Source organism: Methylobacterium radiodurans (assembly GCF_003173735.1).
GTDB lineage: Bacteria > Pseudomonadota > Alphaproteobacteria > Rhizobiales > Beijerinckiaceae > Methylobacterium > Methylobacterium radiodurans.
This window is the reverse complement of the sequence record NZ_CP029551.1, coordinates 4,045,001-4,098,747: the sequence shown is the minus strand read 5'-3', so window position 1 is coordinate 4,098,747 and position 53,747 is coordinate 4,045,001. Positions and strand designations below refer to the sequence as shown.

The following is a 53,747-nucleotide window of genomic DNA, read 5'->3' as shown; positions in this document are numbered from 1 at the left end:
CTGGGACTGGATCGTGCTGATCGCGTCCAGCTGCCTGCTCCTCGGGATCAACGCCTGGCACATCTCCGCCGTCATGGCCTGGGCCGCCCGTCAATCCTGACGATCGGGCGGTTCGGGGCCCGCGCAGCCTTCTGGAACCGTTAAAGATTTCAGCGCATGGCAGCCATGTAACCGCCGGATTGTCTTGCAGCCACGCCTGATGTAGCGCGGCGATCGCGAGAAGAATTCTTTAGATCCGGCGCAAAAAAATTATGAATACTGACGATAAAGTGCAGGCCCGCCACCAGACCGCGCAGCATAATGCGCTTCCGCTGAGCCGTCGGCAGCTCGTCGGCGGTGCGCTGGCAGGGCTCGCGGTCTCGGCCGTGCCCGGATCGGTGCTGGGCCAGGCCCCGGCCCGCAAGGTCGACGTCCTGCTGATCGGCGGCGGCATCATGAGCGCCACGCTCGGCGTCTGGCTGCGCGAGCTGGAGCCCGGCTGGTCGATCGAGATGGTCGAGCGGCTCGACGGCGTGGCGCTGGAGAGCTCGAACGGCTGGAACAATGCCGGCACCGGCCACTCGGCGCTGGCCGAGCTGAACTACACGCCGGAGGATTCCAAGGGCACCGTCCGGATCGACCAGGCGGTCAAGATCAACGAGGCCTTCCAGATCACCCGCCAGTTCCTGGCCTGGCAGGTCCGGCAGGGCGTGCTGAAGGATCCGCGCACGTTCATCAATTCCACGCCCCACATGAGCTTCGTCTGGGGCGAGGACAACATCCGCTTCCTCAAGAAGCGCCACGAGGCGCTGAAGGCGAGCCCGCTCTTTGCCGGCATGGACTACTCGGAGGATCCCGAGCGGCTGAAGCAGTGGGTCCCCCTGATGATGGAGGGGCGTGACCCGAAGCAGCGGGTCGCCGCCACCTGGTCGCCGGTCGGCACGGATTGCGAGTGGGGCGAGGTCACCCGCCAGTACATCGCCTCGCTCCAGGCCCGGCCGAACTTCGCGTTGCGCCTCTCCACCGAGGTCGAGGGCATCGCCCGCACCAAGGACGGCGGCTGGCAGGTCACCGCCAAGAACCTGAAGGACGGCACCCGGCAGACGGTCGAGGCCAAGTTCGTGTTCATCGGCGCGGGCGGCGGCGCGCTGCACCTGCTGCAGGCGTCCGGCATCCCGGAGGGCGACGACTACGCGGGCTTCCCCGTGGGCGGCTCGTTCCTCGTCAACGAGAACCCGGACGTGGCGATCCGCCACCTCGCCAAGGCCTACGGCAAGGCCTCGGTCGGCGCGCCGCCGATGTCGGTGCCGCACCTCGACACGCGGGTGCTCGGCGGCAAGCGGGTGATCCTGTTCGGGCCCTTCGCGACCTTCTCGACCAAGTTCCTGAAGGAGGGCTCGTATTTCGATCTGCTGACCTCGACCACGACCAGCAACGTCTGGCCGATGGTGAAGGTCGGCGTCGAGCAGTACCCGCTGATCGAGTACCTGGCCGGCCAGGTGATGCTCTCCGACGAGGACCGCTACCAGGCCCTGCGCGAGTACTTCCCCAACGCCAAGAAGAGCGAGTGGCGGCTGATTCAGGCCGGGCAGCGCGTGCAGATCATCAAGCGCGACCCGGAGAAGGGCGGCGTGCTGAAGCTCGGCACGGAGATCGTCAGCGCGAAGGACGGCACCATCGCGGCGCTGCTCGGCGCCTCGCCGGGCGCCTCGACGGCGGCGCCGATCATGCTGAACGTGCTGGAGAAGGTCTTCGCCCAGAAGGTGGCCAGCCCCGAGTGGCAGGCCAAGATCCGCCAGATCGTGCCGAGCTACGGCACGAAGCTGAACGACGACCCGCGACGCGCCTACGAGGCGCTGGCCTACACGAGCGAGACGCTGCAGCTCACGCCCCCGCCGCAGGCGGTCGCCGCTCCCGTGCAGCCGGCGGCCCCCGCCGAGACGGGCACCGTCAAGGCGGTGCCAGACATGGCGCCCTGAGGTCCGAAGCGCCCTCCCGCCCGCGGCGGGAGGGGTTCGCCGGACGGCGCCGACCGGCCGTGGGGCCGGCCTTCGATGGATCGGGACAAGGGGCGGCTCCGCAGGGGGCCGCCCCTTCTCTCATGGTGCTTTCTCGTGACAGCCGGCTGTCCGGGCGGCTCGGCGAAGCGAGGCGCGGTTCGCGCCCGACGCGAAGCCGGCCGACGTCGGAGGAACCGCGGGCGGCGTCTTGACCTTCCCATCATGGGAAGGCCCACATGCTCCGGCATGGAGACAGAGCCTCGTTCCACCATGTCCGCCACCATGTCCGCACAGAGTGCCGCACCCGTCAGCTTCCCGGTCGAGGGAATGAGCTGCGCCGCCTGTGTCGGCCGCGTGGAGCGGGCGCTCGGCCGCTTGCCGGGCGCGAGCGCCGTCAGCGTCAATCTCGCGACCGGCCGGGCGAGCCTGCGGCTCGAACCCGGCACCACCCCTGCGGAGGCCGCCGCGGCCGTGGAGGCAGCGGGCTACGCCGTGCCCGAGACCGAGACGGCGCTCGCCGTCTCCGGCCTCTCCTGCGCGTCCTGCGTCGGCCGCGTCGAGCGGGCGCTGGCGGCCGTGCCCGGCGTGCTCGGCGCCGCGGTCAACCTCGCGACGGGCCGGGCCGTCGTGCGCCACCGCGCCGGGGTCGTCGCCCCCGCCGACCTCGCCGCCGCGGTCGAGGCCGCGGGCTACGCGGCCAAGCCCCTGGACGCCGAGGCCCCGCCCGCGCCGGACGCGGCCCGGGCCCGGGAGGCGCGGGCGTTGCGCCGCGATGCCCTGATCGCCGCGCTCCTCGCCCTGCCGGTGGTGGTGCTCGACATGGGCGGACACGTCGTCCCGGGCTTCCACCACGCGGTGGCGGGCATCCTCGGGGCCGACGGTGCCGCTTGGCTCCAGGCCGGGCTCGCGACGCTGGTGCTCGCCGGCCCCGGCCGGCGCTTCTTCGCCCAAGGGGTGCCCGGCCTGCTGCGCGGCCACCCGGATATGAACGCCCTCGTGGCGCTCGGCTCCGGCGCCGCCTACCTCTACTCCCTGGTCGCGACCGTCGCGCCGGACCTGCTGCCCGCGGGAAGCCGGCATCTCTACTTCGAGGCGAGCGTCCTCATCGTCACCCTGATCCTGCTCGGGCGCACCCTGGAGGCGCGGGCGCGCGGGCGCACCGGCGAGGCCATCGCCCAGTTGCTCGACCTCGCCCCGCGGACTGCCCGGGTGGTGCGGGACGGGACCGAGGCCGAGGTGCCGCTCGCCGCGCTGAAGGTCGGCGACGTGGTGCGAGTCCGCCCCGGCGAGCGGGTCGCGGCGGACGGCGTCGTGGTCGCGGGCGAGAGCTTCGTCGACGAGAGCATGGTGACGGGTGAGCCGGCGCCGGTGCGCAAGGCACCCGGCGCGGCGACCGTCGGCGGCACGGTCAACCGGGGCGGCAGCCTCGACCTGCGGGTCGGCTCGGTCGGGGCCGACACGGTGCTCGCCCAGATCGCCCGCATGGTCGAGCGGGCGCAAGGGGCCAAGCTGCCGATCCAGGCCCTGGTCGACCGGGTGACCGGGCGCTTCGTGCCGGCCGTGATCGCGGCGGCGCTCGCGACGTTCGCGGCCTGGCTGGCGCTGGCGCCCGCACCCGCGCTCGGCCCAGCCCTCGTCCACGCCATCGCGGTGCTGATCATCGCCTGCCCCTGCGCCATGGGGCTCGCCACCCCGACCTCGATCATGGTCGGCACCGGCCGGGCGGCGCGACGCGGCATCCTGTTCCGCGACGGAACGGCGCTGCAGCGCCTGCAGAGCGTGCGCGCCGTCGCCCTCGACAAGACCGGGACGCTCACCGAGGGCCGCCCGCGTCTCACCGCCCTCGACGCCCCCGGGCATGACGCCGCCGAGATCCTGGGGCTGGCCGCCGGGCTGGAGAGCCGTTCCGAGCACCCGGTCGCCGCCGCGATTGTGGCGGGGGCGCGCGCCCGCAGCCTCGCGGTGCCGGAGCCCGAAAGCTTCGAGGCGGAGGCCGGGCACGGCGTGCGCGGCCGCGTGGGAGGCCGCGCGGTCGCGATCGGCGCCCGGCGCTGGCTCGACCGGCTCGGCATCGCGGCGGATCCGAACCTGGCGGCGCGGGCCGAGGCGCTGGCGGCGGCGGGATCGAGCCCGCTGCACCTCGCCCTCGACGGACGCCACGCCGCGGTGCTCGCCGTCGCCGACCCGATCAAGGCGGGCGCCCGCGAGGCGGTGGCGGCGCTCCGGGCCCGCGGCCTCGCGGTAGCGATGCTCACGGGCGACGAGCGGCGCGCGGCCGAGGGCATCGCGAAAAACCTCGGCATCGAGGCGGTCTCGGCCGAGATGCTGCCCGCCGGCAAGGTCGAGGCCCTTCGCGCCCTGCGGGCGGCCCACGGGCCCGTCGCCTTCGTGGGCGACGGCATCAACGACGCCCCCGCGCTCGCTGAGGCCGATGTCGGGCTCGCCATCGGCACCGGCACCGACATCGCGGTCGAGAGCGCCGACGTGGTGCTGATGGCGGCCGATCCCGGCGCGCTGGTGGAGGCGCTCGACCTGTCGCGCGCGGTGATGCGCAACATCCGCCAGAACCTGTTCTGGGCCTTCGCCTACAACGTCGCGCTGATCCCGGTCGCGGCCGGGGCGCTCGCGGTCGTGGGCGGTCCCAGCCTCTCGCCGGTGCTCGCGGCCAGCGCGATGGCGCTCTCCAGCACCTTCGTCCTCGGCAACGCGCTGCGCCTGCGCCGGGCGGGCGGGCGCGCCGTCCCCGCCGGGAGCCCCGCATGAGCGAGGCGCGCGTCACCATCGGCGAGGCGGCCCGGCTCACCGGCGTCTCGGCCAAGATGATCCGCTGGTACGAGGAGACCGGCCTGCTGGCGCCCGCAGCCCGGCTGGAATCCGGCTACCGCACCTACGGCGAGGCCGACATCCACACCCTGCGCTTCGTGCGCCGGGCCCGCGACCTCGGCTTCAGCGTCGAGGCCATCGCGGACCTGCTCGCCCTCTGGCGCGACCGCGGCCGCCCGAGCGCGGGCGTGAAGGTGATCGCCCTGGAGCAGATCGCCCTCCTGCGGCGGCGGATCGCCGAGCTGGAGGGCATGGCCCGCAGCCTGGAGCGGCTGGCCGAGACCTGCTGCGGCGACGACCGGCCCGACTGCCCGATTCTCGACGACCTCGCCGCCGACGAGCCCCCGCCGGCCGCCCCACGGCGTCAGCGGGGGCTGGGCGTGAAGCGCGCCTGAGGACCCTATATCCGCGCGTGCCGTGGCCGGGGATCAGCGAGAGCGGACGATGGCGCAGGACCGGCAGGACGCACCCCTCGTCCGGTGCATCGTCGCGGTGAGCCGCACGGTGGCGGATCTCGACCGGACGGAGACCTTCTATCGCGACGCGCTCGGCTTCGCGGCGGTCGCGCCGCCCGAGCCGGTGCCGGAGCCAATCCTGGCGGCGCTGGGGCTTGCAGGCACCGACGCCCGTCGGCTGCGGATGCGACTCGGCGGCCAGATGCTCGCCTTCCTGGCCTTCGACCCGCCCGGCACGCCCTATCCACTGGCGGCGCGCGCGAACGACCCGGTCTTCCAGCACGTCGCGATCCCGGTGCGTGCCATGGAGCCGGCCGCCGCGCGCCTCGTCGCCCACCACCCGGCCGCGATCAGCACGCACGGTCCGCAGGCGCTGCCCCCGGCCTCCGGCGGCGTCACCGCCTTCAAATTCCGCGATCCCGACGGCCACCCGGTCGAGCTGATCCACTTCCCCGGCGGCGCGCCGGCCGCGCGCTGGCAGGACGCGCCGGGCCTGTTCCTCGGCATCGACCACTCCGCGCTCGCCGTGACCGACCTCGAACGGGCGCTCGCGGTCTTCCGCGACGCCCTCGGCTTCCGCGTCGTCCAGCGCGGCCTCAACCGCGGCGAGGCGCAGGCCCGGCTCGACGGCCTCCCCGACCCGGAGGTCGACGTGCTCGCCCTGGAGCCGGCGGCCTCCAGAACGCTCCACCTCGAACTGCTGCACTACCGCCGCCCGGCCGCCCCGCCCAGCCCGCCGCCCTACGGCCCCCGCGACCGCGCCACGAGCCGCCTCGTCCTCGCGGTCCGCGATCTCGACGCGGCGGCGGACGCGCTCGACGGAGCGGGCTGCCCGGTGCGCCGGACAGGGGGCGTCGCCTACGCGGAGGGGCCGGACTGCCACGGGCTGCTGTTGGTGCCGGCGGCGTAGGTGGGTTGTTCGAGCGGCACGGAATCCCTCGCCTCGTGCGCCTACCGTATTCACACATCTCGTCGGATGGACCGCGCGCGCTCCCTCCCCCCTCTGCGGGGGAGGGTGGCGCCCGAAGGGCGACGGGAGAGGGGGGCGACGCTGCAGGATGTGGCTCAGCCCTGCATGAAGGCCGCACCTCCTCTGTTCGCTGGGGTCCCCTCTCCCGACCCGGCCTCACGGCCGGCCCACCCTCCCCCGCAGAGGGGGGAGGGAGCGCGCGGTGGGTATCTGCACCCGTTGTGTGAATCCGGTAGCCCGCACGCGGGGGGAGGGCCTCCGCCGGTATCAGAACTGACCAACCGGAGATCGGGCTCACACCGGCAGGACGTTCGTGTATTTCACCTGCCCCAGCGCGAAGCTCGACTCGATCGAGCCGACACCGTCGAGGCGGGTGAGCTTGTCCTTCAGGAAGCGCTCGTAGGCGGCCAGATCCGGCACCACCACGCGCACGAGGTAGTCGTGCCGCCCGGTCATCAGGTAGCACTCGACCACCTCCGGCCAGCGCGCCACCGCCTCGGCGAAGCGGTCGAGTTCCTCCTCGCGCTGGCGCTCCAGCTTCACCGAGGCGAACACGCTGATCGGCAGCCCGACCTTGGCCTGATCGACCAGGGCCACGTAGCCCCGGAGGATGCCGGCCTCCTCAAGCATCCGGATCCGCCGCAGGGCCGGGGAGGGCGAGAGGCCGACACGTCCGGCGAGGTCCTGGATCGTGATTCGGCCGTCGCGCTGCAGCTCGGCCAGGATCTTCCGGTCGATCGCGTCGATCCGCCGTTCCGGCATGAATGCGCCTCGTCCCCGTCACCGATTGGCAGATCCTGCCAATGATCTTCCCGATGCCAGCGTATTTGGCAACTCCTGCCGCGAGGCCGGTGCCAGATTGATCGGGCATCCGACGAGGCCAGAGCCCGATGACCGATCCGCGCCAAGCAGACCCGCGCACCGCAGACCCGCGCCTGCCCTACCTCGCCGAGCTGGAGCGCAAGGCGCTGTGGCTCTCGACCTGGATGATCCACAACGCCAACCACGTGCGGCCGAACCACGACGGCATGAAGGTCGGCGGCCACCAAGCCTCCTCGGCCTCGCTCGCCACGATCATGACGGCGCTCTATTTCGGCGTGCTCCGCCCCGAGGACCGGGTCGCGGTGAAGCCTCATGCGGGCCCGGTCTTCCACGCGCTCCAGTACCTCGCCGGCCGCCAGACCCGTGAGAAGCTGGAGAATTTTCGCGGGTTCGGCGGCGTTCAATCGTATCCCTCGCGGACCAAGGACACCGACGACGTCGACTTCTCGACCGGCTCGGTCGGCCTCGGCGTCGCCCAGACGCTGTTCGGCTCGCTCGTGCGCGACTACGTCCGCGCCCACGGCTGGGGCCTCGACCGCCCCGAGGGCCGCATGGTGGCGCTCTTGGGCGACGCCGAGATGGACGAGGGCAACATCTTCGAGGCCCTGATGGAGGGCTGGAAGCACGGTCTGCGCAAGACCTGGTGGATCATCGACTACAACCGCCAGAGCCTCGACGCCGTGATCCGCGAGGGCCTCTACAGCCGCTTCGAGGAGATCTTCCGCTCGTTCGGCTGGGACGTCGTCGTGCTCAAATACGGCTCGCTGATGGATGCGGCCTTCGCGGAAGCGGGCGGCGCGCGCCTGCGCGCCTGGATCGACACCGCCCCGAACCAGCTCTACGCGGCCCTGACCTTCCAGGGCGGGGCGGCCTGGCGGCGGCGCCTGACCCAGGACCTCGCCGACGACGCCGACGCCCTCGCGCTCATCGACCGTCGCACGGACGACCAGCTCGCCGAACTCATGGGCAATCTCGGCGGGCACGACCTCGTCAACCTGCTCAAGGCCTTCGAGGGCGCCGACAACGACCGTCCGACCGTGTTCATCGCCTACACGGTGAAGGGCTACGGCCTGCCGCTCGCCGGCCACAAGGACAACCATTCGGGGCTCCTCACCCCCGCCCAGACGGAGCTGTTCCGCGAGAGCCGGGGCGTGCCCGTCGGCCAGGAATGGGAGCCCTTCGCGGGCGCCCGGCTGCCGGAGGCCGAGCTGCGCCGCTTCATCGACCGGGCGCCCTTCTTCCGCGAGGGCCCGCGCCTGCGCGACGCCGCGCGGCTGCCCGTGCCCCAGGACTTTCCCTGCCCGCGCCAGCCGACGCTCTCGACGCAGGCGGGTTTCGGCATGATCCTGAACGATCTCGCCCGCTCGGACGCGCCGATCACCGAGCGCATCGTCACCACCTCGCCGGACGTCACAGTCTCGACCAATCTCGGCGGCTGGGTGAACCGGCGCGGCCTGTTCGCCCGCGAGGAATTGCGCGACCTGTTCCGGGCCGAGCGCATTCCCTCGACCTTCACCTGGGATTTTTCCGCCCAGGGCCAGCACATCGAGCTCGGCATCGCCGAGATGAACCTGTTCCTGCTCCTCTCCGGGCTCGGGCTCTCGCATCGCCTCTTCGGCGAGCGGCTGATCCCGATCGGCACGCTCTACGACCCCTTCATCGCCCGGGGCTTGGACGCCCTGAACTACGCCTGCTACCAGGATGCCCGCTTCATCATCGCGGCCACACCCTCCGGCGTGACCCTGGCGCCCGAGGGCGGCGCCCACCAGTCGATCGGCACGCCGCTGATCGGCCTGTCGCAGCCGGGCCTCGCCAGCTACGAGCCGGCCTTCGTCGACGAGCTGTCGGCGATCATGGCCCACGCCCTCGACTACGTGCAGCGCGACGGCGAGGCCGGCGGCTCGGTCTACCTGCGCCTCTCGACCCGCGGCCTGGAGCAGCCGCGCCGCACCCTCTCGACGGAGCTGACGGACGCGATCGTGGCCGGCGCCTACTGGCTGCGCGAGCCGGGGCCGAACTGCGAGGTGGTGGTGGCCTATACGGGCGCGGTCGCCGCCGAGGCGATCGAGGCGGTCGGCCGCATGGCGGAGGACCGGCGCGATGTGGGGCTGCTGGCCGTCACCTCGGCAGACCGGCTGCACGCCGGCTGGAGCGCCGCGCAAGGAGCGCGGGAGCGCTGGCAGCGGGGGGCCGAGAGCCACGTCGAGGCCCTGCTCGGGCGCCTGCCGCGCCATTGCGGCCTCGTCACGGTGATCGACGGGCACCCGGCGACGCTCGGCTGGCTCGGCGCCGTGCACGGCCACCGCACCCGGGCGCTCGGCGTCGATCGCTTCGGCCAGACCGGCACCGTGGCGGATCTCTACCGCCATTTCGGCATCGACGCCCGCGGCATCGTCGCGGCGGCGCAGGGCTTGAGCCCCGAGCGGCCGATCCGGCAGCTCAGCCTGGTGGCGGGCTGAGCGCGATTTTCCCTTCCCCTCTGCGGGGGAGGGCGGCTGCTGCGTCAGCAGGGGCCGGTCGGGACGTAGTCCCGCAGAGAGGGGGCGACGCTTCAGGACGAGGCGCGGCCTTCATGCAGGGCACAGCCCAACCCTGCACCGTGGTTCCCCTCTCCCGTCGCCCTTCGGGCGCCACCCTCCCCCGCGGAGGGGGGAGGGCGGCGGCGCGGTCAGCGCTCTCCCGCCCCACGGCCGCGCTTGCCCGTTGACGCCCCGGTTGGCCCCCTGTTTGCTGGTCGGGACCCGCCCGCAGCGCAAGCGGCCCCGAGCGCACCATGCCCGCCATCGACCGGATCCAGGCCTTCTCCGACGCCATCACCGCGTGGCGGCACGACCTGCACGCGCATCCCGAACTGCTCTACGACGTGGAGCGCACGGCCGGCTTCGTGGCCGACAAGCTGACCGCCTTCGGCTGCGACGAGGTCGTCACCGGCATCGGCCGCACCGGCGTGGTCGGGGTGATCCGGGGCCGGGGCGGGCGCTCGAACCGGGCGATCGGCCTGCGCGCCGACATGGACGCGCTGCCGATCCAGGAGGTGCGCGACTTAGCGTACCGCTCGACCGTGCCGGGCAAGATGCACGCCTGCGGGCATGACGGGCACACCGCGATGCTGCTCGGCGCCGCCCGATACCTCGCCGAGACCCGCGATTTCGACGGGCGGGCGGTTCTGATCTTCCAGCCCGCCGAGGAGGGCGGGGGCGGGGGCGAGGCGATGGTCGAGGACGGGCTGATGGAGCGCTTCGGCATCGAGGCGGTCTACGGCATGCACAACATCCCGGGTCTGCCGCTCGGCCAGTTCGCGATCCGCCCCGGGCCGATCATGGCCTCGACCGACCGCTTCACCATCACGATCGAGGGAAGGGGCGGCCACGCCGCGCTCCCGCACGCGGCGGTCGACAGCGTGGTGGTGGCGAGCCACGTGGTGCTCGCTCTGCAATCGATCGTCTCGCGCAACGTCGACCCGCTGCAATCGGCCGTGGTCTCGGTCTGCGCGCTGGAGGCCGGCGAGGCCTTCAACGTCCTGCCGCAGCGCGTGACGCTGCGGGGCACGATGCGTGCGCTCTCGGCGGAGGTGCGGGCGCTGATCAAGGCCCAGATCGTCGCCCTGACCGAGGGCGTCGCCAGCGCGTTCGGGGCCGCGGGCAGCGTCGATTTCGGCGCGAGCTATCCCGTCACCGAGAACGACCCGGCGGAAGCCGCCTTCGTGGCCGACGTCGCCGCGGGGCTCGTCGGCGAGGAACGGGTCGAGCGCAACGTCGCCCCGATGATGGCGGCGGAGGATTTCTCCTACATGCTGGAGCGGCGGCCCGGCGCCTACCTGTTCCTCGGCAACGGCGACAGCGCCCCGCTCCACCACCCGCACTACGATTTCAACGACGCGGCCGCCCCGCTCGGCGCCTCGCTCTGGGCCCGGCTGGTGGAGACGGGCCTGCCGCTGGGGCGGTGACCTACGCCGCCGCGTAGCGCGCCTTCAGCAGGGCGTAGACCAGCCGCGCGGTCTGCACCTCGCCGCCCTCCGGCCGGCCGGGCTTGGTCGAGGGGTTCCAGCCGTAGAGGTCGAAATGCGCGTGCGCCCGCGTCCGCGGGGCGAAGCGGCGCAGGAAGAGCGCCGCGGTGATCGCCCCCGCGAAGGGTCCACCCGAGACGTTGTTGAGGTCGGCCACCTTCGAGTCGAGCAAGCTGGCGTAGGGCGCGTGCAGGGGCAGACGCCAGACCGGGTCGATCGCCGCGCGCCCCGCCGCCGCGATCGCCTCGGCCAGCGCGTCGTCCTCGGTGAAGAGGGCCGGCAGGTCGGGGCCGAGCGCCACCCGGGCGGCGCCCGTCAGCGTCGCGAAGTTGATGAGGAGATCGGGCTCCTCCGCGTCGGCGAGCGCCAGCGCGTCGGCGAGGATCAGGCGCCCCTCGGCGTCGGTGTTGCCGATCTCGACGGTCAGCCCCGCGCGGCTGCGCAGCACGTCGCCCGGCCGGAAGGCCTCGCCCGAGACCGCGTTCTCGACCGCCGGAACGATGAGGCGCAGCCGCACGGAGAGGCCAGCACCCATCACCATGTCGGCGGCGGCGATGGCCGCTGCCGCGCCTCCCATGTCCTTCTTCATCAGCAGCATCGCGGCCGAGGGCTTGATGTCGAGCCCGCCGGTGTCGAAGGCCACGCCCTTGCCGACGAGCGTCACGCGCGGCGCCGTCTCCGCCCCCCAGGTCAGGTCGATCAGCCGGGGCGCGCGCGGCGAGCCGGCCCCGACCGCGTGGACCAGCGGGAAATCGCGGGCGAGATCCTCGCCCTCCGTGACGCCGACCCGCGCCCCGTGCCGCTCGGCCAGAGCGCGCACGGCGGCCTCGATCTCGGCGGGCCCCAGATCGTTGGCCGGCGTGTTGACGAGATCGCGCCCGCGCGCGACCGCCGCGGCGACGCGGTCGATCTCGTCGGCATCCACGTCCTCGGGCGCCACGAGGCGCGGCGTCTCGGTCCCACCCGAACGGTAGCGGCGGAAGCCGTAGGAGCCCATCAGCCAGGCGAGCGCCGCCGCGTGCGGATCGGGTGCGCCCTCCATCCGGTAGGTGCCGACCGGCAGGAGGCCCGGCAGCTTGCCGGCGATCAGCCGGTCGTGGGCCGGTGCCTCCGGGTCACCGAGGCCGAACAGGACGCGGCCGAGCCCGCCCTCCGCGTCCGGCAACAGGGCGAGGCGTCCCGCCTTCGGGGCGAAGCCCGTGGCCGTCGCGAAGGCCCGCTGCGCCGGTTCCAAACCGGCCTCGACCGCCGCCCAGTCCGCGGCGGGGACCAGGGTCACCGGAACGCCCGGGGTGCCGGCCGGCAGGAGGCCGGGCGTGGTGTCGTGCGTGTGGTCCTGCGTCCCGCCCATGGGCCCCGTCATCTCCTCAACCTGCGCAGGTCATGCGGTTTAACCGCCGGTTAGGGTTAACGCTCTACCCCGGGCCGACGGGGCCGTGAAGTTCGTGCGGTCCCTCTGCGTTTCCGGAGCGGACCATGAACACGGCCCTGCGCCTCTTGGCAGCTGCGCTCGTCGCGCTCGCGCTCGGCGCCTGCCAGACCCGCTCGCCCGAGACCACCGGCTCCATCGGCCCGTCCGCCGCGCGCGCGCCCCTCGGCCGCGCCGAGGTCGAGGGGCTGGGCGTCCGCTACCGCGAGAACCCGAACGATCTCGGCAGCGCGATGCGCTACGCGCAGGCCCTGCGCGCCACGGACCAGCGGACGCAGGCCGCCGCGGTGCTGCAGCAGGCGGCCCTGCGCAACCCGCGCGACCAGGCGGTGCTCGGCGCCTACGGCAAGGTGCTGGTCGAGGTCGGGCGCTTCCAGGAGGCGCAGGAGGTCCTGCAGAACGCCCACACGCCCTCCCAGCCGGACTGGCGCATCCTGTCGGCACAGGGGACCGCCGCCGACCAGCTCGGCGACCACGCCCGCGCCCAGGGCTTCTACGAGGCGGCGCTGAAGATCCGGCCGGAGGAGCCCGCGATCCTGTCCAATCTCGGGCTGTCCTACGCGCTGGCCCGCCGGCTCGACCAAGCCGAGACGGTGCTGCGCCGCGCCGTCCAGAACCCGGCGGCGGATGCCCGCGTGCGGGCGAACCTCGCCATGGTGCTCGGCCTCAAGGGCCGGTTCGCCGAGGCCGACACGCTGTTGCGGCAGGACTTGCCCCCCGCCGAGGCCGAGGCCAGCCTCGCCTCCCTGCGGGGGCTGGTGTCCCAGCCGAACCGCTGGAAGGCGATCGAGGCCGCCGACCGCGCGGCTGCCAAGCCCGCCGCGAAACCCGCCGCCGCGCTCGGGGCCGGGACCATGGCCGACCCGAGGGGGTAGCTCCCGGCCGCGCCCACCCGTGGTAGGAAGCGCCATGCGCGCCGCCCTCCCGCTCCTCCTCTGCCTCACCGGAACCGTCTTCGGATCCGCGCGCGCCGAGCCGCCCGCCGCGAAGAAATCCCCACCGGTGATCGGCTGCGCCTCGCTGGCGAATTACCGCCTGCTGATGCGCCAGGTCGGCGACGCGGCCGGCGCCGCCGCGCTCGTCGCCGACCCGAAGGCGGACCATCTCGGCTGCGGCGCGATCAACCCCGAGACCGTGACCGGCATCGGCGACCACGTCGCCCTCGACGGTCAGGCCTACGATTGCCTCGGGCTGCGCAGCACGGGCGTCTGCCAGTGGGTGGCGGCCGGCGCGCTCGGGCCGGCCGCGCCGCGCAAGGCCGAGCCCGCGAAGGCGTCGAAGGAGAAGGGGCGGCCCTGAGCCCGGATCCGCCTCAGGCCGAGGCCAGCGGCTTCGAGACGTCCTCCAGCGAGCGTCCCTCGGCCGCCGTGCCCCAGACCCCGCCGACGACCGAGGCCACCAGCATCAGCGCGGCGCCGAGCAGGTAGCCGCCGAAGACCGCGTCGCGCGAGCCGGTCTCGACCAGCGTCCCGAACAGGAGCGGCCCCGAGACGCCGCCGATGCCCGTGCCCAGCGCGTAGAAGGCCGCGATGGCGAGCGCGCGGATCTCCAGCGGGAAGGTCTCGGCCACCGTCAGGTAGGCCGAGCTCGCCGCCGCGGAGGCGAAGAAGAACACCACCATCCAGGCCGCGGTCTGGCCGACGGGCCCCAGCAGCTCGATCTTGAACAGGTAGCCGGCGATCGCCAGCAGCACGGCAGAGATGCCGTACGTGAAGGCGATCATCGGGCGCCGCCCGATCGTGTCGAAGAGGCGCCCGAGCAGGACCGGCCCCAGGAAGGAGCCCAGCGCGAAGGGCAGCAGGTACCAGCCGACATGGCCGCCCGGCACCCCGTAGAAGCGCTCCAGCACCAGGGCGTAGGTGAAGAACAGGGCGTTGTAGAAGAAGGCCTGCCCGATCATCAGGCAGAGGCCGACCAGCGTCTGCTTGCGGCTCGTCACGAACATGGCGTGCGCCACCTCGGAGAGCGGGGTGTGGTGGCGGGTGCGCAGCCGCGTATGCTTCTTCGGATCCGGGGGCGGCAGGGTGATGCCCGCATCGGTGAAGCGCTTCTCGATGCCGGCCACCACCCGGTCGGCCTCCGCCGCGTAGCCGTGGGTGACCAGCCAGCGCGGGCTCTCGGGGATCCAGCGGCGCAGGAACAGGATCACGAGGCCGATGGCCCCGCCCGTGAAGAAGGCGACGCGCCAGCCCCAGGCCGGGTCGATCACCTCGGGCCTGAGCAGCACGATCGACATGAAGGAGCCGAGCGCCGCCCCGATCCAGAACGAGCCGTTGATGACGAGGTTGGTCCAGCCCCGGGCCTTGGCCGGCACGAGTTCCTGGATGGTCGAGTTGATCGCCGTGTACTCGCCGCCGATGCCGGCCCCCGTGAGGAAGCGGAAGACGCAGAAGCTGTAGACGTCCCAGGACAGGCCGGTCGCCGCGGTGGCGACGAGGTAGAGGGCCAGCGTGATGAAGAACAGCTTCTTGCGCCCGATCCGGTCGGTGAGCCAGCCGAAGCCGACGGCCCCCGTCACCGCGCCGACGAGGTAGGAGCTCGCCGCCAGCCCCACGTCGAACTCCGAGAAGGACATCGGAGGGTTGCGCAGGGCGCCGACGAGGGCGCCGGCCAGCGTCACCTCCAGCCCGTCCAGCACCCAGGTGATGCCGAGCGCCACGATGACGAGGATGTGGAAGCGGCCCCAGGGCAGCCGGTCGAGCCGGCCCGAGATGTCGGTGTCGACGACCTCGCCCATCGGCACCCGCTCCGGCGTGGCGCCAGAACCCTCGACCTTGCCCTCGACCTTGCTCGCCATGCGCGTGTTTACCCTGACTCGCGGGAGATGTTGGGAAGTCTGTGCAGTGTCCGTCCGTTCAGACGGACCTTCACCGGCGTCGGGCTCAAGTAGGGCGCTCACGCGGATGCGTACCGATGAAATCCCGATTTTTGAGAGAGCTTGCCCGTCTGGTCCTCCTGGCCGCGCTCGCGGCCGGACCGACGACCTTTCCGACCCACGCCGCCGACGGCACGCTCGGGCAGACGCGGCCGCGGGTGGAGATCGGCGCCGAGATCTGGCGCCTGCGCCCGTCCCAGACGAGCGCGGCGCTCCCGGCCGGGGCGGCGCGGAAGGGGGCCGCGACCGAGATCCCGGAGGCGCGGCGCAACGTCCGGATGGTCTACCCGGCCCTGGTAGAGGCGCGCTGAGGCCGCCGCGAACCGGGACGCGCGTGCCCCGTCAGGCCTCTGGCTCCAGCCCGAGCCCGCCGAAGACGAGTTGCACGATCGTCGTCTTGGCGGCATCGTAATCCGCCGCCTCCAGGCGCTCCTTCCGCTTCATCAGCGCCATCTGGTCCGAGAAATCGGCATAGGCCTGGGTCATCGCCCAGATGCAGAAGAACAGGTCCGCCGGGCTGATCGGCCGGACCTTGCCGGCGGCGGCCCATTCCTCGACCATCGCCACCTTCGCGAGCAGCTGCGGCGTGGAGACCCGCTCGATGAAGCTGCCGATATGCGGGGCACCGCTGATGATTTCGGTGGCATAGATCTTCGACAGGGAAGGGTGGTCCCGCGAGAAGTCGATCTTGCGGTGGATATAGTCCTTCAGCACCGTGCGCAGGTCGCCCGAGGCGTCGAGCGCGTCGATGTCGGCCGCCCACCGGTTCATCGCCCGCTCCAGGAGGGCGCGGTAGAGGTCCTCCTTGTTGTCGAAGTAGTAGTACAGGTGCGGCTTGGACACGCCCGCTCCCTCGGCGATCAGCGCCGTGGTCGCGCCGCGCAGGCCGTAATTGCCGAAGACCTGCTCGGCCGCGTCCAGGATCTTGTCCTCGACGTTCGGTCCCGGCGGCGGACGCCGCCCGCCGCGCGACGTGCCGCGGATCCGCACCTGCTTGTCCCTCACCGACATCGAACGCACTGGACGCTCCGCCGCTTCGCGATTTTCGGGCCGCCCGCACCGGCCCGCCTCCATCCGCATCCTCGCACGACCCGCTCCGGAAAACCCGGCCGGAGGATCTTGCGCAGACCGATCGTTTAAGGGATCTTACCGATCGTTAAAAACCGGCACAACGATTGCGATGCCGCCCGGGCGGCCAGCGAACGGACGAGGCCGGACCACTCGGGAGGTGGCAGATGTCGATTCACGCAAACGAACTCGCGCCCCCCGGCGCGGCGGTACCGGACGTGCCGGGCGGCACGCATGCCGCGGTCATCATCAAGCCGAGCTACGACCCGAACCTCGTCAACGAGGATCTGGCGCCGCTGCGGAAGCAGACCTGGGGCACCTACAACATCTTCGCCTTCTGGATGTCGGACGTGCACAGCGTCGGCGGCTACGTCACCGCCGGAAGCCTGTTCTCGCTCGGCCTCGTGAGCTGGCAGGTGCTGATCGCGCTCCTCGTCGGCATCGTGATCGTGCAGGTCTTCTGCAACCTCGTGGCCAAGCCCAGCCAGATGTCGGGCACGCCCTACCCGGTGATCTGCCGCGCCTCCTTCGGGGTGAAGGGCGCCAACATCCCGGCGATCATCCGCGGCCTGATTGCGGTGGCGTGGTACGGCATCCAGACCTACCTGGCATCCGCCGCCTTCATGGTGGTGGCGCTCCGCTTCTATCCCGAGCTCGCTCCCTACGCCGATCTCAAGCAGTACGGCTTCGCCGGCCTCTCGGCGCTCGGCTGGACCTCGTTCATGTTCCTCTGGGTCGTGCAGGCGCTGGTGTTCTGGCGCGGCATGGAGGCGATCCGCGTGTTCATCGACTGGGCGGGTCCCGCGGTCTACGTCGTGATGATCGCGCTCGCCGGCTATCTCGTCTGGCGGGCCGGGCTCGGCAATGTCGGCCTCACCCTCGGCGAGGTGAAGTACACCGGCTGGGCGGCGCTGCCGGTGATGCTCAACGCAATCGCGCTGGTGGTCTCCTACTTCTCCGGCCCGATGCTGAACTTCGGCGACTTCTCGCGCTACGGCTCGAGCTTCGCGGCGGTGAAGCGGGGCAATTTCTGGGGCCTGCCGGTCAACTTCCTGGGCTTCTCGCTGCTGACCGTCATCACGGCGTCCGCCACCGTGCCGGTCTTCGGCCACCTGATCACCGATCCGGTCGAGACGGTGAGCCGCATCGACAGCACCTTCGCGGTGGTGCTCGGCGCCTTCACCTTCATGGTGGCGACGATCGGTATCAATATCGTGGCGAATTTCGTCTCGCCGGCCTTCGACTTCTCGAACGTCGCGCCGAAGCGGATCTCGTGGCGGATGGGCGGGATGATCGCGGCGGTGGGCTCGATCTTCATCACCCCGTGGAACCTCTACAACAACCCAGCGGTGATCCACTACACGCTCGATATCCTGGGCGCCTTCATCGGGCCGCTGTTCGGCATCCTGATCGCCGACTTCTACCTCGTGAAGAAGGAGCGGATCGTTCTGGACGACCTCTACACGATGAGCCCGACGGGCACCTACTGGTACGAGAACGGCTACAACCGGGCCGCGGTGACGGCGCTGATCCCCTCCGCGCTGGTGCCGGCGCTCTGCGTGCTGATCCCCGGCCTCGGGGCCGTGGCGAACTTCACGTGGTTCATCGGCTGCGCGCTCGGCTTCGTGATCTACACCGCCCTGATGCGCCGCCAGCCGGCGCTGACGGCCCAGCCGGCGGAGTAGGCGAGGGAGCTTCCCGCCTCCGCAGGGGGCGGGAGTGCTCAGGGCCCATCGCTTCGAAAGCCCAGGCCTGAACCGCGCCAGCCCCCTCTCTCCTCTGCGGAAGAGGGGGGAGGGCGAACGCGGGGACCGCAGCCCCTGGTACGGTCGAAGCGCGGTGAACCCTACCCGCCGAGGATCGTGCCCAAGCTCAACCCGCCCTCGCGGGCGAACTCCCCGGCCGAGACCTTCCGGCCGCCCTCCGGCTTCACCCGGAACACCTCGATCTGTCCGCCCTGCGCGGCGACGCGGAACGAGTCCTCGCCGACCGCCACCACCTCGCCGAGCTTGCCCCGCACGTCGCCGAAGCGGCGGATCGGGTGGAGCTTGGCGTCGAAGATCTGCAGAGTCTTGCCGCCGAGCGTCGTCCAGGCGCCGGGCGCCGGGTTCGAGGCGCGGATGATGGCGTAGACGTGCTCCGCGTGGCTCGCCCAGTTGATCGCGGATTCGCGGGTGCGGAACCAGCCCTCGTAGCTCGCCGCGTCCTCGTCCTGCGCGATCTCGACATGCTCGCCCGCCACCACGAGGTCGGCGGCCTCCAGCATCGCGGCGACGCCCTGCGGGAAGAGCTGCTTGAAGTAGACGTCGCCCAGCGTGTCGTCGGGCCCGATCGCGCAGGTCTTCTGCAGGATCACCGGCCCCTCGTCGAGGCCGTCGGTCGGGCGGAAGATCGTGAGCCCGGTCTCGGTGTCGCCGCGGGCGATCGGCCAGTTGATCGAGGAGGGCCCGCGATAGCGCGGCAGGAGGGAGGGGTGGTACTGGATGGTGCCGTGCCGCGGGATGTTGACGAAGTCCTGCGGCGCGAATTGCAGCACGTAGGCCATGATGCCGATATCGGCGTCGAGCCCGCGCATCGCCTCTTCCGCCTCCGCGCTCTTCAGGCTTGGGAACTGGAAGACGGGCAGGCCGCGCTCCTCTGCAGCGGTCCGCAGCACGTCGGGCTTGGCGCCCGGCTTCTCGGGGGCGCAGAACACACCCGCCACCGTGTCGCCGCGGTCGAGGAAGGCCTCGAGCACCGCCTTGCCGAAATCCTGCTGACCGATGAAGGCGACGCGCATGAATGATCCTCTCGGCAATCCCTGAGGCCGGACGGCAGCGCGGGCGCGGGGAGGACCGCGCCCGCGTTCAGGGACGAAAACGTCGTCGGGCCGCGGCCTCCGGCGGGAGGCCGCGACGGCAGGCCGTTACTCGGCGGCGATCTTCTGCACCGCGCCGACGGCGCCCGAATGCTCGATCTCGGCGATCTCGGCATCCGAGTAGCCGAGCACGTCGCGCAGGATCTCGTCGGTGTGCTCGCCCAGCAGCGGCGAGCGCGTCACCTCGGCGGGGCTCGCCGAGAGCTTGATCGGGTTTCCGACGGTCAGGTACTTGCCGCGGGTCGGGTGGTCGACCTCCACGATGGTGCCGGTCCGGTGCAGGGCCTCGTCCTCGGCGATCTCCTTCATCGACAGGATCGGCCCGCAGGGGATGTCGAACTTGTTGAGGATGTCCATCGCCTCGAACTTGTCGTGCTTCATCGTCCAGGCTTCGATGCGCGTGAAGATCTCGTTGAGATGCGGCAGGCGCGCCTTGGGCGTGGCGTAGTTCGGGTCGGTCTTCCAGCCGGGCTCGCCGATGATGTCGCAGATCGGGTCCCACACCGCGGCCTGGGTGATGAAGTAGATGTAGGCGTTGGGATCGTGCTCCCAGCCCTTGCACTTGAGGATGCGGCCGGGCTGGCCGCCGCCGGAATCGTTGCCCGCGCGCGGCGTCGCGTCGCCGAAGGGAATGCCCTCGCCGAACTGGCTGTACTCGCGGAGGGGGCCGTGCGTGAGGCGCTGCTGGTCGCGCAGCTTCACCCGGCAGAGGTTCAGCACGCTGTCCTGCATGGCGCAATCGACCCGCTGGCCGAGGCCGCTGTGGGTGCGGTGGAACAGCGCCGTGACGATGCCGAGCGCGAGGTGCAGGCCGGTGCCGGAATCGCCGATCTGGGCGCCGGTCACCATCGGGATGCCGTCGCGGAAACCCGTGGTCGAGGCGGAGCCGCCCGCGCACTGGGCGACGTTCTCGTAGACCTTGCAATCCTCGTAGCGGCCGGGACCGAAGCCCTTCACGGAGGCCAGGATCATGCGCGGGTTGGCCTCGTGGATCTTCTCCCAGGTCAGGCCCATGCGGGCCAGCGCGCCGGGGGCGAAGTTCTCGACGAGGACGTCGCACTCCTTGATCAGGCGCCAGAGCACCTCCTTGCCCTTCGGGTTCTTGGAGTCGAGCGTGATCGAGCGCTTGTTGTGGTTCAGCATCGTGAAATAGAGGCTGTCCACGTCCGGGATGTCCTGGAGCTGGCCGCGGGTGGCGTCGCCGACGCCCGGACGCTCGACCTTGATCACGTCGGCGCCGAACCACGCCAGGAGCTGCGTACAGGTGGGACCGGACTGGACGTGCGTGAAGTCCAGGATCTTGATGCCGTCCAGAGCCTTGCTCATCGTCTCTTCCCTGTGCGCGGCGCCGTTGACCGATATCGCCGCCCGAAGCCGGACCCGGTTGCGAGGGAATCGGCAGGCGACAGGCGCTCGATTTTGTCAGCCTAAGTTGGAATACCAGATTCCAGATGTCAAACCGTCAGCCCACCGCGGCGGTGGATGGACCAGCCTACATATTATGGCACAGGGTATGCCAACCTGGCCGCCATCTCAAGCGGCCGATACACCGGCGGCCGACCAGCGACGGATATTGCTGCATCTGCGAAAAGGCGCCCGCGCCGCAAGATTTCGCATCGCAAAACAAGTTGTTGATCCAGAACAAGCCCGCAGCACGACTTGGCAAGCGGCGGGGCTTAGCTCATCCTCGCGGGCAGGACAGCCGCGCCCGTGCGGCCGAGAACAGGAGCCAAGTTCATGCTTGCCAGCAGCCGCCTGATCAAAGCTTCGTGGATCGCGGTCGAGGTCACCCGCGAGCGGGCCGAGCGGGTGCTCGTGGTCGAGACCTACATCGCGGTGAGCCCGCTGGAGCGGAACTACGATGCCGGCCAGTACGAGAAGGTGGTCGGCTGCGTGCGCCAGGTCCTGGAGACGCATCCGGAGATCGACCGCGCCTCGATCCTGAGCATGCACCGGGACGCGGGCTGCACCGCCCTGTTCCGGGAGACCTCCGCGGCGGCCTGATCGTGAGCGCGGCGGCCGGACACGGCGCGGGACACGACCCGGAACAGGGTGCGGAACGCGGCCCCTGGAACCCGGGCATCGAGTCGACCCTGCCGCGGGCCTTCCTGCCGCTCGCCACGGTGTTCCGGCCCGAGAACGTGGCGACGCCGCTCGCCGAGGCGCAGGAGGTCGCGGCCTTCTCCGGCCTCGCGGCGACCGAGGTGGTCGAATTCCGGCCCGAGCGGCTCGTGGTGCACGAGCTGCTGATCCGGGTGATGGCCGATCTCTCGGTGCCGATGGGCGAGACCTACGGGGATCTCGGCGTCAATTTCCGTGCGATCGTCGCGGCGATCCACGCGGACGTGGCGGCACCCCGGATGGCGGAGATCCGCGCCTGCCACGCGGCGGCGCGGGAGGAGCTTTCCGCCCGCATCGCGACGGAACTGGACGCGATGCTCGCCCCGCCCGCGCCCGCCGAGTCCGCTGCGGCGCCGTCGCGCGGCTGGCGGGCGCTCCTCGGTCTCGGGCCGAGACCCGCCCCCGCGCCGGCTCGCCCGGCCCCGGCGCCGCCGGAGGTGCGGGCCGAGGCGCATCTCGCCGAGTGGGAGCGGCGCGCCGGCGAGGACCCTGCCGAGGGCGCCGCGCAGGCGGGTCTCGCCCGCGTGGTGCGCAGCCTGATCCGCCATCGCGGCGGGCTCGTCGGCGACCGCCCCCTGATCGTGCGGCTCGCCTCCACGCTCGCCCTGAACCGGGAGGGCAGCCGCCGGATCGGCCGGCTGATCGAGCCCTGGTTCGCCGAATCCGTCGCCCGGGCAGGCCACACGGTGGTGCGGGCGCAGGCGCAGCCGATCGTGATGAACGTGAAGGGCGCGTCGGCGTCGGGCAAGAGCACGATGCGCCCGTTCCAGCGGGCGCTCGCCGCCCGCCTCGACATCCCCTGGTCCGATTTCGCGGTGATCACGCCGGACATCTGGCGCAAGTTCCTGCTCGATTACGACAGCATCGGCCCGGCCCACGGCTATGCCGGCACGCTCACGGGCCACGAGGTCGAGATCGTGGACGCCAAGCTCGACCGCTACATGGCCCGCAAGGCCCGAGAGGGGCGGATGTCCCACCTCCTGATCGACCGCTTCCGCTTCGACAGCTTCAACGCCGTCTCGGGCACGCAGGACGGCAGCCAGCTGCTCACCCGCTTCGGCCACCGGGTCTTCATGCTGTTCATGATCACGCCCCCCGAGGCGACGGTGGAGCGTGCGTGGCTCCGGGGGCTGCAGTTCGGCCGGTTCAAGGCGGTGGACGACCTCCTGGCCCACAACATCGAGGCCTTCTCCGGGATGCCGGAGCTGTTCTTCACCTGGGCGCTGAGCGCCGACAAGGAGGTCCACTACGAGTTCCTCGACAACAGCGTGCGGCTGGGCGAGCGCCCGCGCACCATCGCCTTCGGCACGAACGGGGCGATGACCGTGCTCGACCTCTCGGGCATGCTGGCGGTCGAGCGCTACCGCCGGATCGACGTCGAGGCGCGCGCGCCCGACTCCGTCTATCCCGACGCTGATATGCTCGCCCCGGTGCACAATACCGGCTTTCTGCGCGCCTGCGCCCGGCGGATGGGGACGATCCGCTTCGCCGAGCGGTCGAGCGGGCGGGTCTACTCGGTCCACCGGGCCGGGCGCCTCACCTGCCTGGACCGTGCCGCCCTCGACCGGGCGCTGGCCGACCCTGACAGCCGCGCCGCCTTGGCGGCGATCGGGGGCGGTCAGCCCGAGCGGATCCAGGACGGGGCGGCGGCGGAGACGCTCGACCGCGCGCGGACCCTCACGCTCGGGGCTTGGGCGGAAGAGGCCCGGGAGGAGGTTCCGGAGGCGGCGGAGGCCTGAGCGCGCCGCGTCCTCCCGCCCGTCAGCGCCGCCGCACCCGCACGGGCCGCGGTTGCAGGCGGAGGGCGGCTGCGCGGCACGCCGCGTGCAGGGCGAGGCAGGCCAGCGCCGCGGCGGCCGCAGCGAGGCTCGACGTCAAGGGCATCGTCGCGGAGATCGTCGTCAGGGGGATCGTCACGGTGAGCATGGAACCGTCCTCCGCCGATGGCCGATATCTGCGAGGCTCGTCCCCGCACGGTTAACGGATCGTGAAGGACCCGGCCGCAATCGTTAGGCCGCAATTAACCGCGATGCTCGATCCCGGGCCGAACCCGCCCCGCAGCCGCCCCGAGGAGGACCGTCGAGGGATGAGACCCCATCCGCGCCGCGCCACGCTCGCCGGGGTGTTTGTCGGCCTTGCCGCAGCCCCCCTGGCGGCCGCACCCGCTGCGGCGCAGGAGGCCGCGCCGCTCTACCTGCGCATCCGTCCGCCGGAGGCCCGCGCGCCGGAGGCGGGCACGGGCGGGTCCGGCCGCCAGGGGGCCTACGACGAGGCGGCCCCGGCCGGCGCGCTTGCCGGCACCCTTGCCGACGCGGAGGCGATCCGCCGGGCCCGGGCGGCCCGCGAGGCGGTCTGGGAGCGCAGCAACGCGCGCGCCCGCGTGCTGATCGCCTCGGTCTGCACGGGCTGCATGAAGCCGATGCCGCCCGCCCCGGTCTCCGCGGATCCAGAAACCGCTACCGCACCGCGACCCGCGGAGCCGGCCCCCGCCGGGACGCTCGCCGCCCTGACGCCGGACCCCGCGCCTCAACATCCCCGAACCCAGGAGGAGAGCCCGTGACGCAATCCCATCCGACCAGCGCCGCCGAGCCCGACGTCGCCTGCCCGGTCCCTATGGAGACGCTCGGCGCGATCTACCGGGCGGACGAGTACGACCTGCCGGAACTCCTCGACGCGATCCAGCCGCTGAAGCGCGCGCAGCTCGCCGCCTACCTGTACGGCAAGAGCCACATGCACCAGCTCGGCCTGAAGGTCGCCCGCGCCTGCACCCGCGAGGACCTGGTCCGCGTCGCGGGCGAGATCGGCTCGGTGATCCACGGCCAGGCGCACCTGCCGCCGCCGAAGCCCGCCGCCGTGCCGGTTCCCGGCAACAAGCCGGGCCAGAAGAAGATCAGCCTCGGCGGGCAGAAGAAGGAAACCCCGAAGATCAGCCTCGGCGGCTCGGCCGCGAAGGGCCGCAGCTTCGACTGGTGACCCGATCCCCGCGGGAACCGCCCGGTTCCCGCGCGCTTGAGAACGACGCCGCGCGGGGCGACGCCGCGCGAGGACGCGCGCACGGAGACAGGTATGTTCGCTCCCTGGTGGAAGCTCGGCATGGATGCCACGATGCTGGCCTTCGAGTCGCAGCAGGTCATCGGCATGCGCCTCGCCATGCTGTCGCTCGGCGGATCGGCGGCGCAGGTCGAGGCCCAGCGCATGGTCACCGAGAAGATGGTCGCGGCGGGCGAGGCGGCCCTGCTGATGGCCTCCGGCGGCACCGCCGCGGGCGTGGTGGCGGGCTACCGCCGCAAGGTCCGGGCGAACGCGCGCCGCCTGTCGAAGCGGCGCTGAGCGCAAACCCGGCGCACTGCTGCGGCGCACAAGCCGTTAAGACTCGCTTAACCCTGCCCTCCCATCGTCCCCCGCGGGGAGAGCCAGGAGAGCACCGCATGGAGATGATCACCGAGCAGCAGGTGCGCGAGCGCGCCTACTACATCTGGGAGGGCGAGGGCCGGATCCACGGCCGCGCCGACGCCCACTGGCTGCGCGCGGAGACCGAGCTGCGCGCGCCCGTCGCGGCCGCCAAGACCGCCCGGAAGAGCCGCGCCAAGGCCGTGGAGGCCGTCGAGGCCGTCGCGCCGGCCACTAAGCCCGCCGCCCGCAAGACCGCTGCGCGCAAGGCGGAGGCGGTGACCGCCGAGGTCGCCGCCAAGCCCGCCGCCAAGCCCGCGGTCAAGGCTGCCAAGCCCTCGGCGAAGACTGCTGCCAAGCCCCCGGCGAAGACTGCTGCGAAGAATCCGGCCGTGCCCGCGGGCCTCGCCACCAAGGCCAAGGCCGCCCGGCCCGCCGCGATCGCCCTGCACTGAGTCGAGGCCGCGGCGCGTCCGCGTCCCGGACCATCCGGAGCCCGCCCCGCGAGGGGCGGGCTCCTGCCGTTTCGAGGCACACATCCGAAGGAACGCGTCCGAACCTGGGCCGTTGACCCGATATCCCCGAGAAGGAGCGTTCCGTGAAGATCCGTCCGGCCCTCGGCCTCGCGCTCGCGCTTCTGCCGCTCCCCGCGGTCGCAGGCCCGCTCCTGGGCGCGCCCGTGCCGGTGACGCCCGGCGGCCGGGCACCCTGGAACCCGCCCTGGGCCTACGATTCGGGAAGCGACAACGACCGCCGGCCGGAGCTGCCCTACTACCAGCAGGGCCGCGGCCAGCAGACGGGCGGCCCCGCCCGCAACCTGCTGCCGGACGACGGCCTGCACCTGTTCCCGCGCTGAGGCCCCGGGGCGGCCATGGCGCGCGCGGTCATCTTCGACATCGACGGGACGCTGCTCGACAGCGTCGACCTGCATGCGGAGGCCTGGGTCGCGGCCTTCGCCCGGTTCGGCATCGCGACCGACTTCGCCACCGTGCGCGGCCAGATCGGCAAGGGCGGGGACGAACTGATGCCGGTCTTCGTGCCCGAGGAGCGCCTCGCGCGCGAGGGGGAGGCGATTGAGGCCTACCGCTCCGACCTGTTCAAGCGGGATTACCTGCCGCGCGTGAAGCCCTTCCCGGGCGTGCGCGCCCTGTTCGAGCGCGTGCGCGCCGAGGGCCTGACGATCGCGCTCGGCTCCTCGGGCAAGCGCGCGGAGGTCGAGCACTACCAGGAGATCCTCGGGATCACCGACCTCGTGGACGTCGCCACGAGTTCCGACGATGCCGACCGCTCGAAGCCGCATCCCGACATCTTCCAGGCGGCGTTGGAACGGCTCGGCGGCATGCCGAAGGATCGCGTGCTGGCAGTGGGTGACACACCCTACGATGCCGAGGCCGCGGGAAAGGCCGGGATCGGCGCGATCGGCGTGCTCTGCGGAGGCTTCCCGGAGGCGGACCTGTCGGCGGCCGGCTGCCGCGCCATCTACCGCGACCCGCAGGATATCCTCGACGGCTTCGACGCCTCGCCGCTCGCCCGGAGACACGGACACACGACCTGAACCACTGCCCGACCGCGCACGTTCATCCCAGCTCATACGTGCGATGGCGCACATGCGGTGCGGGCTTATGCACCGCCGCGTTGGCGTGCCGGCTACCGAATTTTGCCCATAGGGCTGGTCACGGCGGCTCGAAAGGCGTATCGCGCCGCCCGCGGTTCAGAATCATTCGAGACGAGCGCGTATCATGCCTCAATCGGTCGTCGGCCTGCAGGCCCGGTCCGTGTCCGAGAAGTCCCTCGCCCAGCTCGTGAGCGAGGCGGTCCAGAGCCACGCCACGCCGATCAGCCAGTTGCTGCGGCTGATGTGGCGGGTCGATGCCGAGCCCGGCGCCAACGAGAACCTGCGCGCGCAGCTGCGCGCCCGCATCGGGGCGCCCCTCGCGTCCTGATCCACGCTCGCGCATGCCTCGACCGGCCGGCTCCGCTCCGCGGGGCCGGCCGCGCGCGTTTCAGGGGGAGGGCTCAGCCCCGCCCGGCCTCGGTATCCGCGCGGGCGAGTTCCCGCCACGCGAGCACCAGACGCTCGACCGCCGCGAGATCCTCCGCGCCGAGCCGCCCGAGGGTGCGGCCCACATAGGCCTCCTGCGCGGCGATGCCCCGCGCCGCGAGGTCGCCCCCGGCCGGGGTGAGGTGCAGCGCGTGCGAGCGCCGGTCGCCGGGGATCGGCCGCCGCTCGACCAGCCCGGCCTCGACCAGCCGGTCGATCAGCCCCGAGACGTTGCCCTTCGTCACGTAAAGCCGGGCCGCCAGATCCTGCTGGGTCAAGCCCTCGCGCTCGGTGAGCGTCGAGAGCACGTCGAATTGCGGGATCGACAGGCCGATACCGCGCAGCTCCGCGGCGACCGCCGCCGTCACCCGCCGGTTGAGGCGGATGAAGCGGAACCAGACCCGGAGCGGGTCGGGATCGGGGATCGGCTCGAGCGTGGGACGCGACATCGTGGTCGCACCCTATAGCAGAGGGAAGCGGGGGCGGCATCCGTCTAAGGCCACGCTCGCGCTGGCGCGGGGGATGACCACTCTGTAAGAGCGGGAAGCCCGCGGCCGCGCCGCCGGGATCGCCGATGTCCGCCGGAGAGCCATGCGCCGCCCGATCGTCGAGGAGCCCGTCACCCGCGCCGGCCCGCTGGCCCGCCGGCTCGCCCTGTTCGCGATCCTGGTGACCGGTCTCGCCCTTGTTCTGGTGCGCGATCCCCGCGCCGAGACCGGTCCGGCGCTGGCGACGCTTGCGGCCGGGATCGGCGTGGCGCTGCTCGCCGTGCTGGTGGCGGGCTTCGCCTTCGTGCGGGTCTGGCGCGAGGGCGCGCGCGGGCTCGGTGCCGCGGTCGCCGGCCTGTTCCTCGCCGCGCTGGTCCTGGCCTATCCGGCCTACGCGGCGCTGCGCGGCCTCAGGCTGCCGGCGCTCAACGACATCAGTACCGACATCGAGAATCCGCCGGCGTTCTCGCGCTCGCGCACGGCCTTCGCGGCGCGCGACGGGCGCTACCCGCCCGAGCCCGGCCCCCAGGCGCGCGAGCGCCAGCGCGCCGCCTACCCGCAGATCGCGCCGCTGACCCTCGACGTCGACGCGGACGAGGCCTTCGAGCTGGCCCGCAAGGCCGCGGTGAACCGGCGCTGGCAGATCGTGGAGGCGATCCGTCCGGGCGGGCGCCTCGGCAACGGGCGGATCGAGGCGGTCGCGCGCGGGCTGCTGCTCAACCTGCCGGACGACGTGACCGTGCGGGTGCGCCCGCGGGCGGACGGGGCGCGCATCGACGTGCGCTCGGCCTCGCGCCTCGGCGGGCGGGACCTCGGCGTCAACGCCGACCGGATCCGCGCCTACCTGGACGAGGTCTCGAACCTCGCGCTGGCGCTGAAGTAGCGCCGCACGGAGGGCCCCGCGCGGTGCCTCACGCCGGACGATAGCGCCCGTCGATCCGGACCGGGCCGTCGCTCAGCACCGCGCCGCGCTCGACCAGATCCTCCAGGTGGGCGAAGACCGAGAGCATCGCGGCGCCGGTGAGGCGCGGGTTCAGCCCCTGGTAGATCGCCGCGACGATCGCGCCGATATCGGCGTCCCCCGCCGCGATCCGCGCCCGGATGGCGGCCTCGCGCTGGCGGCGGTGATGGGCGAGCCCGCGCACGAAGCGGCGCGGGTCCCGCACCGGCCCGCCGTGGCCCGGCCAGTACACGGCCTCGTCCCGGGTCCGCAGCTTGTCGAGGGAGGCCATGTAGGCGCGCATCGAGCCGTCCGGCGGCGCGACGACGCTCGTCGACCAGGCCATGACGTGGTCGCCCGAGAACAGGGCGTTCTCCTCGGGGAGCGCGAAGGCGAGGTGGTTCATGGTGTGGCCGGGCGTTCCGACCGCCTCCAGGGTCCAGCCGGGGCCGGAGATCTCCTCCCCCTCGGCGAGTTCCCGGTCCGGCCGGTGCTCGCGGTCGGCGCTGGCATCGAGCATCGGCAGCTCGCCCGCGCCCAGCGCCCGGGCGGCGCGGTGCGGGCCGCAGCCGACGATGGGCGCGCCCGTGCGGGCCTTGAGCAGCCGCGCGCCCGGCGAATGGTCGCGGTGGGTGTGGGTGACGACGACCTGCGCGACCGTCTCGCCGGCAAGCCCGCCGAGCAGGCGGTCGAGATGGCCCGGATCCTCGGGGCCCGGATCAATCACCGCGACCTGGCCCCGCCCGACCACGTAGGTGCAGGTGCCGCTCGCGGTGAAGGGGGAGGCGTTGGGCGCCACCAGCCGTCGCACCAGCGGGGTCAGCGCCTCGAAGCGGCCCGCTTCCGGCAGCGCCGTCTCGAAATCGGGGCCTTCCGCCATCGACCGCTCCGCCCATCGCCCGCGAACGGACGACGCCTACGCCATCGCGCGCGGCGTGTCAGCGCCGAAGCCCTCAGCGGCCATAGGGCGAGGGCTGCACGACCCGCAGGGGCACGAAGCCGCTGGGCGCGCGCTCCGGCATCAGGAAGCCGCCGACCGAGGCGACCCGCACCACGCTCTCGCGCTCGGCCGCCCGCAGCACCTGCCGGAAGGCGCGCGCCTGCGCCTCGCGTTGGAGCGCGCCGACCCGGTCCTCGATCTGCCGCCGGGCGCTGCCCGGGATCCGGGCGGTGCGATAATCGACGAGGGCGAGGCTGCCCGAGGCGCGCACCGCCACGCGTGCCGAGTCCCGGGTCGCCACGGCGTCGCCCGCCTGCAGGGTGGCGTCTTGCGCGACCGAGAGGAGCGGGCGCCCCTCCGCCCCCTGGCAGGAACAGTCCGCGACGCGGCGCTGGCGATAGACGTTGGCGAGCGCCGAGGCCCGGTAGGGCTGCCCCTGCGGGCTCACCGCCTGGTCGAGCTCGGTCGAGCCCGCCGCGAGGGTGTAGAGGTTCGTGCGCGCCCCGGGGCAGGCGGCGGCGCAGGCCGCCTCGTGGACCGGCAGGTCGGCGCGCGCCCGCAGGTTGCCGATGGGGAAGAGGTAGCCGTCGCACATCCGCACGCAGACGGTGCGGCGTCCGTCCCAGCCCTCGGCGGCCGGGCGGGACAGGCGGGTGCTGCGGCGGATCGCGTCGCGCCGTCCCTGCCAATGGGTGGTCAGGGCGGGGCCCGGCCGCGCGGCCGGGACGATGTGGCGGCGGGGCAGCGCGCCCGGTTCGGGCAGGGCGACGTAGCGCGCGGCCTGCCGCGGCGCCGGCTCGGGCGGGGGCCCGCGGAAGAGTGCTTCGAGGAAGCTGAACGGATTGCGGCCGTCGGAGGCGTGACCGACGCCCGAGGCCAACGTGACGCCGCCGACCCCGAGGACGAGGCCCGCGAGGAGCGGAGCGATCAGCCGCCGACAGGGGCCCACGGCCGCCAGTCCCCGCAACATCCGCGCGTCCACGCCCATCTCGCCCATCCCCCGGATCGGGCGTGCCGGCCCGCGCAGGCGCGAGGCCCGCGACCGAGACCGCGTCGCCGAAACCGGACGCCCGGCGAAAGCTAGGCCTGACCGATCGGGCCGGGGCAAGTGTGGCGGAGAACGGGTCCGTCCGGCGTCATCAGGGATCGAACGAGTGTGGACCCGTCTCGATGATCGAATATGGCGCGACCCGTGCCGTTCCTGGCCAGATTGCCCCGCATCCGGGGCAAGCGCGCAGGGTCCCGTGAACCGGCGCGGACCGGAACGGGCCGTGGATAAGTCGCGGGGCCCCGAAAACAACGAAGCCGCCCGTCTCCGAGCGGCTTCGCCGAACTGGTGCTTGGCTGATGCGTGCCCGCGTCTGGGTCGGGCTCAGCGGCTTCCCTGCCGCGGGTGACGGCGCACTCGAACCGGGACGAGCTGGGCCTGCCGCCGCGGCTCCACGAGATCGAGGAGCCGCTCGCTCGCGCGGGCCAGGGCTTCGGTGACCGTCTGGGCGAGGCGCGCGGCGAGCGCGGGGGCGTTTCTCATCGCAGGGTCTCTCGACAACTGGTTACGGACATCTTCACACAGTCGAACGCCGCGGACACGCCTGCGTTCCGCCGGCCGTCCGGCCTCGTCCAACAGGATATGGGTGCACCGGCACCCAACTGCGAGAGGACGGCGCGACTGGGGCGGCGCAACGCCGCGGCGGTCGAGGCGCGCGGTCACGGAATCGCGATCGGGAGTAAAGCAGCCCCCTACCGAAACCGGCGGAACCATGGCCGAAACTTGGCGTTTCTAAGTCCAGATAGCCGCACACTGCCGCGGCGGAACTATTCGAAGGACCAGAACAATGCTCGGTTGGGCCGTTACATTTCTCGTCGTGGCCCTCGTGGCCGCTCTGCTGGGCTTCGGCGGCATCGCCGGTACGGCCATGGAGGCCGCGAAGCTCGTCTTCTTCGTCGCGATCGTGCTGTTCGCCATCTCGGCCGTCATCGGCCTGTTGCGCGGCCGCTCGCCGACACTTTGAGGATGAATCCGGCCGCCACTCGGTGAGCGGTGGCCGGACCAGACATCAGGCGCCCCGCCGGTCGATCCCGGTGCCGGGCGCCGCATCGGTTTCCTGTGCCTCGGCTCGCGGAGCTTCAGCGGCGCGGGCCTCGCCAGCCTCAAGACGAGCGATCAGATCGCGGAACTGGTCCGGTACCGGCTGCTGCACCACGGCGTCGTACATCGCGCGCAGATGGGTGCCGAGCCGGGTCCTGGCAAATGTATTGAGCCCCGCGTCGGACGGACGGTCGGCACCCGTCACATTCGGACCGGTGCCCTCGCCACGCGGCGGTGCAGCCTCCTCGGTCGCCGGCAAACCTCCGGCGCGGACGGCACCCGCCTTCCCGTCGTCATTCATTCACGGCATCCCCTTGGGCCGGGTGAACCCGCGCCCGCCGCATTGTCTTGCGGCTTGACATACGTCATGGCTGCTTCAGCAACGCTAGGATCCAACTTCGGTTCCGCTTCAACCGGAACGCAGCCGGTCCACCCGCGTTGGGCGGGAGGCGGCGAGAGAACACCGCAAGCCACAGGGGATCGAATGTCCACATCGCAACTCGTTGTGCAGCACCTGCCCTACCTGCGGCGCTACGCGCGCGCGCTCACGGGCAGCCAGGTGGCAGGTGACGCCTACGTCGCCGCGACCTTGGAAACGCTGGTCAACGAACCCGAAACCCTCGGGCGCAGCACCAACGTCAAGGCCGACCTGTTCCGGGTCTTCACGCGGATCTGGAATTCGCTCTCGGTCAACGGCAGGCGCGAGCAGGTGCAGCATGACCTGCCGGCGGAGGTACGCCTCGGCCAGATCACGCCGCTTCCGCGCCAGGCCTTCCTGCTCTCCTGCCTGGAAGGCTTCTCGGAGGAGGATGCCGCGATCATCCTCGACGTGGACGTGGCGCAGGTGCGCGACCTCGTGGACGAGGCCGGCCGCGAACTCGCCGCCGACATGGCGACCGAGATCCTGATCATCGAGGACGAGCCGCTGATCGCCATGGACCTGGAGGCCCTGGTGGAGGGCCTCGGCCACAACGTGATCGGCGTCGCCCGCACCCGCTCGGAGGCGATCAAGATCGCGGGCGAGGGCGGCAAGCGTCCCGGCCTGATCCTGGCCGACATCCAGCTCGCCGACGGCTCCTCCGGTCTCGACGCGGTGAACGATCTCCTGAAGACCTTCGAGGTGCCGGTGATCTTCATCACCGCCTATCCGGAGCGCTTCCTCACGGGCGAACGTCCGGAGCCGGCCTTCCTGATCGCCAAGCCGTTCCAGCCCGCCAACGTCTCGGCGGTGATCAGCCAGGCCCTGTTCTTCCAGCAGACCGCCCGCCGCCGCGAGGCCAAGACCGCCTGAGGCCAAGACCGCCTGAGACAACGAGCCGGCCTGACCGGCATCGAAGCATGGCCCCGTTCCTGACCGGCAAGAGCCCCGGCCCATCAGGCCGGGGCTTTTCTCGTTGCGCGGACCGTAGGGCACGCAAAAAAACGGGCCGGAGATGGCTCCAGCCCGTCTGAGAGGTTCCGGCCGATGCACAAGGGGAATGCGGGGAGGACCAGGTGGCCGGGTCCTATGCAAACGGGCGACACCGCGCGAGGTTCCCGCCGGGGCGCGCATTTTCATTGACAACCGTGTTTTTCAGGTCACATTTTGAGCCTGTGGACAAGACGCGTGCGGGACGGCACCTGCGCTCGGTTGCTGCCTGAATACTGTTGATGTCGTGGATTGCGCAGGGACGGAACCGGGGCACGGGCGGCCGCGTTCTGTTAACAACCTGTCAAGCTCCCCTCGGAGGTCGCGACGATGCTTCGGTCTGGTTTCATTCTGGGCGTGAGTGCACCGGCCGCCATCCTCACCCTTATGGTCCATCCGATGGTCCGCGACGTGGCCGACCGCTGGACGGCGCCGGTCGCGGCGATGGACGTACAGGCCCCCTACACGCTCCCGATGACGGCCCCTCTGCCGGGCATGCGCCCGGTCTCGCTGTCGATCAGCCCCACCCGGGTCGCGGGCGTCCCGCGTGGCGAGGGCCGGCAGGGACCGGCCGTGCAGGGCGCCACATCCGAGGAGCGCCCCACCCTGAAGCCGCGCCGGACCATGCGTGAGGGCTGCGAGGCCGCGCTGAGCGCCCTAGTCGGGCCGGAGGCGCGCCGCATGCTCCCGGGCCGCTGTATCTCCTGATCGGCCGTATTCCCGAGGATCAGCAACACCATCCAACGAAAAGGGCCCCGCTTACGCGGGGCCTTTTTCGTCCATCGGAACAGGTGACAAAAAGCGGCGCCCGCCCTGGTGGGGCGGGCGCCGCGAGCCGTGACCGTCGATCACTCGCCGCCGCGACCCGTGCCGGTCGACTGGCCGCCCTTGCGCCCGGCCGACGAGGCCAACTCGCGGTCCTGCGAGAAGGAGCGCTTCTCGGCCGGCACACTGCGACCGCCCTTGCTGGCGATCTCGCGCTGGCGCTCGATGTTCATGGACGCAAAACCTCGCTTCGAGGTCGAATTTCCCGATGCCATAAGTCCCTCCTCAGGCTTCGCTTCACCTCAACACAACCTTCGCCAATAACCGATGGTTCCTGTTCCGGTTGGCAACGGAACGGTCCGAACCCGCGCCTGTGCTCGGCCGTTGACGCTGCGACGCAACCGAAAACCGGTCGGCGCGAAAGCTTGGCCGTGATCAGAACGGGACAGTACCGAGATGACCAATCGCGAGATGGTGAAGGGTTCTCTGGAGCACGGCGACGCGGGCCAGCACGCCAACGGCCACGCCCTGCCGCCGATGCCGGCGCCCGAGGACAGCGCCACCCCGACGACCCGCGAGGAGCCGATCGATTCGCCACAGCCGAACGCCAGCGCCAAGCGCCGCCCCCCTGAGCAGGGCGAGATGGGCCTGACCACGCGGCGCTGAATCTCAGGCGCGCCGCGCCCGCCCCGCGCGGGCGAGCAGGATGACGAGCAGCGCGATGCCCAGGACGGTCGCGGCGCCCGCGACCGCGAGGATGCGGCGGACCAGCGGCGTGTAGACGCCCTTGGCGGCGTCGAAGCCGTAGCAGAGCAGGGCGAGCCGGTCGCTCAAGGTCCCGGTCCGTCCCTCGCCGGCCTCCACCAGGGCGAGGCGCAGGTCGCGCCCGTTGAGCGCCAGCGGCGAGAGGGTGTGGGCGACGCGGCCCTCGGGCGTGAGCAGGATCGCGGCGGCCGGATGCGCGATGCTGTCCGTGCCGAGATCGGGCACGAAGCCGTATCCGAGCGCCCGGGTGAGCGCCGCGACCGCCTCGGCCGAGCCGACCAGCGCTCGAGGCCGCGCGGGGGAGGGGGCGTCGCCGAGGGCTTCGGACAGCATGCGGCGCGCCGCCGCGGCATCGTCGCGCGGATCGAGGCCGACAAGGACGAAGCCGTATTCTCGGCCTTCCGCGAGGCCCGTCGCCACCAGCGCGGCGGCCGAGAGGGAGAGCATCGGGTCGCAGACGTTGCCGCAGGTGTAGTCCACCGGCAGCAGCAGGACCGGGCGCCCGCCCGCGGCCTCGGCGAGGGTCAAGGACCGGCCCTCGCCCGCATCCGTGAAGACGAGATCGAGGGGCGCGCGCGCGTCGGGCGGCGGTGCGAGCGCGACGCGTGCCAACTCCGCCTGCGTCAGCCGCGCGACGGCAGGACCAGGCAGGAGAGCCGCGGCGGCGACGGCCAGAAGCGGGAGAATCCGCCCCGGCCGGAGGCGGACAGGCGTCGATCGCCCCGAACGCATCGCTTCCTTGCCTCCGTCGCGGGCTGCCTCGCACGCCGCCGCGCACTGGACAAGTGCCGAACCTTCCGCATGGATGCAGGGCCCGCTTGTAGGGGCCGGAGCGTTGCCATGACCCTCGACACCGAGGTCTCGTCCCTGCGGCAGGTGCCGCTCTTCCGCGAGGTGGAGCCCGCGCGGCTGAAGCTCCTTGCCTTCACGAGCGAGCGCGTGCATTTCGAGCCGGGCCAGCGCTTCTTCACCCGCGGGGACGCCTCGGACGCGGCCTACCTGATCCTGGAGGGCGGCGCCGCGGTCAGCCTCGAGGGGCCGGCCGGCCCGATCCGGCTGGCGCTCCTCGGCCCCGACGCGCTGGTGGGCGAGATGGGCATTCTGGCCGACCAGCCGCGCTCCGCCACGGTGACGGCCGAGAGCGCCACCACGGCGCTCCGCATCGACCGGGGCGTGTTCCTCGAACTGCTGGCGCAATTTCCGCAGATCGGCATCGCGGTGATGCGCGAGCTGGCGCTGCGCCTGGAGCAGACCAATCAGGCTCTCGCCCAGAGCCGGGCCTGAACCCGCTCACGGCTTGGCGGCCCGGAGCCGCCGGGCGTTGGCGCGGCCGTAGAACCCGTAGAGCGCCAGCCCCAGAACGAGCCAGACGGCGAGCCGCAGCCATGTGTCGCCGGGCAGGCCCGCCATCAGCGCGAGGCAGCAGAGGATGCCGAGCCCCGAGACCAGGGGGGCTGCCGGCACCCGGAAGGGGCGGGGCCGGGCCGGCTCGCTCCGGCGCAGCAGCGGCACCGCCGCGCAGACGAGGCAGAAGGCGAGCAGCGTACCGATGCTGACGAGTTCGCCCAGCACCTCCAATGGCACGAAGGCGGCCACCAGCGCGGTGCCGATCCCGATGACGCCCTGGCTCAGCGCCGGCGTGCGCCGCACCGGATCGACCCGGCCGAAGGCGGCGGGCAGGAGGCCGTCGCGGGCCATCGCGAAGCAGATCCGGGCCTGCCCGTAGAGGGCGGTGAGCGCCGAGGTGGTGAGCCCGACGAGCGCGCCGATCTTGATCACCAGCGCGAAGCCGCCGAGCCCGGCCGCGTCGACCGCCCGGGCGATCGGGTCCGGCACGTCCAGGTCGCGGTAGGGCACGAGGCCCGTGAGCACCGCCGCGACCAGCACGTAGAGCAGGGTGGTGAGCGCCAACGAGCCGAGCAGCCCCACCGGCGCGTCGCGCTGCGGCCGGCGCGTCTCGGCGACCGCCGTCGAGACCGTCTCGAAGCCGATGAAGGCGAAGAACACCACGCCCGCCCCGCGCAGCACGCCGCTCCAGCCGTATTCCCCGAACCGGCCCGCATTCTCGGGCACGAAGGGGTGCCACAGCTCCGGCCGCAGATGGGCGAGGCCGACCGCCACGAAGGCCAGGATGATCGCGACCTTCAGGGCGACCAGCACGGCGTTGGCGGCGGCCGCCTCCCGGGTGCCGCGGATCAGCAGCCACGACAGCGCCAGAACGATCAGGCCGGCCGGCAGGTTGACGAGCCCGCCCGCCCCGGGCGCGGCGGCCAGCGGCGGCGGCAGCGCGAGGCCGAGATCGGCGAGGAGGCTCTGGGCGTAGCCCGACCAGCCGACCGCCACCGTAGCGGCCGCGAAGGCGAATTCCAGCACGAGGTCCCAGCCGACGATCCAGGCACAGAACTCGCCGAGGCTCGCCCGCGTATAGGTGTAGGTCGAGCCCGAGTCCGGCATCATGGCGGCCAGTTCCGCGTAGCAGAGGCCGACGAAGGCGCAGGCGATCCCGCCGAGCACGAAGGAGAGCACCAGCGCGGGGCCCGCATAGGCCGCGGCCGCAGTGCCGGTGAGCACGAAGATCCCCGCCCCGATCGTCGCGCCGAGCCCGATGCAGACGAGACCGAACCCGGTGAGATTGCGGGCGAGGCCCGGATCCTCGCCGGATCCGTCCAGGGGAACGTCTCCTGCGGGTCGGGCCGCGGGGGCGTGGTCTGGGGTCGGGCTGTCGCGCATGGCCGGTCTCTGAAGCCTGTCCGGCTCGGCCGGGCAAGTCCGGTCGGGCAAATCCCGGGCCGGGCGCTGCCCGGACGACGCTCCGGTTCCGACCCGCTACAAGCCGCTCCAGGCGGCCCTGGAGCGGCCGCGCGAACGGACACCGGAGAGGCACCAGCCGATGAACACCCTCGCGAAGAGCATTCTGGCGGCGCTGGCCGGCACGGCCGCCTGGGCCGCGCAGGCACAGCAGCACGGCGCCGGCCAGCATTCCGGCCATGGCGCCGGCCACGACCACGCGGCGACGGCCGAGACGACCGACAGCCCGGCCACGCGCGCCTTCCGGGACGCGAGTGCGGCCATGCACCGCGACATGGACATCCGCTACACCAACGATGTCGACGTCGATTTCGTGCGCGGCATGATCCCCCATCACGCGGGCGCGGTGGCGATGGCGCGGATCGCACTGGAGCATTCGCGGGATCCGGAGGTCCGCAGGCTCGCCGAGGATGTGGTCCGGACCCAGGAGGCCGAGATCGCCCAGATGCGGGCCATCCTGAAGCGTAAGGGAGTGGAGTAGCCCGAGCCGCGCCGCTCTCGGGGTCGTGACCGGAGCGGTTTGAAGAACCGATTACAGAATCCCTCCGGATCTCATCGCCCGCCTTGGTTCCTCGGGCCGCGCCGCTGTAGAGAAATTTTGTGCATAGGCGCGCGGAATAAACGCTACGCTCGAACGTGCGAACCGCACCGAGTGGGGATCAGCGGCTCCGCAGGAGCATCAGGGGAAACGCATGGCCTCGTTCTCGGAGAGCGACCGCGGGCGGTCGAAGGTTGCCACGGTGCTGCGTGTCACCAGCGGCAACTTCCTGGAGATGTTCGACTTCTTCCTGTTCGGCTTCTACGCTTCCTACATCTCGAAGGCGTTCTTCCCCGGCGGAAACGAGTACGCCTCCCTGATGCTGACATTCGCCACCTTCGGCGCGGGCTTCCTGATGCGGCCACTGGGGGCGATCTTCCTGGGCGCCTATGTCGACCGGATCGGGCGGCGCCAGGGCCTCATCGTCACGCTGACCATCATGGCGGCGGGCACCATCCTGATCGCCTTCGTGCCGGGCTACGAGACGATCGGGCTCGCCGCCCCGGCCCTCGTGCTGATCGGGCGCCTGCTTCAGGGCTTCTCGGCGGGCGTGGAGCTCGGCGGCGTCTCGGTCTACCTCGCCGAGATGGCCACGCCCGGGCACAAGGGCTTCTACGTCTCCTGGCAGTCGGGCAGCCAGCAGGTCGCCGTGATGGCCGCCGCGATCATCGGCTACGCGCTCAACCACAGCCTGACGCCGGGCCAGATGGGCGACTGGGGCTGGCGCATCCCGTTCTTCATCGGCTGCGCCATCGTGCCGTTCCTGTTCTACATCCGCCGCTCGCTGGAGGAGACGCAGGAATTCCTCCACCGCAAGGTCCGGCCGAGCACGGCTGAGATCTTCGCGTCGCTCGCCCAGAACTGGAAGATCGTCGTGCTCGGCATGCTGCTCGTCGCGATGACCACGATCTCGTTCTACACGATCACCGTCTACACCCCGACCTTCGGCAAGGCGGTGCTCAAGCTCTCCGACACCGACAGCCTGCTGGTCACCTTCTGCACGGCCCTGTCGAACCTGTTCTGGCTGCCGGTGATGGGCGCGCTCTCCGACCGGATCGGCCGCAAGCCCCTGCTGCTCGCCTTCTCGGCCCTGACCCTGCTCACCGCCTACCCGGCGCTCGCCTGGCTCGTCGGCCACGTCTCGTTCGGCAACATGCTCGTCGTGCTGCTCTGGCTGTCCTTCCTGTACGGCAGCTACAACGGCGCCATGGTGGTGGCACTGACCGAGGTGGTGCCGGCGCAGGTCCGCACCGCCGGCTTCTCGCTCGCCTACTCGCTCGCCACCGCCTTCTTCGGCGGCTTCACCCCGCTGGTCTCGACCTGGCTGATCGAGCAGACCGGGGACAAGGCGGCTCCGGGCATCTGGATGGCCCTCGGCGGCGCCTGCGGCCTCGTCGCCACCCTGGTGATCTACCGCGGATCCGCCGTGCGCGCCCGCGCGGCGGCCTTCGGCGTGGCCGGCTGAGGGCGGTCCCGCCGCGCCTCCAGCCCTCTCAGCGCAGGTAGCCGCGCGCCCGCAGGTCCCGCTCCACCGCCGCGTGCACGGGCTGCAGCACGTCGTCGTTCTGGGCCGGGGGCGGCTCGAGGGGCCGCATCGGGGGAAAGTCGTGTGTGGCCTCCGGGGCGGGCGCGCCAGAAGCTGCCGGTCCGCGCCGCGGCCCGCTCGCGAGCCGTGCCCGCAGAACACGCGTGCGCGTCGCCGCGCTCCGAGCGGATGCGATCAGCCTGCCCAGCATCGACTCCTCCGGATTCCCAGGTGAGTCAACGCGGGGCCCCGGGCTTCGTTCAGGGGCCGCAGGCGGCGACCTCATCGCGGCGGGAATCCGCGACTTCCGGACCCGCGGCGTCCCGTGCCAACCTTGCGGGCGATTCGCCCCCGGAGACCGGTCGATGAAACCCGAGATCCCCGCCGCCGTGCCCGCGAAGGGCGGCCTCGTCGCCTACCTGTCGCTCGGCGGCGCGCTGAAGGCGGCCGAGTTCTACACCCGCGCCCTCGGCGCCGAGATCGCCGCCGCGATGCCGCCCGACGACCAGGGCCGCACCATGCACGTGCACCTCTACGTCAACGGCTCCTCGCTGATGCTTGCCGACGCCTTCCCGGAATACGGCCACGCCCTCCAGCCGCCGCAGGCCTTCACCCTGACGCTGATCGTCGACGACATCGCGGCGTGGTGGGACCGGGCAATCGCGGCCGGCGCCACCCCCGTGAAGGAGCCGGGCGAGATGTTCTGGGGCGACCTCTATGCCCAGTTCCGCGACCCCTTCGGCGTGCTCTGGGCCCTCAACCAGCCCAAGAGGTGAGACGAGCGCCGAGACACGAGTTGGAGACATGCCGAGATCATCGGCCGACCGCCCGGAGAGCGTCGATGCATGCCGAGACCACGCCCGAGCGCGACCTCGTCCTCAGCCGCCTGATCCCGGCCCCGCCGCGCCTGCTCTACCGGGCCTGGACCGAGCCGGACCTTCTGCGGCGCTGGTTCGCCCCGGCGCCGTTCCGGGTCACGGAGGCCGAGATCGACCTGCGGCCCGGCGGCGCGACCCGGATCGTGATGGAGGGGCCGGACGGCACCGCCTATCCGAGCGCGGGCGTCTATCTCGAACTCGTGCCGGACACTCGGATCGTCTTCACCGACGCCTACCTGCGGGCTTGGGAGCCCTCGCCGAAGCCGTTCTTCACCGGCATCGTCACCTTCGCGCCGGAGGCCGGCGGCACGCGCTACACCGCGACCGCCCGGCACTGGAGCGAGGCCGACCGGGCCGCCCACGCGGCGATGGGGTTCCACGAGGGCTGGGGCCGCTGCGCCGACCAGCTCGCGGCGCTGGCCGCCACCCTCTGAGCCGGGAGATGCCGATGGCCGTCGCGACCTGCCTGTGGTTCGACCGGGAGGCCGAGGCCGCCGCCCGCTTCTACGTCGGCCTGATCGCGGATTCGGCGATCGAGCACGTCCAGCCCGCGCCGGGCCCCTGGCCGGGGGGCGCGGCGGGGGACCCGATCCTCGTGCGCTTCCGGCTCGGCGGCCAGAGCTTCCAGGCACTCAACGGCGGCAGGCCCGCCGATTACGGCACCGCCGCCTCGATCTCGGTCGCCTGCGCCGACCAGGCCGAGATCGACCGGCTCTGGGCGGCCCTGACCGCCGGGGGCGGCCGCGAGATCGCCTGCGGCTGGCTCAACGACCGCTGGGGCGTGCCCTGGCAGATCTTCCCCGAGGCGCTGCCCCGCCTCCTCGCCGACCCGGATCCGGCGGTGGCCGCCCGGGTCTTCGCGGCGATGCAGACGATGGTGCGGCTCGACCTCGCCGCGCTGGAGCGCGCCGCCGCTGGCTAGCGAGATCGCGCCCCGCCTGGGCCCGGCCACCGCGAAGGGAGCGCGGCCCTAGGCCGGCAGGACCACGACCTTCGTCTTCACGGGAGTCCGCGCGTAGAGGTGGATCATGTCCTGGCTGAGCAGGCCGACGCAGCCGCTCGTGATGCCGCTGCCGATCGATTCGGGCTCGCTGCTGGCGTAGATCGTGTAGAGCGTGTAGGCGCCGTTCTGGTAGAGATGCAGCGTGCGGGCGCCGAGCGGGTTGTCGAGGCCGCCCGGCATGCCGCGGGCGTACTTGGCGGCCTCGGGCTGACGCCGGATCATCTCCTTGGGCGGCGTCCAGGTCGCCCATTCGGACTTGCGCCCGACATAGGCGTCGCCGCTCCACAGGAACCCGTCGCGGCCGACATTGGCGCCGTAGCGGGTGGCCGATCCGTCGCCCTCGATGCGGTAGACGTAGTAGTTGCGGGGATCGACGACGATCGTCCCCGGCGCCTCCTTCGAAGCGTAGCTGACCGTCCGGCGATAGTATTTCGGATCGACCTTGCGGATGTCGACCGCCGGGATCGGGAACTTCTCGTCCGGCAGGGGCCCGTAGATCTTGGTCGCCTCGGCGAGGAGCAGGCCGTCGGACGTCGCGCAACCGCCCAGCGCCAGCGCGCCGAGGCCAGCGGCCGAGCCGGCCAGGAACGATCGGCGGTCGAGCCGGCGCGCCTGACGCTCGAGCGGAGAGGCCTCGGCCCCCGCGCCGACATCTGTGTTTCCAGCGCCCATCATCATGATCCTGGACTGTCCCGGCCTGCCGCCCGACGGGAAACACCGCGGCGTCGGCCCGTCGCGCAAATGGTCAAGCTGAGAGTGCGGCGGTTCGGCCCGCCAGGCAAGAGCGGGGTTCGCCGGCCGCGGCGGCCTCGCACTGGCTCGGCGCATGTCCAGGCGTGCTTCGGGGCTGATGGTCGAGCCAAGGCCGGCCACTGACCGTGGCGCGCTGCGCCGCCACAAATCTCGGGTCAGATCCCAATCGGCTTGACCATGCGAGGGTTCAGCTTCCGACCCCTAGCAGGCCATGGGAACGTCCGCTTGCGGGCTGCTCCGTGAGGCAGAGACCAACGACCGGATTGGGTGGTTTCCGGCTAGTTCGGTTCTGAGCGGCAAGGCTTAAAAGCCGACCTCGTCGCTTCCGCTTTTGAGCCCTTGTGGGCTTTTATCCGACCTCCTTGCAGGCGGCTCCGGCGAGCCCAAATACATCGCCTTGCTTTAAGATATTTTCATGTTTCGAAGTGTAGCGATCAAAGAAATTTATGCCACTTACCCTGTAAAACTGAGACGATCAGACTTGGTATTTGTAAAGAAACATTTCACTACATCTTGATCGCAAAATTTCTCCGGAGCATTGTTCACGATCCAGTTGCCGCATCCATCACGATTTTTATCGCGTTTTTAGCAACTTCTTTAGACGAGAATTTGATGGCCTCCCAGACCCAAGGGCCCGCCTTGCGCAAGTTCTCAAAAGTTCCTTGTCTATCGCCCCCATTGGCCGAATCGACAGCTTCACTCAGCGCTACCAACGACTTCCGTTGCCCAGTATCGCGCGCCGCTCCATTTAACTCATCGAGTTGAACTTGGAGTTCTCCAGCTAAGACGCCGAGATCAATATTTATGGCTCTCTCGCTGCTAAACAAAGCAGCATTCCCTTGAATATTGTTTTTCTTTCCAACCTGCATAGCCGTGCCGGAGTTTTCGTAAGAGTCACGCATAATTGTTACCTCAAGCTTGCTGTTTATGAATTGAAGAGACTGCTGAGAATTAGGCTGAGACTCGGCCTGCTTGAGCAAGTCAGCGCCCCGCTCGGTCAGGGAGGTTAGATCAAACGCGATCTCCGCGCCGCCGAAAGACGTTTTGCTATTCGCATAGCCTGCCTCGGACAGTAGTAGTTTATGGAAAACTAGCTGACGCCTGTCCACTTCTGAGATATTGACATCATCGCCATCCAATTTCATCAATAGGCATTTGCTTAGGTTGTTATCCTTTTTTACGCCTTCGCGAGAAAACGGCGTGATAGATTTTATCGCATAGAGATCGTATTCTGTTAAGATTCCACCCTTCCCTTCGCTTAAATTCTTCAGCGACAGGAGGATGCGAGAATAGTGAAATATCTGGTGGTGCCCATCGAAGGGCAATGTTATGCTGTCATATCCTGGCAACAGCGTGAGAACACTGCTAGCTTCGAATCGACTTATAGAAACGACGCTTCTGTCAGGATGGCGGGCATGATCTGAGATAAGCCCGTCAATTACCGCGTCTATTTGCCCTTGATTCGACACGTCTCAGGTTCCCTTCGGAGCATCACATCTAGGAACACAAGGTAAGATCGAGGTTGGCCTCGTCAGGACAGTCCACCTCCAGCTATGCCTTCGATGTCAGATTTCTACCCGAAGCCAAGATTGGCCGGACGGTCGTGGAAACAGCCGCTTTCGGGTATCGTGGATATCGAACTGTCTGGCTAGCACGGGTCGGATGCGGAGCGTCCGCTTCCTGATCGGAGGCCAAGGCCTGGTTTCCACCCTCAGCGGCGATCGGCATGGTCAAGCTGATCCGATTCCGATTCTAGCCCGGCACCACGTCGCGGATGACGAACCCGCTCTCCGGCCGGGCTGGGATGTGGGCGAGATCGAGGCTCAGGTTCTGCTCGGGCACCCGGTAGGCGAGGCAGGCGAGTTCGCCGGACAGCACCTCCAGCAGGATCTGGCTGATGCCCTCGCCCGGGCAGCGGTGGCCCTCCGCCGCCGAGCCGCCGCCGTGCGAGACCAGCGCGAAGGCGCCGGGCTGCGCGTCGCGGAAGCGCTCCGGATCGAACCGCTCCGGCTCGGGCCAGAGCCGCGGGTCGCGGTTGGTGCCGTAGAGGTCCATCAGCACCCAGTCGCCGGTCCGGAAATCGTGACCCTGCAGGCGGAAGGGCTCCTGCACACGCCCGCCGATGAACGGGATGAAGGGATAGAACCGCCGCACCTCCAGGGCGAAGCGGCGGCGCGCCGCCGCCTCCTGCAGGGTCGGGCGAAGCGCCGGGGCCTGATGCAGCGCCATGGCGGCGAAGACGACGTAGCGGGCATTGGCGACGGTGGGGCGCAGCACGTTGATCAGCTCAACCGCCGCGACCGCTTCGCCGAGCGGCTCCCCGTCGCGGTCGCGATGTTCGGCGATCGCCCGGGCGGCGCCCTCCGGCACCGCCCGGCGGCCGGCACGGATCTCCCGGATCATCGCGCGCGCCCAGCGCTCGGTGCGGGCGCGGTAGAGATGGCCGCGCCAGTTGCGCGGGCCGATCGCGCCGGTCCCGTCGATCATCGCGGCGAACTCGGCCGCGCGCGCCGCGACCTCCGCGGGTTCGAGGGGCAGCCCGACCCACTCGCAGACCGCGGCGGTGAGCACGCGGTGGGCCTCGTCGAGGAGCACGACCGCCTCCGCCCGCGCCCAGCCGTCCGCGGCGGCGCGCCAGTGCCGCAGCGTGATCGCGGCGAGGCGCTCCAGCGCCTCCGCCCCGACGAGGCCGAGGAACATCGCCTTGCGGCAGAGATGGGCCGCCCCGTCCATCACCATCACGCTGCCCTGGTCCTGGATCAGCGCGAAGCTCATCGCGGGCAGGGCGTGGCGGCGGGTGAAGCGGTGGCCGTCGTAGAAGCGGGCGGCGGCCTCGGCGCCCGTCATGCAGGTGACGGGGCTCAGCATCAGGCGGGTGGCGAACAGGTCCGAGCCCAGCGCCCGGCAGCGGTTCGGGATGAAGGCGTAGCCCTCGCGCAGGAGGGCGAGGCTGCTGTCGAGGGCGCCGGTGCGCGGCAGGGACGCGCGCCGCGCCGTCGCGAGAGGTGCGGACATGCTCTCCCCGGTCTCAAGGCTTCCCGGGGCCAACCCAGGGCGGCCGGACGGGTTCAGGCACGCGCGCTCAGCCGAGCGGCCGAACCATCAGCCGAGCGGCTGGACCAGCAGCTTGTCGACGCGCCGCCCGTCCATGTCGACCACCTCGAAGCGCCAGCCATGCGCCTCGACGCTGTCGCCCGCGCTCGGGATGCGCCCGAGCCGGAAGATCACGAAGCCCGCGATCGTGTTGAAGTCGTCCCGCTCCGGCTTCTCGGCGAGGCCCAGGCGCTCGAAGGCTTCCTCGGCCGGCATCATGCCGTCGATCAGGAAGGAGCCGTCGTCGCGCTCGACCACGTCGGGCTCCTCGCCGGGCTCCGGGATGTCGCCCGCGATCGCTTCCAAGAGGTCGGTCGCCGTGACGATGCCCTCCAGGCTGCCGTACTCGTCCACCACGATCGCCATCTGGACGGGCTTGGCCCGGAAGGTCTCGAGCACCGCCAGCACCGCCATCGCCTCGTGCACCACGATCGGCTGGCGCGTCACCGCGTCGATGTCGGGCGGCTGCCCGTCGAGGACGCGGTCGAGCAGGTCCTGCTTGCGCACCACGCCGACGACCTCGTCCACCGTGCCGCGGCTCACCACCACCTGGGCGTGGCTGCAATCGCGCAGCGCCCGCAGCACCACGTCGCGGTCGTCCTCCGCGTCGACCCACTCGATCTCGTGGCGGGGCGTCATCACCTCGCGGATGCGCCGGTCGCCCAGGGCGAAGATGCGCTCGACCGCCTCCTGCTGCGCCTCCTCGATCAGCCCGGCCTCGCGGCTCGCCTCGACCAAGAGGTTCAGCTCGGCGGTCGAGTGGTGGCCGCCCTCGCCGTGGCCGGGCTGGAGGCCGCACAGGCGCAGCACGCCGTTGCCGAGCCCGTTGAGAAAGACGATGGCCGGGCGGAACACGAACAGGAACAGGGAGAGCGGCCGGATCACCGCGAGCGCCGTGCGCTCGCTGCGCTGGAGCGCGAGGCTCTTCGGGGCCAACTCGCCCAGCACGATGTGCAGTGCCGTGATGATCACGAAGGAGATCACCACCGCGACCGTGTGGGCGCCCACGCTCGGCAGGACGCCCGGCAGCCAGGCGAGCGCCGGCTCGACCAGATGGGCGAGCGCCGGCTCGCCGACCCAGCCGAGTGCCAGCGACGAGATGGTGATGCCGAGCTGGGTCGCCGCCAGATGCGCGTCGAGATGGTCGGTCGCGGCGAGCAGCGCCTTGGCGTTGAGGCGCCCCTCGTTCACCAGCTCGGTCACCCGGCTGCGGCGCACCGCCACCAGGGCGAACTCCGCGGCCACGAAGAAGCCGTTGGCCAGCACCAGCGCGAGCACCGAGAGCAGGCCGAGGGCGGTCGCCCATGCATCGTCCGAAATCGTCGTCTCCCGCATCTTGGCCGACGCACTTTGGCCGGTCAGCCGCTGGCCAGCCATGCGGGCCGCGCCGGCCTGATCCGCCCGGATCTCCCATACCTGCCCCCGGGGATCAGGGCTATCCGAAGCCCGCCCCGATCCAGCCGGATAAAAGGGTGGATCGGCCCCGGCCGCGCGATCCGTCATCCACGCCGCCGAGCCGCCACCGGCTTGCCTGCACCGCCCTTACGGCTAAGCTTCGCGCGTCCGCCCGGCGCGGCGCCCACCCGGAGCCCTGATTGTCCTCCATCAAGATCAAGCCGGCCTGCGACGGCACTTACACGCTCTACCGCGACGGCGACGCCGTCAGCTCCGGCCTCACCCTGCATCAGGCGCAGGAACTCGCCGCGGTGCTGCGCTGCCTCGAACCGCGGGGCTGAGGGCGCGTCCGGGAACCGGGTGCCCGGATTGATCTTGATGTGAGATCCGCAGATGATCTCCGGGCAGCGAGTCGGACGACGCCTCGCCCCTGGCCTTGCTGCGCGTCGCGTTTTGCGTACCCGAACCGCCCCGCAACAGCGACGAGCCCTGCATGGCGATCGAGATCGAGCGCAAGTTCCTCGCGACGCGTGCCGTCCTGGAGCGCTGCCGCTTCGGCACCGTCATCGTCCAGGGCTATCTCTACACCGATGCCGAGAACACCGTGCGGGTGCGCCGCATGGGCGCGCGCTATCTCCTCGCCTGGAAGGGGCCGCGGCGTGGCGCGGTCCGCGAGGAGATCGAGTTCGGGCTGCCGGCTCCCGTGGGCGCGGCACTGCTGGCCGCGGTCGATCCGGGCAGCCGGGTCGAGAAGGTGCGCTACTGGATCGAGGACGGGGGGCGCATCTGGGATGTTGACGTCTTCGCGGGCGCCCTCGACGGCCTGATCCTGGCCGAGGCGGAACTCGCCCGGGCCGACGAGGCCGTGACGCTGCCGCCCTGGATCGGCGAGGAGGTCACCGCCGACGAACGCTACCGCAACTCGCGTCTCGCCGCCGGGGCCGGGGTGCCGCGCCGCGCCGCGGCGTAGGCCGAGCCCCGGAGCGTCCGGCGTATCCGCACTCGGGAGAGGCGCCGGCGCCACCGGCGGGGTGTGCCTTGCGGGTGCGCCGACCTAACTGCCTTCCCAAGGGATCCGACCCGCCTCGCGGCCGGACCGGCAGATGCGGAGGACGTGATGAAGGCCTTTGTCGTGCGCGCCCCGGGCGGCCTCGACCGGCTGGAGATCGCCGAGCGGCCCGATCCCGGCGCGCCGGGCCCCGGCGAGATCCGGGTCGCGGTGCACGCGACCTCGCTGAACTACCACGACCTGCTGGTCGCCGCCGGCCACTGGCCCGCCGAGGACGGCCGGATCCTGATGTCCGACGGGGCGGGCGTGGTCGAGGCGGTGGGCGCCGGCGTCACCGGGTTCGCGCCGGGCGACGCGGTCGTCTCCTGCTTCTTCCCGCAATGGCCGGATGGGCTGCCCCACGGTGCGGTCGGGGATTTCGCCGGCACGCCCGGCGACGGCATCGACGGCTTCGCACTCACCCACGCGGTCCGCTCCGCGCAAGCTTTCACGCGCGCACCGCGGGGCTGGAGCCACGCGGAGGCCGCGACGCTGACCACCGCCGGGCTCACCGCGTGGCGGGCCCTCGTCGCGGATGGCGGGCTGAAGGCCGGCGACACGGTGCTGGCGCTCGGAACCGGCGGCGTCGCGATCGCCGCCCTGCAGATCGCCAAGCTGATGGGCGCGGCCGTGATCGTCACCTCGTCGTCCGACGCCAAGCTCGAGCGCGCGCGGGCGCTCGGCGCCGACCACACGATCAACTACCGGGCGCACCCGGACTGGGGGACGCTGGCGCGCGACTGGACCGGCGGCCGCGGCGTCGACCACGTGCTCGAACTCGGCGGCCCCGGCACCCTGGCGCAGTCGATCGAGGCGGTGCGGGTGGGTGGGCACATCTCGCTGATCGGGGTGCTCACCGGACTGTCCGGCGAGATCCCGACCGCGGCGCTGATGGCCAAGCAGGCGCGCCTGCAGGGGCTGATCGTCGGCAGCCGCCGCCAGCAGCAGGACTACGTCGCCGCCCTTGATTTAGCGGGCATCCGCCCGGTGATCGACCGGACCTTCGGCTTCGACGACCTGCCGGAGGCCTTCCGCTACCAGGAAGGCGCGGCGCATTTCGGCAAGATCTGCGCGGCGTGGTAGGCCGCGCCCCGTTCCCAGTCAGGAGTCCTCCATCATGAGCGAACGTATCATCCTGCGCGCCGGCGAGGCGCTGGTGGCGGGCGGCCCGCCCAACACCGCCTCTGAGCCCGAGGTGATCATCGGCGAACTCGACGGCCCGGTCGGCACGGCGCTGGCCACGCTGACCGGCGATCAGGTCGTCGGCCACAGCCGCGTCTTCGCGCTCTTGAACACCGACATCATGGTGCGCCCGGTTACGCTCTGCGTCTCGAAGGTCAGCGTGACCGAGAACAAGTACACCTCGATCCTGATGGGCACGGTGCAGTACGCCATCGCCAACGGCGTGCTCGACGCGGTGCGGGCGGGCTACATCCCGAAGGAGAAGGCCAACGATCTGGGCATCATCTGCTCGGTCTGGCTGAGCCCGGGGGTGATCCAGGCCGAGAGCGTGGACCACAAGGCCCTGTTCGAGATCCAGCGCAAGGGCATGACCGAGGCGATCCGCAAGGCCATGACCAACGAGCCCTCGATCGACTGGCTCCTGGAGAACCAGGACAAGATCGTGCACAAGTATTACCAGATGGGCCTCGACGGGAAGATCTGACCGCCCGCGCAGGGCCGGGGCGCAGGATGTGTCCCGGCTCGCTTCCGCAGCCCGGGTGGAACACCACCCTCACGCAGCCGCCCGTCCCGGAACGTCTCGCAGAGGCCCGGCCCGACCCGATGAGGTCGTGCCCGTCCGCGATCTGCGGGCCCGGCACCGTGACGCGGCGGCTGGCGCCCTGACCGTGCCGGCAGCGTGCCGTCACGGTGGAGTCCGAAGAAGGCGGGGGGCACGCCGGCAGGCGGGCGAGCCTGCGCACGGACATGACGGGCCATCCGGAGCGCGGCCCCTTCGGCACCGCGCCAAGCCCGGCGAGACCCATTCCTGCGAGGCGGCGCGCGGACCTGCGCCGGACGCATCGTCCGGGTCGCCGCCCGCCCGGACAGGGCAGGGCCGGTGGAACTCCTGGGGCCGCCTCCGGGTTGGCCGCCACGATCCGGTGCGACGCACAAACGGCCGCCCCCCGCTCCGAGCGGCCGGCCCGTCCCGCACCGGGCCTGGGGGGGCACCCAGGCGTTCCGGGAGCGCCGCGCTGATGGCGCCTGCCGAAAACACGAAGGACATCCGCCCATGATCCGACCGCTCGTCCTGCTCACCCTCTGCCTCGGCGCGGCCTCGCCCGCCCTGGCACAATCCGCCGCCCTGGGCGGCCCCCTCGACGCACCGCTCGCCAGCCACCGCCACCGGCCCACCATGCTGATCCACGGCAACTATTGCGGGCCCGGCAACAACGCTCCTCGGCCGCCGATCGACGCCCTCGACGCGGCCTGCGCCCGGCACGATGCCTGCACGCCGGACGGCGCCCTGCCGTCGCGGGCCTGCAACCTGCGCCTCCAGCGCGACGCCGACCTGATCTCCCGCGACCCGCGCCAGCCCGACGACCTGCGGGCGCTCGCCGGCCTCGTGGCGGCCGGAGCCGCCATCATGCCGTCGGAGCCGGGTCTCGCGCCGCGAGGTCTCGCGACGGCCCCGGCCCCGGTCGCCGTGCCGGCCGAGACGCCCGCGTCGACGGGCAGTCTCGCCCGCACCGTCGAGGCTCCTTCGGCAGCCCTCGACCCGGACGAGGACGAGGCGGAGTGAGGCGGCTCGCCCCAACTGCCTGACTTCGACGCGTGCGGCGCGGCCCCAGGGCCGCGCCGCACGCGCGTCGGGCGCCCGCACCGGATCGAGCCAACGTCTGCCGCCGCGCCGGAAACGTAGCCGTACCTTCCCCGGTTCAGACCTCGACAACGCCGCGTGGGCGGCGCGATCCGGGAGGCGATCCATGAGAGCTCTGGTCTGGCACGGAACCCAGGACATCCGCTGCGAGACGGTGCCGGATCCGCAAATCGAGGACGAGCGCGACGCGATCATCAAGGTCACGGTCTGCGCGATCTGCGGCTCCGACCTGCACCTCTACGACCACTTCATGCCCGGCATGCAGAGCGGCGACGTCATGGGCCACGAGTTCATGGGCGAGGTCGTCGAGACCGGCCGCGGCGTGAACGGCGTCCTGAAGAAGGGCGAGCGGGTCGTGATCCCGTTCACGATCATCTGCGGCGAGTGCGACCAGTGCAAGCGCGGCTTCTTCTCGGTCTGCGAGCGCTCGAACCGCAACAAGCACATCGCCGCCAAGGCCTTCGGCCACACCACGGCGGGCCTGTTCGGCTACACCCACATCACCGGCGGCTATCCGGGGGGACAGGCCGAGTACGTCCGGGTGCCCTTCGCCGACAAGACGCACATCAAGGTGCCGGACGCGCTCACCGACGAGCAGGTGCTGTTCCTCGGCGACATCTTCCCGACCGGCTGGCAGGCCGCCGTGCAGGCCGACATCCAGCCGACCGACACGGTCGCGATCTGGGGCGCAGGGCCCGTCGGCCAGATGGCCGTGCGCTCCGCCCTGCTGCTCGGCGCCCGGCAGGTGGTCTGCATCGACAGCGTCCCCGAGCGCCTCGACATGGCGCGTGCGGGCGGCGCGATCACGATCGACAACAGCCGCGAGAGCGTGGTCGAGCGCCTCAACGAGCTCACCGGCGGCAAGGGTCCGGAGAAGTGCATCGACGCGGTCGGCATGGAGGCGCACGCGCCCCGCGCCCTGGAGCACGCCTACGACCGGGTGAAGCAGGCGGTGATGCTGGAGAGCGACCGGCCCACCGTGCTGCGCGAGATGATCTACGTCTGCCGCCCGGCCGGCATCCTGTCGATCCCGGGCGTCTATGGCGGGCTCATCGACAAGGTGCCGATGGGCGCCGTGATGAACAAGGGCCTGACCATCCGCACCGGCCAGACGCACGTGAACCGCTGGACCGACGACCTCGTGCGCCGGATCGACGAGGGCCAGATCGACCCGTCCTTCGTGATCACCCATCGGGCGAGCCTGGAGCAGGGGCCGGAGATGTACCGCACGTTCCGGGACAAGAAGGACAACTGCATCAAGGTGGTGCTGCGGCCCTGAGGCCGCTCCCGCATCCCGTCCGCTTCGTTTGCCGAGAGGTCTTTCGAGAGGTTCCGCCATGTCCGTCCCGTCCCGGCGCCGCAGCCGCATCGCCTCCGATCCCCGGCGCAGGCCGGACCCTGCCACCGCGCAGTTCGCCCGCGGGCTCGGCTGGTTCTCGATCGGCCTCGGCGTGACCGAACTCGCCTTTGGCGACGCGATTGCCCGCTGGCTCGGCATGCCGCGCTCGGGTCCGCTGATCCGGGCTTACGGCCTGCGCGAGATCGCGCAGGGCGCCGGCATCCTCGGCGCGCAGGATCCGACGCCCTGGATCTGCGCCCGGGTCGTCGGCGACGGGCTCGACATCGCCAGCGTCCTGCCCGCGCTGGAGAGCGACAACCCGAACCGGGGCAACGCGATGGTTGCGCTGGCCTCCCTCGCCGGGGTGACGGTCGCCGATGTGCTGTGCGCCCAGGCCCTCATCGACGCACCCCGGATGCCGTCGGACGCGGTGCGTGCCGAATACGGCCGCCGCAGCGGCTTCCCGCGGGCCGCCGAGGCGATGCGCGGGGCGGCCGCGGATTTCGAGCCGCCCCCCGACATCGTCGGTCCGGAGGCGATGCGGGCATGGACGGCACCTGCGGCCTGAAGGCCGTTCTTCGCGGAGGCCGACTCCCGGGTAGGGCGCCTGGGAACAGGAGAGGGGAGGGCGCTCCGATGGCGGGAGCCGCCTAGCTTGCGCAACGTCGGCCCTCGGCGGCCGTCACGTGCCCGTCGCGGATTTTTCGCGAGTTTGTCGTATCGGGTGTTGACGGGGCGGCTGGGCATGCGTAGACACCGCTCATCGGCGCCGGCCGCGAGAGCGACCCGGGCGCCGACGCTTCTTCCGACAGTTCAGGCAGACGATCTGGCGCGAGCCGGGTGGTCCGCTGTTTTGTCGGCTGAAGGGTGTCGATCCCGACGATCCGGCCGCTTCGGTGGCTCCGAGAGGCGGGGTTGACAGGGGGAGACGAGGGCTCTAAACGCCCTCCACCGCTGAGACGGACCTGCCCTGAGGCCGGTCGGTAGCACGGTTCCTCCAGGCAGGCAAGCGGGTTTCGGGTGGACAGCCCGGTCGCTTGGGTGCCGGATCCAGGTTTCCTCCGGGGTTCGCCCCGGATCCAGCTGTCGCCCTCGGGTGCGTCTGGCGCTCTTTGACAAGTTGATCTGAGAAAGAGAAGCGTGGGCGGCGTCGTCCTTGCGGTCTTGGGGTTCTCGCGGCGCTGGCTTTGGCTGGTGCGTGGGGGTTCTGGGACGTGAGATGAGACGCTGGTTCCAAAGCTTCTTTAGGAGCTCCGGATTGCTGGAAACGGTGATCTGATGTGCTTCTGTCGATGATTTGTGATTGGTGTCATGATCAGCTCTTCAACTTGAGAGTTTGATCCTGGCTCAGAGCGAACGCTGGCGGCAGGCTTAACACATGCAAGTCGAACGCATCCTTCGGGGTGAGTGGCAGACGGGTGAGTAACACGTGGGAACGTGCCCTCCGGTTCGGGATAACTCAGGGAAACGTGAGCTAATACCGGATACGTGCTTAGGCAGAAAGGTTTACTGCCGGAGGATCGGCCCGCGTCTGATTAGCTAGTTGGTGGGGTAACGGCCTACCAAGGCGACGATCAGTAGCTGGTCTGAGAGGATGATCAGCCACACTGGGACTGAGACACGGCCCAGACTCCTACGGGAGGCAGCAGTGGGGAATATTGGACAATGGGCGCAAGCCTGATCCAGCCATGCCGCGTGAGTGATGACGGCCTTAGGGTTGTAAAGCTCTTTTCTCCGGGACGATAATGACGGTACCGGAGGAATAAGCCCCGGCTAACTTCGTGCCAGCAGCCGCGGTAATACGAAGGGGGCTAGCGTTGCTCGGAATCACTGGGCGTAAAGGGCGCGTAGGCGGCGTTTTAAGTCGGGGGTGAAAGCCTGTGGCTCAACCACAGAATGGCCTTCGATACTGGGACGCTTGAGTATGGTAGAGGTTGGTGGAACTGCGAGTGTAGAGGTGAAATTCGTAGATATTCGCAAGAACACCGGTGGCGAAGGCGGCCAACTGGACCATTACTGACGCTGAGGCGCGAAAGCGTGGGGAGCAAACAGGATTAGATACCCTGGTAGTCCACGCTGTAAACGATGAATGCTAGCTGTTGGGGTGCATGCACCGCAGTAGCGCAGCTAACGCATTAAGCATTCCGCCTGGGGAGTACGGTCGCAAGATTAAAACTCAAAGGAATTGACGGGGGCCCGCACAAGCGGTGGAGCATGTGGTTTAATTCGAAGCAACGCGCAGAACCTTACCATCCTTTGACATGGCAGGCTTGTTCCAGAGATGGATCGTTCCCTTCGGGGACCTGCACACA

Annotated in this window: 57 protein-coding genes and 1 rRNA gene (2 of these 58 running past the window's edge); 39 read left to right on the top strand and 19 right to left on the bottom strand. The window is 71.1% G+C overall.

Features of this window, described 5'->3' with window-relative positions:
- From DK427_RS19280 to DK427_RS19260, 5 genes are all read left to right on the top strand, one after another.
- Window positions 1-100: the end of a hypothetical protein gene (locus DK427_RS19280; protein ID WP_109952670.1), read on the top strand. Its footprint begins 260 nt before the window's first position; the window shows 100 of its 360 coding nt (coding positions 261-360); its start codon lies beyond the left edge, outside the window; its stop codon occupies window positions 98-100.
- A 151-nt stretch (window positions 101-251) separates the two neighbouring features.
- Window positions 252-1,958 carry a malate dehydrogenase (quinone) gene (gene mqo, locus DK427_RS19275; protein ID WP_109952669.1) on the top strand — a complete coding sequence of 569 codons (1,707 nt, stop codon included), beginning with the start codon at window positions 252-254 and terminating at the stop codon, window positions 1,956-1,958.
- A gap of 267 nt (window positions 1,959-2,225) precedes the next feature.
- Complete coding sequence (locus DK427_RS19270; RefSeq protein ID WP_109952668.1) at window positions 2,226-4,742, top strand: heavy metal translocating P-type ATPase; 2,517 nt, start codon at window positions 2,226-2,228, stop codon at window positions 4,740-4,742.
- Window positions 4,739-5,197 (top strand): Cu(I)-responsive transcriptional regulator, encoded by a 459-nt coding sequence (cueR, locus tag DK427_RS19265; protein ID WP_109952667.1) that lies wholly within the window; start codon window positions 4,739-4,741, stop codon window positions 5,195-5,197. Before DK427_RS19270 ends, cueR begins: the two co-directional genes overlap by 4 nt.
- A gap of 49 nt (window positions 5,198-5,246) precedes the next feature.
- Complete coding sequence (locus tag DK427_RS19260; protein WP_109952666.1) at window positions 5,247-6,167, top strand: VOC family protein; 921 nt, start codon at window positions 5,247-5,249, stop codon at window positions 6,165-6,167.
- Window positions 6,168-6,521: 354 nt separating this feature from the next.
- Here the strand turns inward: DK427_RS19260 and DK427_RS19255 are convergent, their stop codons facing one another.
- Window positions 6,522-6,989, bottom strand: coding sequence for an Lrp/AsnC family transcriptional regulator (locus DK427_RS19255; protein ID WP_109952665.1), 468 nt, complete (start codon window positions 6,987-6,989; stop codon window positions 6,522-6,524).
- Window positions 6,990-7,117: 128 nt separating this feature from the next.
- On the opposite strand from DK427_RS19255, the gene DK427_RS19250 reads away from it, so the two are divergent.
- Both DK427_RS19250 and DK427_RS19245 read left to right on the top strand, forming a co-directional pair.
- A complete protein-coding gene (locus DK427_RS19250) occupies window positions 7,118-9,508 on the top strand; it encodes a transketolase-like TK C-terminal-containing protein (protein ID WP_109952664.1) in 2,391 nt (796 codons plus the stop codon).
- A gap of 314 nt (window positions 9,509-9,822) precedes the next feature.
- The gene (locus DK427_RS19245; protein ID WP_109952663.1) at window positions 9,823-10,995 is read left to right on the top strand and encodes a M20 aminoacylase family protein; all 1,173 of its coding nucleotides are present in this window, start codon (window positions 9,823-9,825) and stop codon (window positions 10,993-10,995) included.
- A gap of 1 nt (window position 10,996) precedes the next feature.
- On the opposite strand, the gene DK427_RS19240 is transcribed toward DK427_RS19245, so the two are convergent.
- Window positions 10,997-12,406, bottom strand: a complete 1,410-nt coding sequence (locus DK427_RS19240) for a leucyl aminopeptidase family protein (protein ID WP_109952662.1) — start codon at window positions 12,404-12,406, stop codon at window positions 10,997-10,999.
- Window positions 12,407-12,531: 125 nt separating this feature from the next.
- On the opposite strand from DK427_RS19240, the gene DK427_RS19235 reads away from it, so the two are divergent.
- Both DK427_RS19235 and DK427_RS19230 read left to right on the top strand, forming a co-directional pair.
- The gene (locus DK427_RS19235) at window positions 12,532-13,359 is read left to right on the top strand and encodes a tetratricopeptide repeat protein (protein ID WP_109952661.1); all 828 of its coding nucleotides are present in this window, start codon (window positions 12,532-12,534) and stop codon (window positions 13,357-13,359) included.
- A 34-nt stretch (window positions 13,360-13,393) separates the two neighbouring features.
- A complete protein-coding gene (locus tag DK427_RS19230; protein ID WP_109952660.1) occupies window positions 13,394-13,783 on the top strand; it encodes a hypothetical protein in 390 nt (129 codons plus the stop codon).
- 13 nt (window positions 13,784-13,796) lie between these two features.
- Here DK427_RS19230 and DK427_RS19225 read toward each other — a convergent pair whose 3' ends face one another.
- Window positions 13,797-15,281 (bottom strand): MFS transporter, encoded by a 1,485-nt coding sequence (locus DK427_RS19225; protein WP_109952659.1) that lies wholly within the window; start codon window positions 15,279-15,281, stop codon window positions 13,797-13,799.
- Window positions 15,282-15,397: 116 nt separating this feature from the next.
- Between DK427_RS19225 and DK427_RS19220 the strand changes: the two genes are divergently transcribed.
- The gene (locus tag DK427_RS19220; protein WP_245930635.1) at window positions 15,398-15,670 is read left to right on the top strand and encodes a hypothetical protein; all 273 of its coding nucleotides are present in this window, start codon (window positions 15,398-15,400) and stop codon (window positions 15,668-15,670) included.
- A 31-nt stretch (window positions 15,671-15,701) separates the two neighbouring features.
- Here DK427_RS19220 and DK427_RS19215 read toward each other — a convergent pair whose 3' ends face one another.
- Window positions 15,702-16,370: a TetR/AcrR family transcriptional regulator gene (locus DK427_RS19215; protein ID WP_162559838.1), complete on the bottom strand. Its 669-nt coding sequence runs from the start codon at window positions 16,368-16,370 to the stop codon at window positions 15,702-15,704.
- Between the two features lie 224 nt (window positions 16,371-16,594).
- Between DK427_RS19215 and DK427_RS19210 the strand changes: the two genes are divergently transcribed.
- Entirely contained in the window at window positions 16,595-18,112 is a 1,518-nt protein-coding gene (locus DK427_RS19210; RefSeq protein ID WP_109952657.1) for an NCS1 family nucleobase:cation symporter-1, read from the top strand.
- 161 nt (window positions 18,113-18,273) lie between these two features.
- Here the strand turns inward: DK427_RS19210 and DK427_RS19205 are convergent, their stop codons facing one another.
- Entirely contained in the window at window positions 18,274-19,206 is a 933-nt protein-coding gene (locus tag DK427_RS19205) for a methionyl-tRNA formyltransferase (RefSeq protein WP_109952656.1), read from the bottom strand.
- 126 nt (window positions 19,207-19,332) lie between these two features.
- A complete protein-coding gene (gene frc, locus DK427_RS19200; RefSeq protein ID WP_109952655.1) occupies window positions 19,333-20,610 on the bottom strand; it encodes a formyl-CoA transferase in 1,278 nt (425 codons plus the stop codon).
- A 411-nt stretch (window positions 20,611-21,021) separates the two neighbouring features.
- On the opposite strand from frc, the gene DK427_RS19195 reads away from it, so the two are divergent.
- Window positions 21,022-21,288 carry a hypothetical protein gene (locus tag DK427_RS19195; RefSeq protein WP_109952654.1) on the top strand — a complete coding sequence of 89 codons (267 nt, stop codon included), beginning with the start codon at window positions 21,022-21,024 and terminating at the stop codon, window positions 21,286-21,288.
- Window positions 21,289-21,290: 2 nt separating this feature from the next.
- Window positions 21,291-23,144: a DEAD/DEAH box helicase family protein gene (locus DK427_RS19190; RefSeq protein ID WP_109952653.1), complete on the top strand. Its 1,854-nt coding sequence runs from the start codon at window positions 21,291-21,293 to the stop codon at window positions 23,142-23,144.
- Between the two features lie 22 nt (window positions 23,145-23,166).
- On the opposite strand, the gene DK427_RS26465 is transcribed toward DK427_RS19190, so the two are convergent.
- Entirely contained in the window at window positions 23,167-23,331 is a 165-nt protein-coding gene (locus tag DK427_RS26465; protein WP_162559837.1) for a hypothetical protein, read from the bottom strand.
- 160 nt (window positions 23,332-23,491) lie between these two features.
- On the opposite strand from DK427_RS26465, the gene DK427_RS19185 reads away from it, so the two are divergent.
- The 7 genes from DK427_RS19185 (at window position 23,492) to DK427_RS19155 (ending at window position 26,738) form a co-directional block, all read left to right on the top strand.
- Window positions 23,492-23,965, top strand: coding sequence for a hypothetical protein (locus DK427_RS19185; protein ID WP_204165192.1), 474 nt, complete (start codon window positions 23,492-23,494; stop codon window positions 23,963-23,965).
- Window positions 23,962-24,378, top strand: coding sequence for a hypothetical protein (locus DK427_RS19180; RefSeq protein ID WP_109952652.1), 417 nt, complete (start codon window positions 23,962-23,964; stop codon window positions 24,376-24,378). The genes DK427_RS19185 and DK427_RS19180 overlap by 4 nt, the downstream gene beginning before the upstream one ends.
- Window positions 24,379-24,471: 93 nt before the next feature.
- Window positions 24,472-24,735: a hypothetical protein gene (locus tag DK427_RS19175; protein ID WP_109952651.1), complete on the top strand. Its 264-nt coding sequence runs from the start codon at window positions 24,472-24,474 to the stop codon at window positions 24,733-24,735.
- A gap of 98 nt (window positions 24,736-24,833) precedes the next feature.
- Window positions 24,834-25,250, top strand: a complete 417-nt coding sequence (locus DK427_RS19170; protein ID WP_109952650.1) for a DUF2934 domain-containing protein — start codon at window positions 24,834-24,836, stop codon at window positions 25,248-25,250.
- Window positions 25,251-25,393: 143 nt separating this feature from the next.
- Entirely contained in the window at window positions 25,394-25,651 is a 258-nt protein-coding gene (locus tag DK427_RS19165; protein WP_425452481.1) for a hypothetical protein, read from the top strand.
- 15 nt (window positions 25,652-25,666) lie between these two features.
- Entirely contained in the window at window positions 25,667-26,350 is a 684-nt protein-coding gene (locus tag DK427_RS19160) for an HAD family hydrolase (protein ID WP_109952648.1), read from the top strand.
- A 184-nt stretch (window positions 26,351-26,534) separates the two neighbouring features.
- Window positions 26,535-26,738: a hypothetical protein gene (locus tag DK427_RS19155; protein WP_109952647.1), complete on the top strand. Its 204-nt coding sequence runs from the start codon at window positions 26,535-26,537 to the stop codon at window positions 26,736-26,738.
- 73 nt (window positions 26,739-26,811) lie between these two features.
- Here DK427_RS19155 and DK427_RS19150 read toward each other — a convergent pair whose 3' ends face one another.
- Entirely contained in the window at window positions 26,812-27,285 is a 474-nt protein-coding gene (locus DK427_RS19150; RefSeq protein WP_109952646.1) for a MarR family winged helix-turn-helix transcriptional regulator, read from the bottom strand.
- A gap of 142 nt (window positions 27,286-27,427) precedes the next feature.
- Between DK427_RS19150 and DK427_RS19145 the strand changes: the two genes are divergently transcribed.
- Window positions 27,428-28,207, top strand: a complete 780-nt coding sequence (locus DK427_RS19145; RefSeq protein ID WP_109952645.1) for a DUF1499 domain-containing protein — start codon at window positions 27,428-27,430, stop codon at window positions 28,205-28,207.
- A 28-nt stretch (window positions 28,208-28,235) separates the two neighbouring features.
- Here DK427_RS19145 and DK427_RS19140 read toward each other — a convergent pair whose 3' ends face one another.
- From DK427_RS19140 to DK427_RS26460, 3 genes are all read right to left on the bottom strand, one after another.
- On the bottom strand, window positions 28,236-29,144 hold the full coding sequence (locus tag DK427_RS19140; RefSeq protein WP_109952644.1) for an MBL fold metallo-hydrolase: 909 nt from the start codon (window positions 29,142-29,144) through the stop codon (window positions 28,236-28,238).
- A 73-nt stretch (window positions 29,145-29,217) separates the two neighbouring features.
- On the bottom strand, window positions 29,218-30,201 hold the full coding sequence (locus tag DK427_RS19135) for a DUF2865 domain-containing protein (RefSeq protein ID WP_109952643.1): 984 nt from the start codon (window positions 30,199-30,201) through the stop codon (window positions 29,218-29,220).
- Window positions 30,202-30,576: 375 nt separating this feature from the next.
- Window positions 30,577-30,735, bottom strand: coding sequence for a hypothetical protein (locus DK427_RS26460; protein ID WP_162559836.1), 159 nt, complete (start codon window positions 30,733-30,735; stop codon window positions 30,577-30,579).
- Between the two features lie 304 nt (window positions 30,736-31,039).
- Here DK427_RS26460 and DK427_RS19130 point away from each other — a divergent pair, with 304 nt between their 5' ends.
- On the top strand, window positions 31,040-31,216 hold the full coding sequence (locus DK427_RS19130) for a DUF1328 domain-containing protein (protein WP_082773302.1): 177 nt from the start codon (window positions 31,040-31,042) through the stop codon (window positions 31,214-31,216).
- A gap of 45 nt (window positions 31,217-31,261) precedes the next feature.
- Here the strand turns inward: DK427_RS19130 and DK427_RS19125 are convergent, their stop codons facing one another.
- Window positions 31,262-31,594: a NepR family anti-sigma factor gene (locus DK427_RS19125; RefSeq protein ID WP_162559835.1), complete on the bottom strand. Its 333-nt coding sequence runs from the start codon at window positions 31,592-31,594 to the stop codon at window positions 31,262-31,264.
- A gap of 183 nt (window positions 31,595-31,777) precedes the next feature.
- Here DK427_RS19125 and DK427_RS19120 point away from each other — a divergent pair, with 183 nt between their 5' ends.
- Both DK427_RS19120 and DK427_RS19115 read left to right on the top strand, forming a co-directional pair.
- The gene (locus DK427_RS19120; RefSeq protein WP_066926467.1) at window positions 31,778-32,584 is read left to right on the top strand and encodes a response regulator; all 807 of its coding nucleotides are present in this window, start codon (window positions 31,778-31,780) and stop codon (window positions 32,582-32,584) included.
- Window positions 32,585-33,031: 447 nt separating this feature from the next.
- Window positions 33,032-33,409, top strand: a complete 378-nt coding sequence (locus DK427_RS19115; RefSeq protein WP_109952642.1) for a hypothetical protein — start codon at window positions 33,032-33,034, stop codon at window positions 33,407-33,409.
- A 140-nt stretch (window positions 33,410-33,549) separates the two neighbouring features.
- Here DK427_RS19115 and DK427_RS19110 read toward each other — a convergent pair whose 3' ends face one another.
- Window positions 33,550-33,699 carry a con-10 family general stress protein gene (locus DK427_RS19110; protein WP_245930634.1) on the bottom strand — a complete coding sequence of 50 codons (150 nt, stop codon included), beginning with the start codon at window positions 33,697-33,699 and terminating at the stop codon, window positions 33,550-33,552.
- A gap of 223 nt (window positions 33,700-33,922) precedes the next feature.
- Here DK427_RS19110 and DK427_RS19105 point away from each other — a divergent pair, with 223 nt between their 5' ends.
- Complete coding sequence (locus DK427_RS19105) at window positions 33,923-34,132, top strand: hypothetical protein (RefSeq protein ID WP_109952640.1); 210 nt, start codon at window positions 33,923-33,925, stop codon at window positions 34,130-34,132.
- A 3-nt stretch (window positions 34,133-34,135) separates the two neighbouring features.
- Here DK427_RS19105 and DK427_RS19100 read toward each other — a convergent pair whose 3' ends face one another.
- Window positions 34,136-34,843, bottom strand: coding sequence for an SCO family protein (locus tag DK427_RS19100; RefSeq protein WP_245930633.1), 708 nt, complete (start codon window positions 34,841-34,843; stop codon window positions 34,136-34,138).
- Between the two features lie 228 nt (window positions 34,844-35,071).
- On the opposite strand from DK427_RS19100, the gene DK427_RS19095 reads away from it, so the two are divergent.
- Complete coding sequence (locus tag DK427_RS19095) at window positions 35,072-35,515, top strand: Crp/Fnr family transcriptional regulator (RefSeq protein ID WP_109952639.1); 444 nt, start codon at window positions 35,072-35,074, stop codon at window positions 35,513-35,515.
- Window positions 35,516-35,521: 6 nt separating this feature from the next.
- Here the strand turns inward: DK427_RS19095 and DK427_RS19090 are convergent, their stop codons facing one another.
- Window positions 35,522-36,961, bottom strand: coding sequence for an amino acid permease (locus DK427_RS19090; RefSeq protein ID WP_109952638.1), 1,440 nt, complete (start codon window positions 36,959-36,961; stop codon window positions 35,522-35,524).
- A 160-nt stretch (window positions 36,962-37,121) separates the two neighbouring features.
- Here DK427_RS19090 and copM point away from each other — a divergent pair, with 160 nt between their 5' ends.
- The 5 genes from copM to DK427_RS19060 all read left to right on the top strand — a co-directional run bounded on the left by copM (window position 37,122) and on the right by DK427_RS19060 (window position 40,902).
- Window positions 37,122-37,520: a CopM family metallochaperone gene (gene copM, locus DK427_RS19085; RefSeq protein ID WP_109952637.1), complete on the top strand. Its 399-nt coding sequence runs from the start codon at window positions 37,122-37,124 to the stop codon at window positions 37,518-37,520.
- A gap of 211 nt (window positions 37,521-37,731) precedes the next feature.
- Entirely contained in the window at window positions 37,732-39,042 is a 1,311-nt protein-coding gene (tcuC, locus tag DK427_RS19080; RefSeq protein ID WP_109952636.1) for an MFS transporter, read from the top strand.
- Window positions 39,043-39,467: 425 nt separating this feature from the next.
- On the top strand, window positions 39,468-39,878 hold the full coding sequence (locus DK427_RS19070) for a VOC family protein (protein ID WP_109952634.1): 411 nt from the start codon (window positions 39,468-39,470) through the stop codon (window positions 39,876-39,878).
- 65 nt (window positions 39,879-39,943) lie between these two features.
- Window positions 39,944-40,414: an SRPBCC family protein gene (locus DK427_RS19065; protein WP_109952633.1), complete on the top strand. Its 471-nt coding sequence runs from the start codon at window positions 39,944-39,946 to the stop codon at window positions 40,412-40,414.
- Window positions 40,415-40,428: 14 nt separating this feature from the next.
- Window positions 40,429-40,902 carry a VOC family protein gene (locus DK427_RS19060; protein WP_109952632.1) on the top strand — a complete coding sequence of 158 codons (474 nt, stop codon included), beginning with the start codon at window positions 40,429-40,431 and terminating at the stop codon, window positions 40,900-40,902.
- Window positions 40,903-40,950: 48 nt separating this feature from the next.
- Here DK427_RS19060 and DK427_RS19055 read toward each other — a convergent pair whose 3' ends face one another.
- The 4 genes from DK427_RS19055 to DK427_RS19045 form a co-directional block, all read right to left on the bottom strand.
- On the bottom strand, window positions 40,951-41,655 hold the full coding sequence (locus DK427_RS19055; protein ID WP_109952631.1) for a L,D-transpeptidase: 705 nt from the start codon (window positions 41,653-41,655) through the stop codon (window positions 40,951-40,953).
- A gap of 623 nt (window positions 41,656-42,278) precedes the next feature.
- On the bottom strand, window positions 42,279-43,205 hold the full coding sequence (locus DK427_RS26455; RefSeq protein ID WP_162559834.1) for a hypothetical protein: 927 nt from the start codon (window positions 43,203-43,205) through the stop codon (window positions 42,279-42,281).
- Between the two features lie 283 nt (window positions 43,206-43,488).
- A complete protein-coding gene (locus DK427_RS19050; RefSeq protein ID WP_109952630.1) occupies window positions 43,489-44,751 on the bottom strand; it encodes a cytochrome P450 in 1,263 nt (420 codons plus the stop codon).
- Window positions 44,752-44,838: 87 nt separating this feature from the next.
- Window positions 44,839-46,164, bottom strand: coding sequence for a hemolysin family protein (locus tag DK427_RS19045; protein ID WP_109954268.1), 1,326 nt, complete (start codon window positions 46,162-46,164; stop codon window positions 44,839-44,841).
- 260 nt (window positions 46,165-46,424) lie between these two features.
- Between DK427_RS19045 and DK427_RS26765 the strand changes: the two genes are divergently transcribed.
- From DK427_RS26765 to DK427_RS19010, 8 genes are all read left to right on the top strand, one after another.
- Entirely contained in the window at window positions 46,425-46,565 is a 141-nt protein-coding gene (locus DK427_RS26765; RefSeq protein WP_204165191.1) for a hypothetical protein, read from the top strand.
- A 152-nt stretch (window positions 46,566-46,717) separates the two neighbouring features.
- Window positions 46,718-47,194, top strand: coding sequence for a CYTH domain-containing protein (locus DK427_RS19040; RefSeq protein WP_109952629.1), 477 nt, complete (start codon window positions 46,718-46,720; stop codon window positions 47,192-47,194).
- Window positions 47,195-47,341: 147 nt separating this feature from the next.
- Window positions 47,342-48,355 (top strand): zinc-dependent alcohol dehydrogenase family protein, encoded by a 1,014-nt coding sequence (locus DK427_RS19035; protein ID WP_109952628.1) that lies wholly within the window; start codon window positions 47,342-47,344, stop codon window positions 48,353-48,355.
- A gap of 34 nt (window positions 48,356-48,389) precedes the next feature.
- Window positions 48,390-48,938, top strand: a complete 549-nt coding sequence (locus DK427_RS19030) for a formaldehyde-activating enzyme (protein ID WP_109952627.1) — start codon at window positions 48,390-48,392, stop codon at window positions 48,936-48,938.
- A 570-nt stretch (window positions 48,939-49,508) separates the two neighbouring features.
- Complete coding sequence (locus DK427_RS19025; RefSeq protein WP_109952626.1) at window positions 49,509-50,018, top strand: phospholipase A2 family protein; 510 nt, start codon at window positions 49,509-49,511, stop codon at window positions 50,016-50,018.
- A gap of 184 nt (window positions 50,019-50,202) precedes the next feature.
- Window positions 50,203-51,375 (top strand): zinc-dependent alcohol dehydrogenase, encoded by a 1,173-nt coding sequence (locus DK427_RS19020; RefSeq protein ID WP_109952625.1) that lies wholly within the window; start codon window positions 50,203-50,205, stop codon window positions 51,373-51,375.
- A 58-nt stretch (window positions 51,376-51,433) separates the two neighbouring features.
- The gene (locus tag DK427_RS19015; RefSeq protein WP_109952624.1) at window positions 51,434-52,003 is read left to right on the top strand and encodes a cyclase dehydrase; all 570 of its coding nucleotides are present in this window, start codon (window positions 51,434-51,436) and stop codon (window positions 52,001-52,003) included.
- Window positions 52,004-52,759: 756 nt separating this feature from the next.
- Window positions 52,760-53,747 (top strand): 16S ribosomal RNA (locus DK427_RS19010); it runs 495 nt beyond the window's last position.

Excerpts from the sequence above, each read along its gene's own strand:
- mqo (WP_109952669.1), top strand. The coding sequence starts at position 252 with ATGAATACTGACGATAAAGTGCAGGCCCGCCACCAGACCGCGCAGCAT.
- DK427_RS19270 (WP_109952668.1), top strand. The coding sequence starts at position 2,226 with ATGGAGACAGAGCCTCGTTCCACCATGTCCGCCACCATGTCCGCACAG.
- cueR (WP_109952667.1), top strand. The coding sequence starts at position 4,739 with ATGAGCGAGGCGCGCGTCACCATCGGCGAGGCGGCCCGGCTCACCGGC.
- DK427_RS19260 (WP_109952666.1), top strand. The coding sequence starts at position 5,247 with ATGGCGCAGGACCGGCAGGACGCACCCCTCGTCCGGTGCATCGTCGCG.
- DK427_RS19255 (WP_109952665.1), bottom strand. The coding sequence starts at position 6,989 with ATGCCGGAACGGCGGATCGACGCGATCGACCGGAAGATCCTGGCCGAG.
- DK427_RS19250 (WP_109952664.1), top strand. The coding sequence starts at position 7,118 with ATGACCGATCCGCGCCAAGCAGACCCGCGCACCGCAGACCCGCGCCTG.
- DK427_RS19245 (WP_109952663.1), top strand. The coding sequence starts at position 9,823 with ATGCCCGCCATCGACCGGATCCAGGCCTTCTCCGACGCCATCACCGCG.
- DK427_RS19240 (WP_109952662.1), bottom strand. The coding sequence starts at position 12,406 with ATGGGCGGGACGCAGGACCACACGCACGACACCACGCCCGGCCTCCTG.
- DK427_RS19235 (WP_109952661.1), top strand. The coding sequence starts at position 12,532 with ATGAACACGGCCCTGCGCCTCTTGGCAGCTGCGCTCGTCGCGCTCGCG.
- DK427_RS19230 (WP_109952660.1), top strand. The coding sequence starts at position 13,394 with ATGCGCGCCGCCCTCCCGCTCCTCCTCTGCCTCACCGGAACCGTCTTC.
- DK427_RS19225 (WP_109952659.1), bottom strand. The coding sequence starts at position 15,281 with ATGGCGAGCAAGGTCGAGGGCAAGGTCGAGGGTTCTGGCGCCACGCCG.
- DK427_RS19220 (WP_245930635.1), top strand. The coding sequence starts at position 15,398 with ATGAAATCCCGATTTTTGAGAGAGCTTGCCCGTCTGGTCCTCCTGGCC.
- DK427_RS19215 (WP_162559838.1), bottom strand. The coding sequence starts at position 16,370 with ATGTCGGTGAGGGACAAGCAGGTGCGGATCCGCGGCACGTCGCGCGGC.
- DK427_RS19210 (WP_109952657.1), top strand. The coding sequence starts at position 16,595 with ATGTCGATTCACGCAAACGAACTCGCGCCCCCCGGCGCGGCGGTACCG.
- DK427_RS19205 (WP_109952656.1), bottom strand. The coding sequence starts at position 19,206 with ATGCGCGTCGCCTTCATCGGTCAGCAGGATTTCGGCAAGGCGGTGCTC.
- frc (WP_109952655.1), bottom strand. The coding sequence starts at position 20,610 with ATGAGCAAGGCTCTGGACGGCATCAAGATCCTGGACTTCACGCACGTC.
- DK427_RS19195 (WP_109952654.1), top strand. The coding sequence starts at position 21,022 with ATGCTTGCCAGCAGCCGCCTGATCAAAGCTTCGTGGATCGCGGTCGAG.
- DK427_RS26465 (WP_162559837.1), bottom strand. The coding sequence starts at position 23,331 with ATGCTCACCGTGACGATCCCCCTGACGACGATCTCCGCGACGATGCCC.
- DK427_RS19185 (WP_204165192.1), top strand. The coding sequence starts at position 23,492 with ATGAGACCCCATCCGCGCCGCGCCACGCTCGCCGGGGTGTTTGTCGGC.
- DK427_RS19175 (WP_109952651.1), top strand. The coding sequence starts at position 24,472 with ATGTTCGCTCCCTGGTGGAAGCTCGGCATGGATGCCACGATGCTGGCC.
- DK427_RS19170 (WP_109952650.1), top strand. The coding sequence starts at position 24,834 with ATGGAGATGATCACCGAGCAGCAGGTGCGCGAGCGCGCCTACTACATC.
- DK427_RS19160 (WP_109952648.1), top strand. The coding sequence starts at position 25,667 with ATGGCGCGCGCGGTCATCTTCGACATCGACGGGACGCTGCTCGACAGC.
- DK427_RS19155 (WP_109952647.1), top strand. The coding sequence starts at position 26,535 with ATGCCTCAATCGGTCGTCGGCCTGCAGGCCCGGTCCGTGTCCGAGAAG.
- DK427_RS19150 (WP_109952646.1), bottom strand. The coding sequence starts at position 27,285 with ATGTCGCGTCCCACGCTCGAGCCGATCCCCGATCCCGACCCGCTCCGG.
- DK427_RS19145 (WP_109952645.1), top strand. The coding sequence starts at position 27,428 with ATGCGCCGCCCGATCGTCGAGGAGCCCGTCACCCGCGCCGGCCCGCTG.
- DK427_RS19140 (WP_109952644.1), bottom strand. The coding sequence starts at position 29,144 with ATGGCGGAAGGCCCCGATTTCGAGACGGCGCTGCCGGAAGCGGGCCGC.
- DK427_RS19135 (WP_109952643.1), bottom strand. The coding sequence starts at position 30,201 with ATGGGCGAGATGGGCGTGGACGCGCGGATGTTGCGGGGACTGGCGGCC.
- DK427_RS26460 (WP_162559836.1), bottom strand. The coding sequence starts at position 30,735 with ATGAGAAACGCCCCCGCGCTCGCCGCGCGCCTCGCCCAGACGGTCACC.
- DK427_RS19130 (WP_082773302.1), top strand. The coding sequence starts at position 31,040 with ATGCTCGGTTGGGCCGTTACATTTCTCGTCGTGGCCCTCGTGGCCGCT.
- DK427_RS19125 (WP_162559835.1), bottom strand. The coding sequence starts at position 31,594 with ATGAATGACGACGGGAAGGCGGGTGCCGTCCGCGCCGGAGGTTTGCCG.
- DK427_RS19120 (WP_066926467.1), top strand. The coding sequence starts at position 31,778 with ATGTCCACATCGCAACTCGTTGTGCAGCACCTGCCCTACCTGCGGCGC.
- DK427_RS19115 (WP_109952642.1), top strand. The coding sequence starts at position 33,032 with ATGCTTCGGTCTGGTTTCATTCTGGGCGTGAGTGCACCGGCCGCCATC.
- DK427_RS19110 (WP_245930634.1), bottom strand. The coding sequence starts at position 33,699 with ATGAACATCGAGCGCCAGCGCGAGATCGCCAGCAAGGGCGGTCGCAGT.
- DK427_RS19105 (WP_109952640.1), top strand. The coding sequence starts at position 33,923 with ATGACCAATCGCGAGATGGTGAAGGGTTCTCTGGAGCACGGCGACGCG.
- DK427_RS19095 (WP_109952639.1), top strand. The coding sequence starts at position 35,072 with ATGACCCTCGACACCGAGGTCTCGTCCCTGCGGCAGGTGCCGCTCTTC.
- DK427_RS19090 (WP_109952638.1), bottom strand. The coding sequence starts at position 36,961 with ATGCGCGACAGCCCGACCCCAGACCACGCCCCCGCGGCCCGACCCGCA.
- copM (WP_109952637.1), top strand. The coding sequence starts at position 37,122 with ATGAACACCCTCGCGAAGAGCATTCTGGCGGCGCTGGCCGGCACGGCC.
- tcuC (WP_109952636.1), top strand. The coding sequence starts at position 37,732 with ATGGCCTCGTTCTCGGAGAGCGACCGCGGGCGGTCGAAGGTTGCCACG.
- DK427_RS19070 (WP_109952634.1), top strand. The coding sequence starts at position 39,468 with ATGAAACCCGAGATCCCCGCCGCCGTGCCCGCGAAGGGCGGCCTCGTC.
- DK427_RS19065 (WP_109952633.1), top strand. The coding sequence starts at position 39,944 with ATGCATGCCGAGACCACGCCCGAGCGCGACCTCGTCCTCAGCCGCCTG.
- DK427_RS19060 (WP_109952632.1), top strand. The coding sequence starts at position 40,429 with ATGGCCGTCGCGACCTGCCTGTGGTTCGACCGGGAGGCCGAGGCCGCC.
- DK427_RS19055 (WP_109952631.1), bottom strand. The coding sequence starts at position 41,655 with ATGGGCGCTGGAAACACAGATGTCGGCGCGGGGGCCGAGGCCTCTCCG.
- DK427_RS19050 (WP_109952630.1), bottom strand. The coding sequence starts at position 44,751 with ATGTCCGCACCTCTCGCGACGGCGCGGCGCGCGTCCCTGCCGCGCACC.
- DK427_RS19045 (WP_109954268.1), bottom strand. The coding sequence starts at position 46,164 with ATGCGGGAGACGACGATTTCGGACGATGCATGGGCGACCGCCCTCGGC.
- DK427_RS19040 (WP_109952629.1), top strand. The coding sequence starts at position 46,718 with ATGGCGATCGAGATCGAGCGCAAGTTCCTCGCGACGCGTGCCGTCCTG.
- DK427_RS19035 (WP_109952628.1), top strand. The coding sequence starts at position 47,342 with ATGAAGGCCTTTGTCGTGCGCGCCCCGGGCGGCCTCGACCGGCTGGAG.
- DK427_RS19030 (WP_109952627.1), top strand. The coding sequence starts at position 48,390 with ATGAGCGAACGTATCATCCTGCGCGCCGGCGAGGCGCTGGTGGCGGGC.
- DK427_RS19025 (WP_109952626.1), top strand. The coding sequence starts at position 49,509 with ATGATCCGACCGCTCGTCCTGCTCACCCTCTGCCTCGGCGCGGCCTCG.
- DK427_RS19020 (WP_109952625.1), top strand. The coding sequence starts at position 50,203 with ATGAGAGCTCTGGTCTGGCACGGAACCCAGGACATCCGCTGCGAGACG.
- DK427_RS19015 (WP_109952624.1), top strand. The coding sequence starts at position 51,434 with ATGTCCGTCCCGTCCCGGCGCCGCAGCCGCATCGCCTCCGATCCCCGG.